This is a genomic window from Ruminococcus sp. 8Y-12 (assembly GCF_058119865.1).
In genome coordinates, this window is record NZ_CM176623.1 from 1,802,844 (window position 1) to 1,860,514 (window position 57,671).

Consider the following 57,671-nt stretch of genomic DNA (forward strand, 5'->3'; position numbering starts at 1 on the left):
TGAGAAGAAAAAAGTCTCTTGGGTGCATTTAAAAGAGTTGGAACAACCAGAGAAAAATTTAGGCTTTGCAGCACTTACGGAGCTTAAAGTGTATGGGCAGGATTGTAAAGAACCAGATCAATTATTAGAAAATGATAAGATTATTGATCTTGCTAAAAAAGTAAATGATTACTGGATAAATTTAAATGGTGCGGATCTTAGGACATACTTTTGGAATAACGCAGTGTATCATACCGGCAATATGGAATTATATTATTTAACAGGCGATGAGAACTATCGTAACTATAGTGAAACATGGGCTAAGCATTGGAAATGGATGGGCAATACCAACTATGATACTTCAAGTTCGGCATATGGCTCAGGTTTTCATGCAGATAACCATACACAGTATCAAACATTTATAGACCTGTATAATATAGAGCCGGATGATGAAAAAATAAAAATAGCGCAATATGTAATAGACAAACAAATAAAAGCAAATGATAAATCACATTGGTGGTGGATAGATGCATTTTATATGGGAATGCCCGTTTATTCAAAACTTGGATTATTAACAGGAGATACGAAATATTCAAATTGGATGTATGAAATGTATAATCATACTAAGTCGGCTTTGGGTGGGCCTGGACTGTATGATACGGAAGACGGTTTATGGTATCGGGATACAAAATATATTTATCCCAACGGATCACACGCTAAAAGCAGTAATGGGAAAAAGGTGTATTGGTCAAGAGGTGATGGATGGGTAATTGGCGCTCTGGTTAAAGTGTTGCAGGATTTACCGGATTCAGATCCGCACAGGGAAGAATATGAAAGTATGTTTAAAATAATGGCGGAAGCGTTAATAAAACGGCAGGGCAATGATGGATTTTGGCGCAGGAATTTAGGAGACTATGATGAGCTGCCGCAGCCAGAAACAAGCGGAACGGCATTTTTCACCTATGCATTTTCGTGGGGCGTTAATAATGGCTTGCTGGATAAAGATACCTATATGCCGGCAATTATAAAGGCTTTTAATGGTATGCATGCAACTGCTATTCATCCAACAGGAAGAGTTGGCCGTGTTCAGCCAATAGGGGAAAACCCGGCACCGACTCAGGATATTGGTTATGCCCAAACACAAGATTTTGGTGTAGGAGCAGTACTCCTAATGCTGGCAGAGTTATCTAAGATGGAAAGTGGTATTGTGAATACAGACTTGCAGCCAATGCTTGAGAAGAATATGGTAAGTACGGTTGGAATAAAAGTTGGTTCAAATAAGATTCTCGTAGGAACTGCTTATAAGGGTGAAGCATGCCATGTTCAAGAAATAGAAAACGCACCCATAAAAGAAGATGGTATTATTTTCGTATCAAAAGATTTTGCTGTTGAGCAATTAAATTACACTCCAACAGAAACTATAATAAGAGATAGTGTAGAGTATGCGTCGTTGGAAAGTATAGCAAAAGCACTCGGAAAAGAGTTGTTTATAAATGGAGATATTATTGTGGTTTGCCATCAGAAAAGTCTGTTTATGCCGGAAAGGGATCAAAACCTGCTGTCACTATTAGATGCGGTGTTGACAAATGGAGAATTTCCGGAAAGACCAAAGTATGAAAACAGATTTGAATATATACTTCCTCCAGCACCGAAAAATCTAGTACCAGTGACGACAGTTACAGCAAGTGCATCTCCGGAGGCAGAGAATGTTCCTTCAAATGTATTGGATCGTAATCTGGGAACACGTTGGTCGGCTGAATCTACTACAGAAGAAGGTCAATGGATAAAACTTGATTTTAATAAAGCTATTATTAATAAGGTTGGAATTGCATTCCATTTGGGAACACAGCGTGCAACTTCATATAAAGTGGAAGTATTAACTTCTGCAGGAAACTGGGTGGCAGTAAGGGAGAAAGAGAATTCTTCAGGAATCAGCAGTAGCTATGAGTACTTGGAATTTGAACCAGTTGAGGCAACCTCAGTGCGCATAACAGGTTATGGGAATACGGTAAATAAATGGTCCAGTATCACAGACGTGGAGGTATTGGCAACAGAGGATTACTCAACAGGAACATGGTATCCATATTTTTCTACTGCAAATTGGATGACAATGGATTTAGGAGTTGGGAATACTGGAAATCAGACAATTGAGTTTAATATTCAGCCATCTGAAGCAAAGCAGGATGGAGCTATTTACTATACGGGCTATGATACTGTTTTAGACACTTGGGCAGATGCTCCGATTGCGGTCCGTTTAAATACCAATGGATATTTTGATGCCAGAAATGGTGGTTCATATGCGGCAGCAAATCAGATCGCATATGAAGCAAACAAAACATATAAAGTTAAGATTATGGTTGACATAAATGCAAAGAAGTATAGCGTATATATAACCGGACCAGAGGGAAATTTACAGACGTTAGCAGTAGATTATGCTTTTAGACTGGATGCACAGGCGATTACAGATATCGGAAAAATGTGTGCCCGAGGCGGAAATGGAGTAACGGCAGGTAAGTTTGTCATTTTAGATCATAAAATAAGCAGGGGTACAACACCAATTGAGACCTATACGGTAGATCTCGATGCCAATGGCGGAACGGTAGTGCCCGAAAGCTTGATAGTTGAAGCGGGGAGTACAGCTAATCTGCCAACCCCAAGCCGTTCAGGTTATAAGTTTGAAGGGTGGTTTACAGCAGCAACAGGTGGTACTAAGGTTACTGATCAGACATCCATAACAAGTAATATGAAACTATATGCTCGATGGACAGAGAACTCAGGAGATGGCTGGGAGCCATATACATCTACAGCAGACTGGAGTACCGTCGACTTAGGAAGCGGGCATACCGGTAATCAGGTAATTGAGTTTACAATAAGACCGTTAGAGGATAATCAGGATGGTGCTATTTACTATACGGGGCAGAACTCTCTATTAAGTGCCTGGGGACACGCGCCAATTGCGGTCAGACTGACGCCGAGCGGTTATTTTGATGCAAGGAACGGTGGTGCATTTGCGGCAACCAACCAGATTAAATATGAGGCAAATAAGACCTATAAAGTAAGACTGGAAGTGAATGTCACAAGTAAAATTTACAATGTATATATAACGGACGATACGGGGAAAGAGCAGATCTTAGCAGCAGGCTTCGTATTCCGGACAGGAGCGGAAACGGTCACTGATATCGGAAAGATCTGTGCCCGGGGAGGAAATGGAGTAGCAGCAGGGAAATTTATCATCGAAACCCATGAGATTAAGGCGGGAAATGAGCCGGAAGTCTTCTATACTGTGAACTTTAATGCAAATGGCGGAAACGTATCTCAGAATAGTGTTCTGGTAAAATCTGGAGCGACACTGGAACTGCCGGTTCCAACGCGCAGTAACTATGAGTTTACAGGGTGGTATACAGAAAGAACAGGTGGAACAGAGGTAAGGAATGACACAGTAATCACTGCAGATATGACCATCTATGCGCGGTGGCAAGCACAGGCGCCAGAAACGTATATGGTGATATTTGACGCGAATGGTGGAAGTGTAGATCCTGCTCAGATGACAGTAGAGGCAGGAAGGACAATAGAATTACCGAGTCCGGTACAGGGAGGATATATATTTAAAGGCTGGTTCACGGAAAAAGTTGGTGGGACAGAAGTGACGAATGAGACAGTGATTACCAGAAACATGACCATCTATGCACAATGGAGAATTCAGCAGGAGATAGAAACCTGTACGGTGGAATTTAATGGAAATGGAGGAAGCGTAACCCCCGCCCGCGTGACAATAGAGAAGGGAAAAGCAATTCAGCTGCCAAATCCCGTTCGGTCTGGTTATGACTTTAAGGGATGGTACACGGAAAAAGAGGGTGGAACACAAATAACAAATGCGACAACCTTCGATAAGGATATGGTGGTATATGCCAGATGGGCAGCCAAAAGTAATGTGACACCAGAGGAAAAACGACTTAAAAAGGGCGAAACATTCACCACGGGTGGTTTCAAATACAAAGTAAAAACGCCGGAAACTAAAGCTGGTGAAGGTAAGGTAGCACTACTGGGATATGCAAAGAGCAGTAAGGCTAAGAGCCTGAAAGTTAAGGATCTGGTAATGGCATCCGAAACGAAAGAAAGCTATAAAGTAACGGAGATAGCTGCAAATGCGTTTAAAGGTAATAAGAACCTGAGAACGGTGACACTTGGAAAAAATATTGTAACACTCGGAAAGAATGCCTTTAGTAAATGCAAGGCCCTTAAGAAGCTCATAATTGGCAAGAATGTTACTACAATCGGTAATAAAACGTTTTATGGATGCAGCAAGCTAAGTAGGATCACGATAAAGTCAACAAAGCTGAAAAAAGTCGGAAACAAAGCGATTGCCAAGATCAAAAAGAATGCCTACATAAAGGTGCCTTCAAAGAAAGTGAAAGCGTATAAGAAGTTGTTAAAAGCAAAGACGGGTTATAAGAAATCCATGAAGATCAGTAAATAGTTAAATGTAGAAGGATGGTAAAAGCACAAGCCGATTCATATGCACTTAAATTCATTAGCCCAAGAAGTTCGTTTGAAGTATAGATAGGCAAAGATTTGATACTTTCGCTAAGAGAGTAAATAAAACAGTAGAAAGAGTCAACCTATATTAGTGTTGGTTCTTTCGACTGTTCTGGTGAAAACAAAGATAAGAAAGGAAGTCAAAATGAAAAAAATAAAAAGGCTTAAAAAGCTGTTCTTATTTCTAATGTCATTAATTATATGGTTTTCTGCTCAACCAGTTGAAAGGAATAAAATTATGGCAGCATCTCCTGAGGAAACAGCAGCAATTCCCCAGGCAGGCTTGATTGCCGACTACTCATTTGCTGAAGAACCAGAAGATGGTAAGACAATTGTAAATACAGTTTCAGGTACAAATGCAGTGGGAAATGCAGTATTGCAAAATATTTCAACAGCTGTATGGGAAGACCAGGCACTGGTATTTTCGGGGGCAGGAACATCTAATAACCCTACTGGGACGTGGGTTTCATTACCAGAAAATATCTTAGGCGGAAAAACTTCTGCCACTATTAGTATCGAAGTAAAACCCAGTAGTGAAATAGTAAAAAAATATCACTTTTTATGGAGTATAGGAAATTCTCAAACAAATACCTATTGGTTCATGAATACAAAGGATCCACGCACTTCTATTAAATATGGAGGTTCGGAAAAAACAGCAAGAGGTTCCCATGGCTTGGAGGGAGAACGCTGGTATCATTTGACCGCTGTTATTGATGCGGAAACCAAGACACTTTCTTATTATATTGACGGTGTTAAGGTGTCTGAGATACAAGACTCAGCAATGACATTATCTCAAGTAAGCGACCAATCCAGAAATACGATCGGACGAGCACCGTATAATGACCCTCTTTTTCAGGGATCCGTATCCACGTTTCGTGTCTATGATCGGGCGTTAAGCAGCGAAGAAATTGAGGCAATGGCAGCAGCAGACAGTCAGTTGCATGGAGATTATTATAATCAAATAGAACATTTGCTGGATGCTCTAAGTGAAGAGATTGAAGACATAACAATAAAAGATAAAAAGGTAACATTGCCGGATTATGGTGGTTATGTAAAGTGGAAATCTAATTCACCATCTGTAAAAATCGAACAGGATGGCATAACAGGAGAGTTTATATTACCGGTAGCAGGTAGTGAAAAAAGTGAAGAAACACTTACCGCAGTAATCTCTCTAAGAGGACAAAAATTAAACAAGGAAGTAAAAGCAGTTTTATATCCGGAAGTTGCAGATAATGATCCCTATGGATATCTGATGGTTCACTTTATTGAGAATAGTAGTGGGTATGCAGAAAAAATATATCTTGATATTACAAGAGGAGATAATGCGGAGCAATGGGATCCCTTGAACGGGGGAGAGCCAATCCTGGCATCTAATCTTGGTACAACCGGAGTACGTGATCCATTTTTGACGTATAATCCAGAAACAAAAACGTATTACATCATTGCCACTGATCTTAGAGTGTTTGGTGGGGATGGCGCAGGATGGAGTACATGGACGAAAAGTTATAGCACTAAAATGAATATATGGGAGTCTAAAGACTTAATCACCTGGACAGATGTTCGTCAATTTGATGTGGCTTACAATGCAGATGGAGAAAAGCTCGCGGAACTAGGGATGATGTGGGCTCCTGAAGCTACCTGGGTCCCAGATTATTATGAAGACGGAAAAGGGGCATTTGTTGTATATTGGTCCTCCAAAGTATATAGTGATACGGATCCAAACCATGATGTTACTTCATTTCCAAAGATAATGTGGGGAGCAACGACTGACTTTACACAGGAAACTTATGAGTACGGCGGTATATTTTGGGATGATGGAAAAGGTAAAGGGGTTATTGATACTACAATTATACAAAATGAGGGTAAAACTTATCATATTACTAAATCAAATGCTGATGGAATTTGTATGCAATCAACAGAAAAGAAAGAATGGTGGAAAGCCGATTCTTCAGACTGGACAACCATGCAAAAAGGAATTGGTAGTAAATATTTTGGAGCAGTAGAAGGTCCGGCTGTTTTTAAAGATCATAGCAATGAGGATCGTTGGTATTTATTTGTAGATGATATGCCAACGCCCGGTTATATGCCGATGATAACAAATAATCTGGATATTGGCTGGGATAAGTTGGATAGTCCTGATTATTATCTGAGGAAATATACAAAACATGGAGGAGTAATTTCATTGACAAAATCCCAGTATAATTCAATTCGTAATGCCGATATAAAATCTGTTACATCAGAGCAGCTGGGAGACGTAGAGATTGTTGAGGAATTAAGTCAAGAGAGTTTGGAAAACAAATTAGAACAAGTAAAAGCAGAAGTGGAACTTGCATATAACATGGGCGTTTGTTTACTTCCGGTGAGGTGGGATATATCGGATGTTGATTTGAGTAAGGCTGGTTCTTATGAAATAACGGGTACTGTTCAGACTATTGGAGCAAATAATAATCAATGGATAGGAGAAAATGGTTCGACCAATTATCTTGCATCAGATAAACAGCTTTATAGCTCTACGGCACAGCGCGTCAAAGTAAAGGTAGTTGTGCAAGAGAAGGCCGATAAAATATCAATTGAGAAGGTTATGAAGAAAGCTGAAAGCATTGATATACAGAAATATACGGAGGCTTCAGTAAAAGTATTTAAGGAGGCATTAGCTGAAGTTAGTGAAATCTTAAAAGATGAAAACCTTACGAAAAATGATCAGGAGAAAGTGGACAATGCACTTCTAAAATTGGAAAATGCAATTAATAATCTTATTTTACGGCAACCAGATAGAGATAATGGAGAGAAAGAAGATGGTCATAAAAATGAGTATAAAGTAAAACTAAATAAAACGCTGGTTAAGAAAAAGACAGTCAATTACAATAGCATTACAATTAGCTGGGATAATGTAAAAGATGCTTCCGGATATGAGATATTTCGTTCTGAGAGCAAGACAGGAGTATTTAAAAAGATAAGTACGGTCCAAGGAAATGCTTCTTTAACGTTTAAAGATAAAAAACTTAAGTATAATAAAACATATTATTATAAAGTACGAGCTTATAATGTCGTGGGCGGTACCCTTAATGTAGCTGAGTTTTCAAATATTACTACTATAAAAACAAAGTTGGCGGAACCGAAGATGCGTCTGTTAAAAAAGAAGAAAGATGGTATTAAGGTTTCGTGGAAAAAGATTGATGGAGCAAACGGGTATCAGATAAAGTACTCTCTGAAAAAGAAATCAGGGTATAAGAATATTAGTATTAAAAAAGGAAAGACAGTGAGTTATACAATAAAAAATCTTAATAATAAGAAACGGTACTATATTAAAATGAGAGCTTATCGCAAGGTGAAAAATAAGAAAGTCTATGGTCCATGGAATAAGGTGAAAATAATCAAATTAAAATGAGGTGGTTATTATGAACAGAAAAAAGCTCTTAAATAAAGTGCTGTCAATGGTAATAGCGGCGACAATTTTAATGGGTGGGATGTCATTTCAGGCATTAGCAGAAAGAGAAAATACAATTGAAGTTGGCAGTGAGACAGTAATGCGAAAAAATGACAAAGCAATGCAAGATGCTCTGGAGGATGGCTTGATACTGGATTTGTCATTTGATAACAACAGCCTTGCTTCCAATGTAGGTCAGGCAACGGCAAATGGTACTATCACGTATGCAGACGGCGTATCGGGCAAGGCAGCTGTGTTAAACGGAAATGCAGGATATATCCAGGCTTACGGCAATGGTGGTACACCGTTGCTGAACGGACTTAACGAATACTCGGTGTCATTCTGGGTGAAAGCTGCCGATGCCGCTACATCATGGTGGTTCTACTCGGCACCGAACACAAACACGCAATCATTCAATCAAGAAAAATATGCCGGAATTCTTTCGAATACGGTCGTTACATACGAGCGTTATAATAATAGTAGCAGCCGTCCGTCCAACCCGTCCATGTCCGGTTTCACAGCAAACACATGGACGCATGTAGCAGTAACAAATTCAGCAAATTTGTCAACCCTGTATGTAAATGGTGAGCCTAAGGCAACCGTGGACAGTTCGGTAAACTTAGCGGATATGCTGGGGACGGCATCAGTTACATATATCGGTCATGCTAAATGGGGAAACAGCGGCGAATTTGCAAGGGGTGTAATTGATGATTACAAGGTGTATAGCAGGGTATTGTCTGAAGCCGAAGTAGAGGCAGCCTATAGCGAACACCTGGAAGATGCAGCTTTTGCGGACCTCTCACTGCCAGGTTATCTGACAGATAATTATAAGCTTCCGATGGAAATAAAAGGGTGTAATGTTACTTGGGAATCATCAGTGCAATCAGTCCTTAATGGTTTCGAAATCGTTGCCGATTCCCACGAACAGAAGGTAGTACTGACAGCCCAGATTGGTAGCAAAACAAAAACATTTCAGATAACGATACTGCCAGCCAATTCAAAAATGGTTTATGCGTATACAAGAACCAAGCCTGACCAGAAACGTGGCCGCAGTATGCATTTGGCAATGGACATTGATGGAACGCTGACCCAGCTCAATTTCAATTTGGGTGTACTTTATGCCCCTGCTCTTCACCAGGATGATTATTATGCTTCTTCTCGCAACCTCAAAAACCCGTGGATATTTAGGCTGAAAGACGGGTCTATGGGTGTTGTAGCGCAGTATATTACTTCCGGTGGGACGGATCAGGCAGTCGGTAAGCTGGCATACTGGACAACAACCGATCTGGTCAATTATGAATACAAGGGCTTGGTAAGTATAGGGAATGAGGAAATTACTGCGCCGCAGGTAAGTTATGATAGTGAGGCAGGTGGTTACAACATTACATGGAAGAATGGTTCAGGGCAGAGGGAGAGCTTTACATCTGACTGGAAAGCTTTCAGTGCACCGGTACAGTCCACAAGAGATCGGCTGAACATTAACCAGGGAATCTCAGACGCGACAGTGACCTGTGAATTCCTAGTTACGTCAGACGAAGCAGCGTATTTGGGTAAAAAGTTGATTGAGGTGAAGAATACGACCGTTGATTCACTTGAGCAGATTAATGTCAAGGTGGGTGAAACAGTTTCAGTCAATCAACTGCCACAGACATTGCGGGCGCATTATACCGATACCTCTACTGGGGATATCCCTATTGACTGGGACATGGAAAAGCTGAATGCAATAGATTGGGATAAAGAAGGAACCTACACGGTTACAGGACAGGCAGCAGTGAAGGACTATCCCTTCCCAAGCATTCATGATCGTGCTGATCCAGCTGCAATTAAGTTTGACGGAAAGTATTATTTCATTGCAACCAGAGATAATGGCCAGCAAACGGTATTTAACCTGCGTTCAGCCGATACCTTAGAAGACTTGGCCAATGCAGCCGAGGTCACTCTTCTTAGTACCAGTGACGGTACTGACTATAAAGGCTGCTTCTGGGCACCCGAATTGCATGTGATTAATGGAAAACTCAGTATCCTGGCAGCAATCTCAGCAAATGGGAAATGGGATGATGTACAGTGCCATATTATAACCCTGGATGCAGGAAAGGATCCAATGGTTAAGACTAACTGGAATACACCCCAGCGCATTCTCAGAACAGATGGCTCAGATCTGGTAAACAAAGATGGGGCAAAAATGGGCATATCGCTGGATATGACATATCTTGAGGATGATGGTAATCATTATTATCTATGGTCTGCGCGCTATACAAATAACTATGCCGGGACAACTGGTGATGCCCATATTGCCATTGCTAAATTTGATCCGTCAGATCCGACTAGACTGATAACGGATCCTGTTATTATGAGCAGGCCAGATTTTGGCTGGGAAAATGCTTCAACCAATGTCGACGAAGGACCATATGCACTTAAACACAATGGTAGAATCTTCCTGACAATTTCGGGAAGTGGAACGGATTCAACTTATGCCGTTGGTTTGTTAGAAGCAACACCAGGAACAGATTTGACAGATGTCGCAAACTGGGAAAAAACAGGTTACCCTATCTTGGCACAGTATCATGTTCCCGCGCAGCCGGGACCAGGACATAATTCCTTTGTTAAAGACGAATATGGAAGGGATGTACTCGTATTCCATTCAGGTACCAGCGGTACCGGGCGGGACACCGGATTTCGGACCGTACACTATGGTTTTGATGGTGCGCCCATTCTCTATATGACGGCAGACCGCTATTTAAAAGCAGAATACCGGACAGTAAAACAGATAATTAAGGTTTCCGCATCCTATACAGTTGCATTAAATGCTAACGGCGGAGCAGTATCACCGACCTCCCTTGAAAGAAAAGGAGGAGAAGAAATCGGAACCTTGCCGAACCCAACCAGGAGTGCTCATAGTTTCAAGGGGTGGTATACAGAAGCAGTGGGTGGAACAATAGTTACCGCAGCAACGAAAGTTAATGGAAACATGGTGGTTTATGCACATTGGGAACCAACAGGGATATCATCAGATCAGAAAAAAGCTGACGAGGTAATTGCAAAAATTGCAGCAATCGGTTCGGTACAAAAGAGCAGTGGGGCAGCAATTAAGGCAGCAGAAGACGCTTACAACAGTCTGAATGCAGAACAAAAGAAACTGGTTACGAATTACAAAGTGCTGACCGAAGCCAGAGCAGCCTATGAAATGCTTGCTTCTGTACCGAAAAAAGGGAGTAAACACACGGTGGGTAAATATCGGTATCAGGTTACCAAGTCGGCAGCTAAGGGCGGCACCGTACAGTTGTTAAATCCTGTGCGCAAGACCATGAAAAAGGCTGCTATCCCGGCAAAAATTCAGTTGAATGACTATACTTATGAGGTAACATCCATTGCGGCCAAAGCCTTTCAGAAGAACAAGAAACTAACTGCTGTTACAATTGAAAAGAATGTTCGTGAGATCGGAAAACAGACATTTGCCGGATGTAGCAAGTTAAAGTCCATTACGATCAAGACTACGAAGCTAAAAAAGAATTCTATCGGCAAAAACGCCTTAAAAGGTATTAAAAAAAATGCAACCATCAGAGTTCCCAAAAAGAAATTTGCACAGTATAAGAAACTTTTTAATACACGTATTGGGTATAGGAGAACGATGAAATTAAGAAAGGGATAAACTTTATAATGAAAATCAAGAAAATATTTTCCAAGCTGCTGGTGATTGCGATGTTACTATCTATATTACCGGTTAATGCATTACAGGTAGCAGCAGATAATAGCGCAGATGATAGTCTGGTTGTGCATTACGACATGACTACCGACGGTTCCACGCTCACTGATGTAAGTGGAAATGGGCACAATGGAATTTTTGAAAACTTAAACCAGAAATATTTTATGGAAGATGAAGGTGAAACCGTAGTTAACTTTATTGGGGGAAAGACTTATGTAAAACTGCCGTATAGTATCTCTGAACAACTAAGTAACAGCGTGACCATACATACAAGGACGAAGACAAACAATGATAGTTGGGCGCAGTTTTTATGGTTTCTCGGAGCCGGTACGAATACTTCAACTTATCTTTTTATGAACCCAAGATCGTCAATAGATCAACAGGCCATTCGGGCCGGCATTAAAACTGGATCGACTGAGGAGCGTCTGAGTGGCTTACCGGTAATGACTCCGAATGTTTATCATGATGTCACAGTAACGGCAGAAGGTAGTATGATAAAGCTCTATATCGACGGGGTTTTATCTTCCACACTTACACATGGACGCTCTCTGTCAGCGATTTTAGATGGTGATGGGAGCGGATATGCAGGATACATTGCGAAATCTCCCTATGGAGGAGATCCGCCATTTAGAGGAAAGCTGGCAGATTTTAGAATTTATAACAAAGTGTTGAGTGATGGTGAGGTTGCCGCACTGCATGTAGAATCGAAAGTACTTACCGACCAGGAAAAAGCTGACGCGGTGGCTGCCGGGCTGCAGATTCCTAATGCAGATCAGATTAGAGGCAGTATCACACTTGCGTCTGAAGTAAAAGGCGCAGCAATCACATGGACATCCCCCGATAATTCTGCAAATGAGGTGATTGACCTTTTTGAGAGACCGGTCACTGGTGCAATGGCAGGTAAAAATGGCTATTCAACCATTCCAGCAGGAGTGGTAACTCGTCCAACAGATAACGACAAGATGGTAAAGTTGCGTGCTACGGTGGAGTATGGTATGGCAACATCTGTAAAAGATTTTACTCTGACTGTCAAGAAAGCGGCTAAGGAACTTAGGGATGATGATTTTACTGCATATTTCCTGACCCATTTTATAGGAACCGAAAAAAAGGCGACCGACGAGCAAACATATTTTGCTGTCAGTCAGGATGCGAATTACTGGGAGGATCTACATGTGGGAGGCACTCCGAATTTAATCTCTGATATTGGTACGCAGGGGGTGCGTGACCAGTATATTATTCGCTCACCTGAAGGTGACAAGTTTTATATGATTGCCACAGACCTGTCCGTGTATCATTCCGGCGGGTGGAGTGGCGGGTGGTCGGTCATCAGCGGAGGGAGCAGCCACATCGTGGTGTGGGAATCTACAGACCTTGTGGAATGGTCCCAGCCGTGGTTGCTGAACCTCAAATCAGAGGGAGTCGGTTCTGCTTGGGCACCTGAAATTGTCCATGATACGAATACAGATGAATATATTATTTTCTGGGCATCAAAATCGCTGACAAATCAGTATTACACCATTAATTATGTAAAAACCAGGGACTTCCGCACTGTAACTGAAGATAAGGTTCTAATGAATTATACAAATGCTACGGTAATTGATACTACTTTTGTAAAACATAATGGATATTATTATCGAGCAGTTTCTGACGGTCAGATATCCATATCAAAGAGTACAAACCTCTTGGAACCATCTGTATGGACCGCAAATGGCACAAGCGGTTCCAGGGTAGTCAGTGGAGACTGGGTAGCTTTAGGAAACATCCATGGTGCTACCGGTTTAACGGGCAATAATGTCGAAGGAGCGGAATTGTTTCAACTCAATAAAAAGGACTGGACAAACCCGAATGTTCCAGAATTTGCCTTGATGGTTGACCAGTACAGTTCCGGTAAAGGATATAGGGCACTGCGCACCACCGATATGGATGATCCGTCAGCCTGGAAGGCTACGACCGCATATAATTCGGGGACTACCTTGAAACGCCATGGCGGATTTGTAAACATTACGCAGGAAGAATACGACCGACTGATAGATGCAAGGGACAATGTTTCAGCGACCAGTATCAGCTTTGATTTTGAAACAATGGCCTTGCGGACAGGAAAGAGCAAGAAAGCAAATATAACCTTTATGCCTGCAAATACCACGAATAAAAGTCTGACTTGGGAGACATCGGATATTTCTGTAGCAACGGTAGAAAATGGAGTGGTAACACCCAAATCAGAAGGGAAGGCTACGATTACTGCAACGACTAACAACGGAAAGTCAGCCAGCTGTACAGTTATAGTTGAGGAAAATTATGAGAAGCTGATAGCAGATTTCAACTTTAATGATTCAGCCACAGGACTAAAGGGAGCGGGGGCAAAGGCAACCGAAAATGGAACAGCAGTATATTCGGACAGCTTTGATGAAGAAAATGGAAAAGCAATCAGCATCAGTAGTAGTAACTGGCTTACGGTGACAAAAGAAGATGGTTCTCCGTTATTGAAAGATCTGGAAGAGATAACTATATCTTACTATAGCAAATCAACAAATACAAGTTCCCAGGGATGGGCATTTTATGCTGCACCAAACACAAATACACAAATCTACCAGCAAGAGCATTATCTTGGCATCATGGATCGGACCACTGGGGTAACAGTCGAGCGCTATCATAACTCAGGTGCAAGGCCGGGGAGCAATCTTACGGGTTCTTCTTCCGCCAACTGGAAACACGTTGAATTAGTTATTACAGAGGCCGATACAACATTGTATATTGACGGGACGCTTCAGGATAGCAGGGTAAGTACTTACAAGTTGAGCGATATCGTTGATAGCACGGGGGGCATCATTCAGATTGGCAAGGGCAACTGGGGCAGCGGAGAATACTTCACGGGTCTGATAGATAATTTTAAGATCTACGCACAGGATGAGTCACAGGCTGAAGATCAAAGAGCAATCCAGGAAGTGGAGAAAAAGATTGCTGCAATTGGAACGGTGACACTTGACAGTAAGGTAGCCATAAAAGCAGCCAGAACAGCATATGATGCACTAAAACAGGAGCTAAAGCATCTGGTAACCAATGTCAGCTTGCTGATACAGGCAGAAGCAAAGTATGAGGCCGAGGTGAAAGCCGCCATTCAGGCGGCAGATAAGGCTGCGGCCAGCGAAGTGGAAGATAAGATCAATGCGATTGGAACAGTAACTGCAGGAAGCAAGGAAGCCATTGCGGCGGCAGAAAAGGCATACCAGACATTGTCGGCGGAACAGAAGAAGCTTGTTACTAACTATAAAGTATTGGTAGATGCAAAGGCCACATATGAATCATTAAACAAACTGCCTGCTAAGGGGGCAGAGGTGAAGGTGGGCAAATACAGGTATCAGGTGACCAGGTCGGCAACAAAAAATGGGACAGTAAAACTGATAAAACCAGTTCGCATGACCATGAAGAAAGTAGTGATACCGTCAAAGGTAAAGATAAACAAATATTCGTTTAAAGTAACCGCTATTGCGGCGAAGGCATTCAAAGGAAGTAAGAAACTTCAATCGGTAACAGTTGGAAAAAACATCCGCATGATTGGAAAACAGGCTTTTAGAGGCTGCGGTAAGCTAAAGTATATCCAAATTAAATCCCTTGTATTGAAGGAGGTTGGAAAAAGTGCTTTCAAAGGAATACGGGGAAATGCGGTCATCAAAGTTCCGGCTAAGAAACGAAGCCTGTATCAAAAGAAACTGAAAAATAGAGGACAGAAATCAACAGTCCGTATTAAATAAGGTTATTAAACCTAGACGGAAGGGGGGAATTGACTATGTCTTTGAACAATAAAGCATATGATAGTTATGCAGTACAGGAATTTCTAAAAATTGGTTTCTTAAATGATATAAATATATTCGTTGACCGGTATATAAGGGATATAAATCTGGAAATGATGCAAATGCAGATATACAGGCAGTATGTTTTGATGGATATTAGTTTTCAGATTTCTCGCTTTTTAGAGGAACGCAGCATTAAGGACACTATTATGGAGCAGTTCGCTGATGAAGCAAATTTTATGTTGTATTCGCAGTCTCTTGAACTGACCAGGATTTATTTGCGTGAGATTCTCCAATATACACTTCGAATCAGAGATGAAATGTTAGATTGGTCTTATGGCAAAATTACGGAAAGAGCTAAGAAGTATATTAACAAATATTATATGGATAAAGAGTGTACGCTTAATACTGTCTCCAGATATGTAGGACTCTCATCATCGTACTTTAGCAGTGTCTTTAAGCGTGAAGAGGGCATAAGCTATATTGAGTTTTTAACCGCGGTTAGAATGAAAAAGGCAAAGGAATTACTCATAAATACAGAGATTAAAGTTTGCGATCTAGGCAATAAGCTGGGATATACTAATAAGCATTATTTTTTGAGCGTATTTAAAAAGCATGTTGTTTGTACGCCTAAAGATTATCGGAGAAGCGCTAATATCACTATTTTTTCATAAGTAAGAAATCGGGAAGTTTGGCATAGACAATATCTAAGTAAAGCTGGTAGGGCTAAAATTTTAATATCAACGGTATGTGGATGATATTGCGTTTTGCCCGAGAATATTCCTCATGAACAGTATTAATAAAAGGTGGAATTAACTAGCAGTAAGTAGTCTGCGATGGCGATTTGTTATGACGGTAGTGTCCCGTTGTCGCTTAAAGACTGGTTATCTGCTCTTAACAATCTTAGAAAAGGTCATGCTGACGATCGACACTGACTAAAACAGAAAGACTGGGAGTATTGTCCAGATGGTTAATCTGGATAATATTTCTCAGGTATACGTGACGAGTTTCGGTACACTGTACCGGTAGATAATATGAAGTTACCCTATGTTTATAGAAACGCGGATCTACAGGAATACTTAATTTTGTAAAAGATCAATAGGCACCCGGTATGATACATACAAAATAAGGCTGCGTATAAATAGTACAGTATTTATAGGGGTGGGTGCCCATAAGGAAAGTTTTACTGTTTGCTGTTATAGATTTGAAACCAATGATGTTATGTGTCAACAGTAGATGTTATTTTGCCGCAAGGTGATTTTAAAATATTTAGAACAGATCAGAAAAAGATGTCAGATGATTTCGAGTTTGTTTGCGGATATGAAGCAGGCTGCTGGTAGAGGCAGCGCAAGCATATACACGAGGAAATATTGGACACAAATCAGTAGCATCATCTCGCGCTGGATATCAGATATAAAAAAACTCAGGATGAAATACAGGAAAAGGATAATAAAAACGCTAACTAAAGAAGGGCGGACGATTAAGCGAAAGAGATTTACCATAATCTTTTGCCTGGGACGTTTTAAGTTACCCATAAAACGATTAAAATATATTTTGAGCATGGATTCAACGAAAAATCCAAATTTGATGAAAAGCAACTAAAAGAAATTATAATAGGATATGAACATGGTCTTTCGGTGGGGAAAATTCTCTGTTATGTAAAACATAGATTTAGTAATGAACGTATGGCGTACATGAGGTTAGCTATTGAAGCAAAGAGGAGTGCGGGAAACAATGTATTTAGAAGGGGATTTAGGAGTATGACTCAGAATTAATAGCGGTAGAATAGGTTGGCGTTTTTAGGTAATAAAGTTTTTTCAATAATGAACACTGGTGGTATTTGTCATGAAATAGTTTAAACAAAGGAGGATGCTTCTTTCTTTTATTGAATTATTTCTATAACTAAAGAGAGAAACAAAAATACAAAATTGAAAGAAAAAAAAGATAATTATTCATTGGGAGCTCAGAAGTCTTTGTCAAACCGACAAGGGCTTTTTTTTATGCATTCGACAATTTTCGGCATTTTGTGACGGGGTTTATGTTACTGTTACATATTTTCAAATATGCTTTGACTGTCAGTCACTTCCTAATTTTAATCATATTCAATAAAATATATTTAAAAGATGAAAAAGAGGGGAGGATTTAGATGGTCAGCGGCTCTAGAATAAAACACTTTAGATTAGAGAAAAACATGACACAGGAGCAGCTTGCTGAAGCATCAGAATTATCCTCAAATTACATATCCCAGATTGAAAATAATAAAAAACAGGTGAGTATGACAGCACTGAGAAGAATGGCAGAAGTGTTAAATGTTCCTGTTTCACGATGCTTAGAGGAATCAAACCAGACCGCGTCTAATCCCAACACCAAAATTGTAGTGGATGAGTTGTTGGACTGTACGAACTATGAGCTAATTATTATTCGTGATATGGTGCGTCAACTTAAAAAGTCTTTAAGAGCTAATTAGCAAGTTGAATTATCAGTCTATGAAAAGGCATTTTGGCAACAGTGCTTTTTCATAGACTGATAAAGAGTCTAATACCGAAAACTAAATAGCCAGTATACATAGGTACTTAATCCAAAGCACATAAAGTGATGTAAACCAATCAGCTTCGCCATGAAATACCTGTCAGACAACGGATCAACGCCAGGAATCGTAATAGAAGAAGCAAAAGGTATGATAGCGGCAGTTTACATGGGCAACCGGTAGCAGGTTGTTTAAAACGAGGAGGACAATGATACTTCTGCCGGCGAGGAGCCGGCAGCCCGGAGTAGCGTCCGGGACCAGCTTACTGTGATGAAAGGGCTGCAGTAGGATGATATGATGGCAAGCTAAAGCCAGCCTGGTATACTCCCATTGGTAAGGGGCGGGGATAAATATAAAATTGCGGCTGCAGTAATGCAGCTTGCAATGCCAATACATTAGATTTCGCATAAGACCATGAAACCATCGTAGTTTTATGCGAACTTTAATAAACGTCCATGCATTCCATAACGAATAAAGGACAAACACCAGAGAATATGATTAGAGAAAGGGGCATAAAGAAGTGTTGGCAGTGGCAGAGAAAAAACTAGTGGATTTATCGGAGGTATCAATCGCACATACGTTAAGCAAAGAAGAACGAATCAAAAAATACATCGATGATATCGGTGATCCTTACAATTTCAAAATAGGCGATATAGAGGTTAGTATTTCCTTTGAACCGGATGGTGAAAGTTTGCAAAGAAAAATGGAAAGATATTTTGAGACCATGAATATTTGAATAACGCTTGAAAAATGAAAAAGATTCTGTTATTATCCAAATAGGACAAATTAGGATTTCTTTGTTTTTACAAGCGTTCTTCATTAAAAGGAGGATTACTTGTGAAAACATCAACTGAAAAATGCTATTATGCTGCTTCATACTCAAGGTTATCGAGAGAGGATGGCGACAAATCAGAAAGTGATAGCATTAATAATCAAAAAGAACTTATCAGAAATTTTCAAAAATCTAATTCCGATATTAACATTGTAGAAGAATATTCCGATGACGGTTTCAGCGGAGTTGATTTTGAGCGCCCTGATTTCAAAAGAATGATGGATGATATAAAAGCAAAACGGATCAATTGCATCATCGTAAAAGACTTGTCAAGGTTCGGGCGTAACTACATTGAAACGGGAAAATATATCGAACAGATATTTCCTTTTTTAGAGGTGCGTTTTATTGCCATAAATGATAATTATGACAGTGCTGCAGGCCAGTCCCAGAGTGACCAGATCGTTTTGCCGTTTAAAAACCTGATTAATGATATTTATTGCCGGGATATTTCCGTCAAAGTGCGTTCCAATCTCAATGCCAAACGTAAAAAAGGCGATTATGTAGGAGCATTTGCTCCTTATGGTTACAAAAAGGACGAAGAAAATCATAATCAATTAGTCATAGACGAAGTAGCCGGTCAGGTTGTAAGAAAAATCTTCAACATGAAAATCGAAGGTATGAGTAATGCAGGAATCGTAGATAAATTGAATGCCGAAGGAATATTGGCGCCCTATGAGTATAAGAAGCAGACAGAGCAGGGGAAAAATTATAAACCAAGTTTTGCAGTGGGAAGGAATTCCGAATGGTCGGTAAAGAGTATTTTGCGGATTTTAGAAAATGACATATATCTGGGAAACCTGACCCAGGGAAAAAATGTGCGCCCTAATTATAAGGTTAAACAGCAGGTAGCGGTCAGCAGTGACGAATGGATCAAAGTAGAGAATACACATGAACCGCTTATCTCAACGACTGATTTTGAAGTGGTACAAAAATTGTTGTTGCGTGATACCAGGAAGGCACCCGGGAAAGGGGAATTATATTTATTCTCCGGTATGTTGTTTTGCCCGCATTGTGGCCAAACATTGAGCAGAAGAACCGTTTCAACAAAGAAGGGTAAATACATATACTATGGCTGTTATACCAGCAGGCATAGAGTGAGATGCAAAGGAATTGCAATTCGCGAATCGGAACTTGAAAAGGTGGTGCTAAAAGCCATTCAAAAGCAGATTGAGCTTATACTGGATGCAGATGAACTGATATCTAAGTTAGATATGATTCCGCTGCAGCAGAGTGAAATAAAAGCAGTAGATGAGCAGATAGAAAAGCTGGAAGTGGAAGCAGCAAAATACAAGAAGCTAAAGGCAGGCCTTTATGAGCATTATCATGAGGGCATCATAAGTAAAGATGAGTATATCGATTTTAAGAACATATATGACAACGAGGAAAAGGAAATAACGCCGATCATCAGTCGATTACTTACGAAGAGAAAGAGTATTCTGGAAGGGGAAAGTGATTTTCAAAAATGTGTAGACTTATTTAAGAAATTCCCCAATATAACCAGTTTAGACAGACGAACCTTAATTTTACTTACATCAAAAATATATGTTCTGTCAGGTAAGAAAATTAATATATGTTTCTCTTATCAGAGCGAGTTTGAAAAGATGCGGCTCTTAATCAAAGACGTTAAAGAGGGGGCATAGGGATGGCAAGAATCAGCAGAAAAAGTGCGGCGGAACAGAGTGATAATAAAAGTGCGGCAGGTACAGTCTCTGCCCCTGAAGTATATTTGACAGGGATTTATTTACGGATATCCAGTGAGCATAATGAAGATTTGAGTGATCAGGTGCTGGATAATCAAGAACAGGTTATTCGGAATTATTTAAGTGATAAGGCAGAATTTCAGATTGTTCAGATATATTGTGATAATGGATGTACCGGGACTAATTTCAAAAGGGATGCATTTGAGCAAATGATAAATGATATCAAAGCGGGAAAGATAAATTGTATTATTGTGAAAGACCTCTCTAGGTTAGGCAGAAATCACATTGAAGTGGAACAATATCTGCAGGTCATCTTCCCATTTTTAAAAGTGCGCTTTATTGCTGTCAATGATAATTACGATACGTTAAGCAAAGATAGTGATATTACGGTATCGTTGAAAAATATCGTGAACGCAGCTTATGCTAAAGATATATCCAGAAAGATATATAGTGCAAAGCAGGCTTTAATGGAAAAGGGAATGTTCGTAGGCAATATTCCGCCATATGGATATGATAAAGCAAAAGATGATGCACATAAGCTGGTTGTGAATAAGCACACCAGTCAGGTAGTTAAGCAAATATATGAGTTAAAACAGCAAGGAAAGAAATATGCTCATATAGCCGATATATTGAATGAGACGGGCGAAGCGGCACCGATGAAATACTGGTACCGGAAAGGTCTAGTCCGTAATGAAAAGTATGCAAATGTGATGTGGAGTACACCGACCATCCGAAATATTCTTCGAAACAGAATGTACTTAGGAGACATGGTTCAGGGAAAGCATCGCCAGTGTCTCGCAGATGGGCGACCGGGTGCGAAAGCTCAGAGTGAAGACGAATATATTATTGTAAAAAATACTCATGAACCAATTATTGAGCCGGGATTATTTGAAAGAGTTCAGGAAATATGCGATGAAGAACTTCAGATAAATCGGGAAAAGAGATGGCGGAATGATAATCTGGTTAATTCAGAGTATGTGTTGGAGAACATGATCTACAGTATCGATGGGCAAAAAATGTACCGAACCAGAAATGTATACGCGAATAACCGAATTTCTTATGGTTACATAACCACCAAGAATCGAAGACCGGATGGTACCTTTTTCCCGAAGTTCTACATCAGCGAGAACAAAGTGTATAATAGTCTGAAAAAAGTAATGAGCTGCCATATTGAGCTATTGTTCTCTCAGCAGCGAACGCTTAAAAAGAAGAACGTGCAGACTAATATTCAGAAAGAGCGGGTAAGCAGAGCGGATAAAATGGTTCAGTTTCAGAAAGAAATAGAAGAATATCGTGAGCAGGGAGCCTTGCTGTATAAAGATATGGTTGAGGGAAATGTTACTTTCTCTGAATATGAAAAACTTAAAGAAAAATACCGTAGGAAACAAGAGGATGCAAAAAAGCAGTTGGAAAAACTGAAAAAAGAAGACATGTTGGCAGAAACGCATATTTCTGTAACTGATATATACACAGAGCAGCTTCGTGAATTCTTGAAAACTCATGAACTTACGAGAGAGCTTACAGAATTGCTTGTTAAGAGAGTGACCATTATAGACAAAAACAAGATACAGATTTCATTCCGGTTTGAGGATGAAATTCAAAAGGTGTACGAAAGTGTCCGAACGGAGGGAGTGTGCTAATGGATATTACCGCATTATATATCCGCCTTTCCCGGGAGGATATGGACCTCGACAACACGAAAAAAGAAAGCGCCAGTATTCAGAATCAGCGGCTGCATCTGCAAAGTTTTTTAATGTCGCATGTGGATGTTAAACGGGGAGAAATAGAAGAATATGTTGATGACGGATACTCAGGAACTAATTTTGAACGGCCGGCATTTCAGGCAATGCTGGATGATATTCGCAATGGACAAGTCAAATGTATCATTGTAAAAGATTTTTCGAGACTGGGGCGTAATTATATTGAGGTTGGCAATTACTTAGAACAGATATTTCCAGTATTAGGAGTAAGGTTCATTTCCGTCGATGATGGTTATGACAGCCAAAATAGTAACGGTGATGTACCGGGGCTGGATGTGGTATTTAAAAATATTATTCATGATCATTATAGTAAGGAGTTATCACATAAGGTGGTACAGGTAAAAAGAAACCTGGCAAAAAAGGGGTTATTCCTGGCCGGGATTCCGCCATATGGATATTTGAAAGACCCGCAGGATAAATATCATCTGGTGGTTGATCCGGAGTCGGCAAAGGCAGTTCGGCACATCTTCGCACTGGCACTTGAGGGGAAAGGGTATAGTGAGATTGCCAGAATATTAAACAGGCAGGAAATAGAAAGTCCGGCGAGGCGTTTATGGCGTTTGGGGATACGTGGCCACACGAAAGATACCAAACAGGCAGAAGCCCTGCGGTGGCGATCAGAAGCGGTAGCCCAAATCCTTCAAAATGAAGTAGTGCTGGGCAACGTAATTAATCATCGTGTGGAGCGAAAGACGATTGGAAAAAGCAGCTTAAAGAAAGTGTGCAAAGAGGATAATATTATTGTAGAGAATATGCATGAACCAATTATTGACAAAAACACCTTTGAACAAGTGCAGTCTTTGATTGGAAAAAAGAAAGTAAATAATCTGAATAAGAAAAAGCAGCAGATGGTCCACCCTCTCAGCGGGATTATGAAATGTTCATATTGCGGTAAAAATCTGATTTTAGAAAAGGGCTGGTACCGCTGCCGTCATTCACGTTATGCAGACGATAAAGGGCATAGGAAAGTAAAAATAGAGGAAAGAGAAATACTAAGTGCAATTGGAAATATTATTTATTTTGTATTGAAACTGCATAGTGAGGACATGGCAGAAAGACAAAAACCGATTAAGGAAGTAAATTTAGTTGAAACAGATATGAGTTCTGTTGGGGAACAAAAACTAAAGATGCTTGCACTTTATGAAGAATTCAGCAGTGGGCAGATAAATAAGGATATCTTTTTAGAAAAGAAAGCATTATTTCAGCTGCAGGTATTGAAGAGCAAAGAAAATGCCGTGCAGCCGGGGAAGAGGAATGCGTGCCATCTTAATGATATGCTGGACGTTAAGATGCAGTTAGATGATATGTCATGGATAACCAGAGAACTTTTAAATGAAATGCTGAGAACAGTTCAGGTGACAAATGAAACGGAGGTGAAAATTGTATGGAAATGTGAAGATTGGTGTAATTCATGGCTGAAATAAGAGTTGGCAAAGTATAAAGAAACAAGTATAATAAAAATATGAGAGTACAAAGGAGTGTTTGACATGGCTATAGCAGCAAAGAACGAATTTGATGGCAAAATCAATGAAAATCAAAAAGAAATTAGAGAAATGGTGCTTGCTGGTTTAGAACAAGCTAAACAGGGTAAAGTCGAAGACTTTGATGTGGTCTTTGATCGATTGGAGAAAAAGTATAAGGATGCAATACTATAAAATCGAAATTACCGATTTAGCAGAAGCAGATCTGAATGATATTGGCGACTACATTGCTTTTAATTTGAAGACGCCTATAACAGCATTGCAAATAATGCAAGGGTTGAGAAAAGAAATAAGAAAACTAAATCAAAACCCGAAAAGACATAAACTGGATGAAGACTTACAACTGGCAAGTGTTGGCATCCGAAAGCATTATTACAAGAATTATACTATTTTTTATTTAGTGGATGACAGAGAAAATAGTGTGCTGGTTTTACGAATATTACATATATTAGTTGACAGTAAAAGGGCATTATATTACACATTGGAATTGGAATGAAAGAAGATTAAAGGGATGATCAAGCATATAAGCGAGGTTATTCCTTTTTCGGTTTGTACCGGGTTAAAAAGAACTAAATGCCATAAAACTAAGAATAGTTAAGAAGTGGACAGGGGTTTCTTAAGAAAATCTTAAATCGTTAGTCCTTACCTTGACATTAGCGGAAAACGGATTTCTATCATTATAGGAGGAAAAGATGTGAAACGAAGAGTGTTGGCAGGGATTCTGCTTGGGACAGCCGTTTTGGGAATATTGACCGCCTGCGGCAGGCAGGAGGATGGGGCAAAGACAACCATCGAATTTTTTCTGGGAAAAAGAGAGTGTACCAGTACGTTTGAGTCTCTGATTCAAAAGTTTGAGTCTGAAAATCCGGATATACGGGTCAATCTGTCAGCTCCCTCAGATCCCATATCGATCCTGAAGACCAGACTGATCAAGAACGATGAGCCGGATTTGGCGGCAGTGCTGGGGGATTCCAGTTATACCAGCTTTGTGGACTCTGATATGTTTTTGGATCTTTCAGGGGAGGAGGTACTTGATAGGGTGACTCCGGTTTACCAGAACATGGCAAAGCAGCTGGAGTCCATTCCAAAGGAGGGAACCTTTGCAGTTCCCTATGCGGGCAATGCCAATGTTGTCCTGTACAACAAGGACATTTTTGAGGAAAAGGGACTGGAAGTGCCGAAGACCTGGAGCGCTTATATCAGTTTATGCAGCGAACTTCAGAAAATGGGCGTGCAGCCCTGCGTATTTGGGTTTAAGGATGCCTGGAATGTATCGGCTCCCTGGGGAGCTATCGCAGCAAATACAGTGAAACCGGAATTCTATGCCAAAGTCAATAGAGAGGAAGCAGCGCTAAAGGATGCTTACAGCGTATGTGCAGATCAGATCAGAGAGCTTGCCTCCTATGGACAGAAGGATCTGTTTGGATATGGATACAATGATGCCTGCGTCAGCTTTGCGAATGGGGAGGCAGCCATGTTCCATCAGGGAAACTGGGCCCTGCCGGTCATCCTTCAGACAAATCCGGATGCCAATATCGGCATGTTTGTGCTTCCGGTGACGGAAAATGAGGCGGACAATCATATGACCACACAGGTGGATTTGATGTTTTCCATATTTCGGACAACAGATCACAGAGGGGAGTGCATGAGGTTTCTCCAGTTCCTTTTGGAGGAGGAAAACATGCAGCAGTACATGGATGAGCAGACGGCGGTTCCGGCTGTGAGCGGCAGCTTTACCTACGCCAAGGAGCTGGAGGAGGTAAAGCATTACTTTGAGGAGGGGGATTTGGTGATGAGTGCACAGTCTGTATACAATGCGGCCATTCCCTATGCGGAGATGATCCAGACGTATCTGATTGACGGCGATCAGGACGCCTTTTTGAGCATAATGGATAAAGAGTGGCAGAAAGCCAACAAAGATATTATACGGAAGATCAAGGAGGGGAATTAGGATGTCAAAACAGAAAAGAGTACATATACTTTTTACACTTCCCATGCTGGCGTTGTTCCTGGTACTTCATACCTATCCTCTGATACGGGGGCTGATGTACAGCGTCACCAATTTTAAGGGTTTCGGCAGCTATGATTTTGTTGGGTTATCCAATTATATAGAATTGTTTAAAGATGAACGTGTTTTGAATTCCTATCTCTTTACCTTTAAATTCGCCATTGTGTGTACCATAGCAGTCAATGTGATCAGTATGTGTATGGCGCTGCTTCTGAACGCCAAAATCAGAGGAAAAGGATTTTTCAGAGGCATGTATTTTCTGCCCAATATCTTGGGCGGCCTGATCGTTGGGTATATCTTTAACTACATTTTTACCTTTCTGGTACCAGAGTTCGGAAAGATGATCGGAAGTGAGACACTCAGTGTCAGCATTTTGGGCAATACCAGCCTGGCCTGGATCGGTGTGGTGATTGTGGTGGCGTGGCAGTCCATAGCGTTTAATACCATCATTTATATCTCCGGGCTGCAGACCGTACCGGAGGAGGTGTATGAGGCAGGAGCCATTGATGGAACCACGGGGTGGAAGAAGTTTTGGAAACTGACTTTTCCGCTGATCGCTCCGTTTTTTACCATAAATGTAGTGCTCTGTATGAGGAATTTCCTTATGGTTTTTGATCAGATCATGTCCCTGACCAATGGGGGGCCTGCTCAGTCCACAGAGTCCATTTCCATGCTGATCTATAAGGCAGGGATGACAGCAGACCAGTTCGGCTACCAGTCTGCCAACTCAGTGGTCTACTTTGCAGTGATTGTACTCATATCTCTGTTTCAGATGAAGGTGTTAAATAAAAGGGAGGTGCAGTTATAGTGAAGACAGCAGCAAGTAAAAAGAGTACAGGGATTCCTATTCTGCTGGCTCTGGGGCTGATCACCGTGGTATTTCCTCTCTATATGACCATCGTGATTGCACTCAAAGATCCTTCAGAGATGACAAATCAGATCGGAAGTCTTTTATCCCTGCCCGGGAAGCTGGATTTCCATAACTTTGCAGAGGCTATCCGGACCACGGACTTCTTTCACACCCTGGCCAACAGTTCTCTGATCACCGCAGGGGCTGTGACGGGCGTGATTCTGCTCAATTCCATCGCAGCCTACGCGATCGGAAGAAATATGGGAAAAAGCAGATATTTTAGATGGATTTACACATACTTTATCTGCGGCATGTTTGTCCCTTTTTCCATGCTGATGCTTCCTCTGGTAAAGGAGGTAAGCGTTTTCGGACTGGATAACAGGCTGGGGCTGATCCTTCTCTATATTGTATTTAATATGCCTATGAATACTCTTTTGTACACAGGGTACTTAAAAAATATTCCCGAGGCTTTGGAGGAGGCCGCATGTATAGACGGCGCGGGGCACTGGAGGGTTTACTGGAAGGTGGTGTTTCCCATGCTGAAGCCCATGCACGCCACAGTGGCGATCATGACGGCCCTCTCCACCTGGAATGATGTAATGATGCCTCTGGTCATTTTGAGCGGTGGGGACAGCAGATCCACCACATTGCCCCTGGCACAGCTTCTCTTCCAGTCATCCTTCGGAACAAATTATAATGTGGCCTTTGCTTCATACCTGCTGGCGCTTCTGCCAATTTTGATCTTTTATCTGTTTGCTCAGAGGTGGATCATAAACGGAGTCACCAACGGGGCGGTAAAATAGAATATACACAGGAGATTCGCACATGAAAAAGAAATGGTGGAATGAAAAAGTAGCGTATCAGATATATCCCAGAAGCTTTTATGACAGCAATGGGGACGGAATAGGGGATGTGAGGGGAATTGTGGAAAAGCTGGACTATCTGCAGAGTCTGGGGGTTGATCTGGTATGGATCAGCCCGATATATCAGTCTCCCATGAAGGACAATGGGTACGACATCTCGGACTACTACAGCATTGACCCTGTTTTCGGTACTTCCGGCGATATGGAGGAACTGCTGGTGAAAGCCGGGGAGAGAGATATCCGCATATTAATGGATTTGGTGGTAAACCATTGTTCCAGTGAGCATGAGTGGTTTCAAAAAGCACTGCAAAATCCAAAGGGTGAGTACGGGGACTACTTTATTATCAGGGAGGGCAGGGACGGCCAGGCGCCCAACAACTGGAGATCTATCTTTGGGGGAAGTGTGTGGGAACTTATTGAGGGGACCAACCTATACTATTATCATACCTTTGCTAAGGAGCAGCCTGACCTGAACTGGGAAAATCCAAGGCTTCGCCGGGAAATTTACAGCATGATGAACTGGTGGCTGCAAAAGGGGCTGGGGGGATTTAGGGTGGATGCCATCACCTATATCAAAAAAGACCCTTCTTACAGAAGCCTTCCCCCGGACGGGGCGGATGGCCTGGCTGACCTGGAGACAGTCTCCTCGAATTATCCCGGAATCGAAGTTTTTTTGAGGGAGATGCGCAGCAAAACATTTGATGTGTACGACGCATTTTCCGTTGCAGAGATGTCGGGGGTGGATGCAGAGAAGCTGGAGGAATATATTGGTCCGGATGGATTATTTTGCAGTATCTTTGACTTCAGCTATATGGAGCTGGATGTGGATGCATTTCAGTGGTTTCGTCCCCGAAAGGTGACAGCAAAACGGATCAAAGAGAGGCTGTTTGAGAGCCAGCAGATGGCCCAGGAAGCCGACAGCTTTCTGTCCGTGGTGCTGGAGAATCACGATCAGCCCAGGTCTCTGAGCAAGTGGTTTGGGGAGGAGGAGATCGGATATCTGAGCGCCACCATGCTGGCGGTTTTCAATCTGACTCTGAGGGGGATTCCCTTTATTTACCAGGGTGAGGAAATCGGAATGAGCAATACCCACTTTGATGATATTCACTGTTATGAGGATATTATGACCTGGGGGCAGTATGAGCGGGCCAAAAAGGAGGGGATTTCCCAGGAGGAGTGTCTGGATATGGCCAACCGCAGGAGCAGGGATCATGCGCGCACTCCCATGCAGTGGGAAGATAGCAAAAACGCAGGATTCTCCCCGAGTCTCCCCTGTTTTCCTGTTAATGAAAATTATCGGACAGTGAACGTAAGGGCGCAGGAGCAGGGCAGAAGTATACTAAATTTTTACCGTGAGATGATCCGTCTGAGAAAGTCCAAGGCTCTAAGAGATGTTCTGGTCTATGGAACTTTTGAACCGGAACTGGAGGAGGAAGAAAATGTGATTGCTTATAGGCGGAGCTTTGGAAGCCGGACCGTATGCGTCATGCTGAACTTTGTAAACAGGGAGCAGAAGGTAGCGGTTCCCGGAATACCCGGGGAAGTGTTTATCTCCAATTATGGAGGTACGAAAATTTACGCACCAGACTATATCCTGCGCCCTTTCGAAGCTGTTTTGTTTGGGATAGATTAAACTGGAATAAAAGAATGGGCAGGAACAACTAAATAAGAAATGTAACCAGGAAGCATGATATGGATTGACATATGGTGCTTCCTGTTTTTTATATCATAGAATTAGAGATAAGGCAGTCATGCTTATCTTTGGAAATATCGATACCAATGCAGATCATAGTAATGCTCCTTTGCAATGTATTGACACTGTATGGAGAACCCACAGAACTGCCTGCTATGTAGCCTCGTGCGAAATAAAACGTCATGCGTTATCTAACTGATTAACATTAAAGCAGACAACCGTGGTTAGAGCCTATGCTCAAACGTCAAAGCGTTAGGAAAGTTCAACTAATCCACAGTGTCTATAAACAGTATACTCATTCAAGAACAGAATGGGGAACTAATAATAATTTAACATACGAGGAAAGTCCTTCGGAATTCCCTATGATATAAAAAGCCCTCCGGGCGGGATTCTTTTTCAAGAAATCGGAGGAAATTTCGTTTGGGTTTTAACAATACAAAAAGCAATTTTTTGACATAAGACAGCAAGTTAATCAAATGATAAATAGTATAGAAAATTTTATAATGAAAAAAAAGACGGAGGTAAAGAAAGTGCGCAATTATGAGATCAGTTTTCATGACCGGAAGATTCTCAGAGAACTTGCCCGTAAGCAGTATGAGTATTCTCAGACAGAAAAGAATCAAAGGAGGATTAACGAGTGGTATGAGCACAATGATTTAAAAGGAAGACGCCCTATGATTCATTTGGAAATGGGGACATTTGCCAGTGAAATTATCCCTCAAAAACTTCGCTGCGAGGGAGAGCTTGCCAGGAGGACGGAAGAACAGTTATATTTGAACTTTCTAAATCAGGAGCTCTTTGACGATGATATGGTGACTCCGGATCGCTTTATCCTTTATTATGACACCTGGTTTACCCTGTTTGGCATCGAGATTCACAAAAAAGAGGCTAAGGAAGGAAGCGTTGGCCATGAGTTCAGTTCCGTAGTGGAGGATCTGGAGGAGGATTACGACAAGCTGGGGATAACCGACTTTGGCGTAGACTTGGAGACTACCCGGAAAAAGAAGCAAATGCTGGAGGAGACATTTGGGGACATCCTGCCCGTAGAAGTCAAGATGGACAGCCTGCACTCAGTTCCCACGCAGATGATTATCCATTTTATGAAAATGGAAAATATGATGTACAACATTTATGACTATCCCGAACTTTTTAAGAAAATGATGGATCGGATCGCAGAGGATACCATAGCTTACTTTGATTTCCTGGAAGGGCAGAATCTGATATTTCCCACTGCCGACCATGTAAGGCTGAGACAGGGGAGCCTTTGCTATACCCATGACCTTCCGGGAGAGGAAGTCCGCGCTGGGCGTTCCTTTAAGACAAACGACGTGTGGGGCTTTATGGATTCACAGGAAACGGTGGGACTTTCGCCTGCAATGTTTGAGGAGTTTATTTTTCCATGCTACCAGCGGATAGCCAGCCGCTTCGGACTCCTCTCTTATGGGTGCTGCGAACCGGTAGATCCTGTGTGGGAGAGCTGTATTTCAAAGCTTACAAACTTAAGAAAAGTGTCTATTTCTCCATGGTGCAAGGAGGAGACCATGGGAGAACGGCTGAGAGGCAGTAATATTATTTTTCACAGGAAGCCGTCCCCCAATTTTCTGGGAGTAGGTACCGTGCTGGATGAGGAGGAGTTTAGAAAGACCCTCAGAGCAACCCTTCACGCGGCTAGAGGATGCAAATTGGAAATCACCCAGAGGGATGTGTACACTATAAACCACGATATCCCAAAAGCAAAGAGGTATGTGGACATTATAAAAGAAGAAATAGAAACGCATTGGCAGTAGATAAGGAGCTGGAGGGGGTGCTTCTATGAAAAATGTGAAAAAGAGAATTTTGGCTGCAGTGGTATTGATTGGGATATCTGTGATGATTGGATACGGAAGCCAGGGAAAAAATGGATTTGAAGAAAATGAAATTGTAAAGATTAATGGTTTGCCGGTCTGCCGGGAGGAGTTTTCTCTGGTCATGGAAGAAAACCGACTCCAGTATGAACGGGAACTGGCTGAGGAGTTTCAGATACCCCAGGACATAGAAGCAGAGCAGTATTTTTCCGGAGAAGATGATTACTGGAGAAAAATAGTGGACAAAAACGTAGAGAAACTCTGCCGTATTAAAGTACAGCAAAAGCTGGCCCAGGACAGGGGATTGGCGGAGGTTTTTAAATGGGAGGTATTTTTAAAACAGTTGGAAGAAGAGAACATCCTGAGGGAAGAAAAAGTAAAAAACGGGGAGGTTATCTACGGATTAACGAACTTTGGCAAAGAAGAGTTTTATACATATCAAGTCGATGCCATGGTCAATAAATTAAGAAATGACATTTTACAGGAAAAAGGGGGTGAGATCACCAAAGAAGAAATTTTGAAATACTATCAGCAGCAGGAACTTCCGCTTTCCCTTGAGGGAGAAAGGTATGTCTATACAATGTGCGAGGTGACAGAGCTGATGGATGAAAAGAATGGGGATACCGTTAATGTTTTGGGTGTGTTGGCAGAAAAGCTGAGGAAAGGGACCAGACAGGATCAGAAGTATTTAGATACAGACGGAACGAAATACAGGCTTGAAACCAGAGAGATGAATCAGGGCGAACTGAGGGAACTGGTTCGGTCAGACTTAAACGGAGAAGCTATATTGATACTTTCGGAAGGCCAGGTAAGTGAGCCTGTGATGCTGGAAGGAAAGTATTGGCTTGTGCGCTACGAGGGCTTGAGAAAAGCGGATATCCTCTCTGAGTCAGACCAAATGGCTGTAAAAAACATAATGCTGGATGATAGGTTTAATAACTTTATTGAGCAGCAGGCAGAAGAAGCAGTAGTAGAGATTAACGAAGAGGGTTTATACGATTTTATTAGTGAGGAGGAAAGAAAATGAAGTGGAAAAAAAAAATGTCACTTATTCTGGCCGTGTCCATGACGGTTCCTGGCATTATCGGAGGGCTTGGCAAAATGCCCGTACAGGCGGCAGAAGAGAAGGTTAATGAGGCAGAACGGGAGAGCTACAATCTGGCGCTTGACTTTGCAGGGGGAATCCAGGGACCGGCCTGGTATCATGAATATCAGTTTACCAGTGGAAACGACAAAGGAAAACGAATGCAATATGAAGAGTGGATAGAGGATTGGAACTGTTTTATCGCGCTGGAAGGCGTCCTGACATCCGGCATGGAAAATGGCATGGGATTGATTGCACCGGCCCCAACGGCAGATTCCCTCGCTGTGTGGGAAGCGCCAAGAGACGGAGTGGTGGAAGTCTCCATGGCCCACCAGGCTTATCTGAGAAGACAATATCAGACTTCCGGAAATGTAGGGGTGTATATCGAGAAAAACGGAAAAAAAATATATCCCGCGTCAGGTGAAATACTGCTGCAGGCTCAAAGTAAAATGTATTTATACCCCATTCCTGTGCAGGTCCGGACTGGCGACCGGATAGCTGTGGGACTGACCTCGAAAAAGAATTTAACCGACGCCTCTGTATACATTACGCCCGTCATCTCCTATGTAGAAAAAGAGGCGGTGGAAAAAGAGAATGCAGCTGTGGGAGCAAATGTAACCGCTAGCTCTACAGCAGACGGATATTCGGTAAATGGTCTGACGGACTATATTCTGAGTGAACAGCATCAACAGTATGAATGGAAGGCGAAGACGGCAGAACAGGAGTGGTTAGACTTTGGGTTTGAAAGCTCTAAAGTAAGCGATATTGTACTTGTGGATGGCAGCGGGGGAGCATACACAGGAAATATCAGGTGCACGTTCAGCGATGGAACAGCGGTCGAATTTGCGTCTGAGCAGGCGGCAGCGAAGGAGGGAATCCGTACATTCTCACTGGAGGCTCCGGTATCTGCATCCTCTGTCAAGATTGAGTTTATCAACACAGATGGCGGCATTCCTGTCCTGGGAGATATCCAAATTCTTACCGTGAGGAGGGAACAGGGCGAAGAACCAGGGGGAGAGGCAGCAGAGCCAGGCATATATTATGTAGACAGCGCAGCAGGATCTGACAGCAATGACGGAAAAAGCGAGGATGGGGCCTGGGCAACTCTTGATAAGGTCAATTCCATGCAGTTTGCACCGGGAACAAAAATTCTCTTTAAAGCAGGAACTACTTATAAAGGCGCCTTAGTGCTGCAGGGAAGTGGTACAGAGGAAGCGCCCATCATCGTGGATATGTATGGGGAAGGCCCAAAGCCCCATATTGAAGGCGAAGGAAAAGTACGCCACACCGTACACTTAAAGAATGTAAATCATGTGACTGTGAGAAACCTGGAAGTATCCAACAATGCTGCCCAGCGTCAGCTTCTCAGCGGAGTGTTTGTGGAGGCCAGCGGGTGCGGTGTAATGGAAGATGTTCATTTAGACAGCCTGGATGTGCATGATGTCTATGGAACGCTGGATGAAAAGACTCTGCCAAACGGCGGGATTTACTACGAAGTAACGGATGAGAGCGACGACACGAGATTTAACAATATCTCTGTGCAGAACTGTACTGTAAAGAGAGTCAGCCGTACAGGTATCTCTGTTGGAATGACTGAGTCATACGAGCTCTGGGACGGACACGGCGGAATCATTCCGGACGAAGTGAAGGAAAAATACGGACATACCAACGTGGTAATCCGAAACAATTATGTGGAAGAAGCGGGTGGGGATGCCATTGTACCCATGTTCAGCATTTCACCGCTGATCGAGTACAACATTAGCAACAAAGCCAGTGTGAACACCAAAGACCAGTGGACCATGTACAATGCGGCCATCTGGCCGTGGAGATGCGAGGACGCTGTCTTCCAGTTTAATGAAGCTTACGACACTTACGAAAACGGAGATGGTCAGGCCTACGACTGTGACTGGAGCCGTCACACCACTTACCAGTATAACTACAGCCACAACAATAAAGGTGGATTTATACTGGTGTGCCAGAACGAGGCCCTGGACAGCGTGATCCGTTACAATGTCAGCCAGAATGATGAGGACAGTCTGTTCCTGATGTCCAACCCGGACAATGCAGATGTGTACAATAATACCTTCTATATTGGGCCAAATCTGAAAAAAGTAGTAGATTCAAACGGAAAGGCTACGCTGAAAAACAACATTTTCTACTGTCCGGAAGGCATCGAGCTTCCGAACAACAATTGGGGAAGTGGATTTACCTATGACACCAACCTGTTTTACGGATTTGACACTACACCGAATGACCCGAATAAAATTTTGGCAGATCCTATGTTCGCAGACCCGGGCAAAGGAGGAACCGGTACAGAACCCGGCAAGCCTGCCCTTGATTCACTGGGCGGATACGCCCTGCAGGAGGATTCGCCTGCTATCAATGCAGGCATCCGTATCCCGGACAACGGAGGACGCGATTTCGCGGGAAATCCTGTGGGAGAGACAAAGCCGGACCTGGGAGCCTTTGAATCAGACGTGGAAGAACTCATGACTCTGAAAGAAGAAGAGATCCTGGTGACGGATGCGGGAGCGGTAACAAAAGTAGAAACCATAGTGAAAGAAGGCGCGGAATTGGAGGGCGGCATCACTTATACGTCTTCGGACGAGAACGTAGCCGCAGCAGACGAGACAGGACGTATAACGTTCTATGGATACGGAACCGCTGTAATTAACGTCTCTGCACGCATTAATGGGAAGGAAGTATCCCTGAAATGCAGAGTGATACTCAAGGAAAGCGATTATGAGAGCTTCAGCGGACAGTTTGAAAACGCTTATGCAAATACACAGGATGTGCAGAATCCAGTCAGCTGTCTTATTGATGGAGATTTATCTTCCTTCTGGCATACACAGTGGAATGGCAGCGGATTTGAGTTAACGCAGGAGAATCCAGCTATTTTAACACTGAAGTTAAGAGATGATGCTAAGGCACACAATGGATTTCGGTTCCTGCAAAGGCCATCCAATGTAAATGGACTTGTACAAAAATTTAAATATGTGGTAGGAAATACATTTGACGAAGCGCTCAACCAGATTACCGATGGGGTAGAGAGTCCGGAGATCATGGTAGCGAACCCTGCAAACGGCAGCTGGGTCAATGTGGATCTTCCGGAAGGAATGGACGGGAAATACATTCAGATCCAAATACTGCAGGGGGAAGGAGAGTTTGGAGCTGTTGCGGAGGTGGAAACCTATAACCAGATTCGGTATGCGACAGCAGAAAACAACTTGATTCTTGCCCAGAATAAGCTGGAAAAGACAGAAAAAGAGTTGAAAGAGGCGCTTCAGACAGTAGAAAAATTGAAAGAAGAGGCATCTGGAAACGCAGAGCAAATAGAAGCCCTTCAAAAGGCTGTGAAGCAGGCAGAGGAAGCAGCCCAGAAAGCAGAGAAAGCCAGGGACGAGCTGCAGAAAGCCTTAGACAAGGTGCAAGCAGAAAAAGATGAAGCGGAGGCTGAGCTAGAAAAAGCTAAGGCAGAAGCAGAAAAAGCCAAAGTAGAGGCAGAAAAAGCAAAAGCAGAAGCAGATAAAGCGAAAGCGGAGGCGGAGAAAGCAGAAGCGGAGGCAAAAAAGGCAGAAGCTGAGGCTAAGAAAGCCAGGGAAGAACTGGAAAAAGCCAAGACAGAAGCGGATATAGCCCGGACAGAAGTGGAAAAGGCACAAGCAGAGGCTGAAAAAACCGAAGCAGAGGCAGAGAAAGCCAGAGCGGAGGCAGACAAAGCCAAGGCAGAGGCAGACAGGGCCAACACGGAGGAAAAGAAAGCCTGGGCAGAAGCAGAACGGCTGAAAAAGGAGCTGGAAGAGGTCAAAAAAGAACTGGAGCTGCAGAAGGAACTGAAGAAAGGTGACAGCGTCACATATAAGAATGTGGTGTATAAGGTTACAGATCCCTCTAAAAAGACGGTGGCTGCAGTGAAGGGAAATGATGTCTCTGCAATTACCATTGCAAAATCGGTTAAGATAAAAGGCATAACGTGTACAGTCACTAAGATTGCAGACAAGGCGTTTATGAACGCAAAGAAGCTTTCCAGGGTTACGATCGGTGAAAATGTCACAACCATTGGAAAACAGGCATTCTATGGCGCAAGAAAGCTCAAGAGCATAAATATCAGAACCAGGAAGTTAACAACAGTAGGAAAGAGTGCGTTTGCTAAGATTGGGAAAAAAGCAAAGATCTCTGTTCCGAAATCCAAAAAGGCAAAGTACAGTAAACAGCTTAAGGGAAAGACTTCTTTGGATGCCAGGATAAAATAATGGTAAAATTATGGGAACGTATCAAAATGGTACGTTCCCGTTGCATTTATTTCAAGGTAACTGTTCAGACAGGTCATTACCACCCGGACGTCACCCGGGCGTTGGCAGCTCTCACGCAAACACGTGCAACGCTCTGGGGAACTAACCGTTAACTGCAACTAGGACGCTCAGGAAAGCCTTTGCGTCCAAGTTTCCGTAAACGGTGGATTTCCCCGCCGCTAAAAACGCACGTAAATTGTTTGCTTTGAGAGCTGCCAACGCCCGGTTGACTGTATTCTGGAACCTAGAGATTTCCCAAAGATTGTTAGAAAATCGCCTGAGCGGCACCATCTCCCGTCTACGGGAAACAGCTTCCTCTTCAGCCTATAACGGACCGGACCCGTCTGAACTGTTACATTTCAAGAATCCAGAAAGCCAATAATTAAAAAATGTCTTGCAATTATACCTATCATGTGATAATATAATAAGCGTCGCTGTAAAAGGCGAACGCGGCTCCTTGGTCAAGCGGTTAAGACATCGCCCTTTCACGGCGGTAACACGGGTTCGATTCCCGTAGGAGTCATTTCTAATATTTTAGTATTGACAAATGCTAGGATGTTTGATAAAATATAAAAGCTGTATGGCGACATAGCCAAGTGGTAAGGCGTGGGACTGCAACTCCCTGATCACCAGTTCAAATCTGGTTGTCGCCTCTTAAAAGCCCAGGAATTTAACATTCCCAGGGCTTTTTTTATATCATAGGAAAGTCCTTCGGAATTCCCTATGATATAAAAAGCCCTCCGGGCGGGATCGCACTGCGGCGGAGTGGAAGATGGCTGCCGGGGCAGCCCCGCCGCAGGCGGAGAATCCTGCGCGCCGGATTCTTTTTATTATATTTACCCAATAACAAATAGGCGCGGACAGCAGAATTACTGTAAATATATCTATGCAGAAAAACGGTTGCTGGAGGTTTGCATATATGCATCCCTTAGAAAGGAGAGGCGTTAAGATGAATCTGATGAAAATACCACATAAATTTTCTATATGCAAAGTAAAGGACACCGCTGGGATAGACCTAAGCAGGGACTTCTGCTTTGTGGGAAAGACAGACGAGGAGATCTCACTGGTGTGTATCACAGAGGATGTCCCGGAGTTTGTGCTGGAGCGGCAGGACGGATGGAGGGCATTTCGTATACAGGGAGTCCTGGATTTTTCTCTGATTGGCATCTTGTCTGAGATTTCAACCCTGCTGGCCCGGAACCAAATTGGCATTTTTGCGGTGTCCACCTATAATACGGACTATATTTTTGTGAAAGAGGAGCATTACCGCAAGGCAATAGATGCCCTTGTGGAAACAGGACACAGGATTTCTGTATAGGTGCAGGTAGAGATTATTATTTTAACGTAACTGTTCAGTACCTTCACAGTTACATGCAAAAATCCATTTAAATCACCTGCGGTGATGGGATTTTTGCACTCCTGAATCATTTTCTCACGGTCAGCGCAGTAAATGCGCAGACCTGCTGAATAGTTACATTTTAACTTGATAAGTGAGGTTTCTCCCACCTTTATAGGCCAATATACGCATCGATGTAGTTGTTCTCTGTTTAATTACTGAGCGTGTATTGAAACAAGTCAAAAAAGTCCACATAAGAGTCCTGAAATGTGCATTTTGATCCCCCGCAGCAGCAGATTATAATGATTCCGTAAGATAAAATAAAACGGAACGGGGGAAAGAGATGAAAAGAACAAAAAAAGGATTGTTTAGAGGTATGGCGGGTGTACTGTGTGCCTCCATGCTGATCTCAACAGGAACGCCGGCCATGCAGGTACGGGCAGTTGAGGCAGGAGATGCGGAATGGGAAAAAATATCAGGCATCATGGACACCTTTGCGGACAAAGCAGTCTGGACGGATACAAAATATTCCAATGCCATTTCCCAGAGAATGCCCAGCACAGCGATTCTGGGAAACGGAGACATCGGGGCCACCTCCTATGGAAATGCGACGGAGAAGACCTGGCTGCTCTCATCCAATAATTTTTGGACGGACAATTCGCTTTACTTTGGCTATGTGGGCAGATCGCCCCAGATCATTACCGGGGGTGGCCTCACCATATCGCCCACAGAGAGCCAGCATCCATACAACCTGGCATACAATGCCAAGGCTACTGCCAGCTCACAGGCCAGGGATCACGGGGCATCGCTGACCACAGGCGGATTGTATGTGAAGAATATCAACGGTGACGGTAAGAATTTTACCGGATGGGAGGCAGAGGACAGTGAAATGCCCCAGTGGGTGTTCTATGACTTCACCTTTGCACAAAAGCTGGACCGTATCGTGGTGCGTCATGACAATTATACCTCAAAGGCGGGGACAGAGCGAAATACCAGAGACTTTGAGATTCAGACTCTGAAACCGGGCGTGAAGCCGGAGGAGGCCGCAGAGGGAGACTGGATTACTCTGGAAAAAGTGCAGGGTAACGAGCAGGACAGTACCCAGATTAAACTGTCAGGGCCACAGGAGATCCGCTATCTGCGCCTCTACATTACCAAGGCCACGGCTGAGGGTGAGGATGGAATTGCCAGGATCAGCCAAATAGAGGCCTACTATCAAAACGATGATTATAACATGCCAATCACAGACAACAAAGGGTCAGAGCATCCCTACAACAAGGTTTACGAGATGCCCGTCTATGCCAGCAGCCAGACAGTGGGACATGAAGCCGGAAAAGCGGTGGGAGGTCTTAAGCAGGCGGAGGGCTGGGTGTCGGAGGTTGGACAGGAACAGTACCTTGTGGTGGATTTAAAGACAGCTACCAAATTTAACCGGTGGCAGGTAAAGCATGACAACTATACCTCTAAAAAAGGAAAAAGCCGCAATACCGTGGATTTTGCGCTGCAGATCAGCAGTGATGGAACAAACTGGGTGACCGTGGATTCCGTAAAGGGCAACCAGGAGGATGTCACGGACAGAAAGCTGCTTTATGACCACACTGCCCGTTATCTGCGTTTGCATATTTCCAAGCCCTCCCAGGAGGACAGCAGTATGGCAAGGGCCAGAATCAGCCAGCTTGAGATCTACAGGGATGACAATTACGCCCTCAGCTATGCAACCTTGGATCAGGGTGCGTCTGCCGGTGCATCCAGCGTCATGAATGAGGAGCGGTCTGCGGACAATATGATCAATGACAACTGGTTTACCAGCGGCAACGGAGGAAATGACTATTGCGGATGGGTGAGCGGTACCACCAGCCCCCACTGGGCCAAGATCGATTTGGGGAAGGAGCGCACATTCGATGAGCTGGCGATTCTGCATACAGGGCTTCAGGCTCAGACGGATGATCTGACTGCAACCAGTAACCCCAATTCTTCCGGGTATAAAAAGTTTACTACAAAAGACTATACCATCCAGGTCAGCTGCGACGGAGAAAATTGGGAGATATTGGATACCATCACCGGAAACAGTGAAAGTATCTATGATAAAAAGCTGTCCGGACCGGTCACAGCCAGATATATCCGTATTAATATCTCAAAGGCAGAACAGGCCAGTAACTCAAGGGCGCGGATCTTAAAGGTGTACGTATACAGCAATCAGGAAAATCCGTTGTTCTCCATGCCTCTGGAGTTTGAGCCTGAGGAGCCAAATCCGGATGAGGGGAAAAAGCCTGTTGCACCTGAGGAGGCGCAGTACAACCTGGCCTATCTGGCGGATGTTACGGCCAGCTCTCAGACACAGGATGGTCCGGCAGCGGCGGCGGTTTCAGGGGCATTCCAGTATATGGATGAGTCCAAGGAACAGGTTTTTGAAGGCTGGGTGTCAGAGCCGGGACAGGAACAGTACCTCCAGCTGAATTTTGAGAACACGGTTCAGTTTAACCGCTGGCATGTTAAACACAACAATGCCACCACAAAGGCAGGAGAGATTTACAATACAAAGGATTTCAGGCTGGAAATCAGCAGAAACGGAAGTGACTGGATTCCCATTGACCGTGTCGAGGACAATCAGGCAGACGTTACAGACCGCAGGATGCTCTATCCGGTCAGCGCAAAGGCCGTGCGCCTTTGTATCACCAGGGCATCCGGGGAAGCAGACAGCGAGGCCAGAGCCCGGATCAGTCAGCTCGAGCTGTATTTGGACGAGGATTTTCAAAATAGTTATGCGGTGGAAGGAAAGGGCGCCTCTGTGGAGGTATCCTCAGATCCATATTCCACCAAAGAGTGTTTGATTTCAGATAATTTTATAAAACCAGATAAGAACAATATTAATGACTATAATGGGTGGATCAGCCTGCACGCGGCAATGCCTCAGTGGGCAGCCGTAAATCTGGGGCAGGTGAGAACCATCGATGAGGTGGGCATTCTCTTAGCAGGTGCGGAAGGGCTTGTCCAGGATCTTAAAGCGGGCGGCGCGGTGAATGCGGACAACAGCAAGTATACGGATGAAGAGGGAAATGTGGGGTACCGCAGATTCAAGGCTAAGAAATTCACCGTATCTGTGAGCAGGGACGGAACCGACTGGGAGACGGTAGGTGACTACACAGACAACCGGGATGGGCAGGTCTCTATCAAGCTTTTGCAGCCCATGGAAGCACAGTACATTAAGGTTCATGTGACCCAGGGGCAGCAGACTCCAGCAAGTGACCAGAGGGCCAGAATCGCAAAGATATACGCATTCAACAGCGCAAAAACCCCGAATGTGTGTATGCCGGTGGAGGAGTTTCCTGTTTACAGTGAGAATACACAGGAGGCTTTGGAAACGGATGCGGAGAACGACCAGGCAGTGTCAGCAAGTGCGCCTGTTCCGGAGACATCTGGAGTACAGACAAGAGCCATGGCAGCCACCGCATTTCGGGAAGAGATGGATATTTCTAAAGCCCAGGTGCGCACCACCATGGATATGGGAGAGGTGCCGGTACAGATGGAGAACTGGCTGTCTGCAGAGGAAAATCTGATGATTACCACCATCACCTCCAATGGAGATCAGGACCAAACCATTGACATCAGTCCATGGGGGAAAAATACGCTCACAAAGACAACCACAGACGCCAATGTACTGAGCAAGCCCAGTACCCTGGCCCAGTCCGGAGTCTTAGGTGAAGCGGTGTGGGCTACCAGAAAATCAAATGTGGAAGATGAGATCCAGAAGAAGAGCGATGGAACACAGAGTGTAAAAGCTGCAGAGTGGATGAGCGAATTTGCCATTGCAACAAAGGTGCTGGGAGGGGAAAACGCCAAGTACGGCGCCCAGGACAATGCTGGCGTAATCCGTGTAAACATTCCGGCAGGGGAGACGGTGACCGTGGTTACGGCCATAGACTGTGCGCCCAATCAGAAGACGGAGGCTCCGGATGGAGAAAAAGGGCTGGCTGTGAAGCAGGCCATGGAAATATTAGATCAGATTCAGAATATCAAAGACGTGGAGAAGCTCAAGGAGAATCATGAAAAGTGGTGGCAGGATTACTATAAGCTGTCCTACGCGGATCTAGGGGATACCAGCCTGAACAGGCTTTATTACGGTTCCCAGTATATTTTTGGATGCTGTACCAGAGCGGGTGAACAGGCTCCCGGTTTATACGGTGTGTGGACCACCACAGACAACAGCGGATGGCAGGGGGACTATCATCTGAACTACAATTTCCAGTCTCCCTACTACGGCTCTTATTCCAGCAACCGGTTAAAGGAATTTTCACAGCCCATGTTTGACGTGTTTATTGAGTACATGGATTCCGGTTTGGAACGCGCGGCGAATCCCGAGCACCTAAAGAGCATCAGCAGTTGGTATTACGGTACAAGGGAAGAGGAGTTCCAGAACGGGTTTACCGATGCACTTTTGTATCCCGTGGGACTGAAGCCCTACAAGACGACTGCCGATGGCGCATCCTACCTGAATCAGACCATTAATGCACTGTTCTGCGCATCACAGATCTGTGCCTACTACAACTACACCCTGGACCGGGAGTGGCTGATGACAAAACAGGCATCTGCATCCGGCAATATGTATTCGCCCTATGACTTCCTGGTAAAGACAGCTAATTTCTATGAACAGTGGGTGGAAAAGCGCGGCGCAAGAGTAGATCAGGAGTATATAAAAGACAATCCCTGCTCCGATGCGGGAGGACAGTCCCAGACTACAAAGTATACGGCCAACTATGCGAAATATCCTGAGTACGATGGAAACGGCGACTATGTGTATGTACTGTTTGACGGTTCCCACGAGGGCTCTTTTGAGTTTAATCCCAACGTGACTGTGGGTAACCTTAAGAATCTGCTGGATACGCTGGTATCCATTGGGAAAGACGCAGCTCCCACAGGAGAGAAGTATGCAGTGTGGGAGGATATTGCCGCACATCTCCCGGGAATGGAGGCATCCATCTATGAGTACCAGGGATTTAATGCAAACTCCATTAAAAATTCTAAGTATTTGGGCAAAGAAATCTTTGGTTTATCTGAAGACCGGAAAATACGCCCCATCTCCGCAACCGTGAATATGGAAAGTGTACATCCCGGAGAACAGCTGGGATTTGACTCAGACCCCTATCTTTTAGAGGTAGCCAGAAACACAGTGGATGTGTGTGGAAACGATGGCTACTCCTACGGCAGCGCGGGCTGGAACATGGTGAATAATACACCTAAAATCTTTACACACGCTGCAAGGGTGCGATACGATGCAGCAACTCTGATCAGCAAGATCAAGCAGTTTGTAGTTAACAAGATGGCAGGGAATTATTATGTAAAAGACAACACCCATGGATGGGAAAAAGTGGGCGTTTCGGAGGCGCTCAATGACATGATGGTTTTTTCCCACAACGGCTTTATCAAAGTATTCCCCACATGGAATAGCAGCGACGCCTCCTTTAAAGACATCCGTGTAAAGGGAGCAATGCTGGTTTCCTCAGAAATGAGGGACGGCCAGGTGGCTGACATCCGTATCACCAGTGAGACAGATGGGGATGCCAGGGTAGTGATCCCCTGGGAGCAGGCTTTTGTGGCGGATAAGAATGGCCTTTTGGTATCCTCCGTGTATGGACAGACTGAGAATTCCGGGGAGAAGACCATTGAGTTCTCTGTAGAAGAGGGGGAGACCTATACCGTCAAACCACTTGGAAACAGCAGTGAGGAGTTCCTGGAACTTCTGGAAAATATGTTAAAGGCCGCAGAGGATGCCAAGAAAGCGGCAGAAGATGCATGGGAAAACGCAGAGGAAGAACGCAGGGCAGCCGAGGAGGCTGCGGAGGCAGCCGGAGAAGACCGCCAGAAGGCCGAAGAGGCCAGGGCTGCAGCAGAGAAGGCCAGGGAGGCAGCGGATGCTGCAAAGAGAGCAGCGGAAGAGTCTCAAAAGGCGGTGGAAAAACTAAAGACCGAGATCCAGGAGGAGCGAAAGGCCGCGGAGGAGGCTTGGAAGAAGGCGGAGGAAGAGCGCCGGAAAGCAGAAGAGGAAGCCAAAAGGGCGGAAGAAGAACGTCTAAAAGCAGAAGCGGAAGCCAAGAAGGCAGAAGAAGAACGTCTAAAAGCGGAAGCGGAGGCCAAGAAAGCAGAGGAAGAGCGTCAGAGGGCAGAAGCAGAGGCTAAGAAGGCGGAGGAAGAGCGTCAGAAAGCGGAAGCGGAGGCTAAAAAAGCGGAGGAAGAGCGCCAGAGAGCGGAAGCAGAGGCCAGGAAAGCGGAGGAAGAGCGCCAGAGAGCGGAAGCAGAGGCTAAGAAGGCGGAGGAAGAGCGCCAGAAAGCGGAGGATGCGTGGAAGAAAGCGGAAGAAGAGCGTCAGTCAGCAGCAGAGGAGGCCAAAAGAGCGGAAGAAAGCCGTCGTTTTGCAGAGGAAGAGGCTAAGAAGGCGGAAAAAGACAGAAAAGCAGTAGAAGAAGCGCAGAAGCAGGTAGAGGAAGCTCTGAAAGCAGTACGGGAAGCACAAAAGGCTGTGGAAGAGGCTCAGAAACAGAATCCAAATCCCACCGCTCTTGTGCAGGGTAAGACCTATACGGCAGGCATCTTTAAGTACAAAGTGGAAAGCAGCAGAGCAGGGAGCACGGAGGTATCTCTTTCTGGAACCATGAATAAAAAGCTTAAAAACGCTGCGATTCCGTCTGAGGTCAAGATAAAAGGCATCACCTGCAAGGTCACGGAGATTGGACCAAGAGCGCTGAAGGGGCAGAAGCAGCTGAAGAGAGTGAGCATTGGAAGCAATATAGTGAAAATTGGAAAACGTGCCTTTGAGGGGGACACCAAGCTTACGAGCATCATCATCAAGACAAAACAGCTGAAGACCGTGGAAAGCCAGGCATTTAAGGATATTTCTTCAAAGGCAGTGATCCGGATACCAAAAGCACGGAAAAAGGCTTACACAAAACTGCTGAAAAATAGAGGGCAAAAGAAGAGCGTTAAAATCAAAACAAAGTAAAAAGCGCACTCCAAAACAGCATACAAAAAACAGCCGGGGCCCGGGAGGGTACCGGCTGTTTTAGCCAAAATCTATTTCTTTGACCGTCCCCAGGCTGAGGGGGTCATGCCTGTCTCGTTTTTAAAAACCCTGCTGAAGTACCTGGCATCCTCATACCCACAGGCGGATGCCACGGTCTTGATATCCAGGTCTGGGGAAGTACAGAGCAGTTCCTTTGCGTGTGCCAGCTTTAAACTGTTGATGTACTGGAGAGGAGACTGGCCGTATTCCTTTTTAAAGATCCGGTTGATGTAGGAGTCCGTATAGCCAAACTCAGCGGACAGGTCCGAGAGGGAGAGCCTTTGTCGGTAATGGTTCTGAATGTACTGGTGGAGCTTGGCGCAAAGTGTGTTATTGGTGATAACTCCAGGAGCTGTCTCCGCCAGAGTGTGCAAAGCTTTGGAGTAGGCGTCAAAGCAGTCCGACAGGTTTGCATACTGGTAAAACTCTCCGAAAAAGGCGCCTGCCGCGGTCTGACAGAGGGAGGACTCCAGCTGGGTCAGCTGGGCAAGTGCCAGAAAGCCCTCATGCAGAAGGTCATAGATCACTGGCGCAGGCCGCTCCTCGCTTAGATACCGCTCTGTGGTGGTCTGCAGAAACGGAAGAAGTGCTCTCTCCGTACTCAGGGTATAGAGAACCGGAATGTCGTCTTTGCAGGATGCCAGGGAGGCATCTTTTGTGTCTTTTGGAAGAAACGGGAATACCTGCCTGCAAAAGGGGAGCACATGATCTTTGGAAAAAGATCGGATTTTTTTAGCGCATTCCCACAGTTCCGAATAGGGTATGGCTTCTGGGTAGATGATCCCCGTAAAGGGAAGGCTGTCGCAGTGTTCGCAGAGATATCTCTGGAGGGATAAGCAAAAGTAATCGGCAGGGTAGGAGCTGTCTTCCAAATGCAGAAGCAGAAATTTCTGGAGAGGGTATGCTTCGTCCACCACCCAGAGGTGCTCCAACCTTGGGAATTGGCGGAAAAAACCGGTAAGGTCCAGAGCTTCCCAGAGAGTGGTGCAATTCTTAACCGGCGGTGTTCCGTAGGAGGAGGGAGGATTGCCCAAGGTGAGATGAATCAGCAGTACTTCCTTTCCGGGAATCATATAGGGGGGCATGTCGTCCGGCAGGTTCCCCTTTAACGCAAGAGATAGAATTTCCCTTTTGCGGTCGTACTTCTCCTGGCGGATCTCATCAGCCAGCTTTGCAAACAGCTCTGAGAGAACGGGGAATGACACGGGCTTGAGCAGATAATCCACAACTCCGTAACGGATGGCTGTGCGGGCGTATTCAAAGTTGCTGTAGCCGCTCAGGATCACGATTCTTGTGCAGGGATAGAACTTCTGAACCTGATTGATGAGCTCCAGCCCATTGATGCCCGGCATCTCAATATCTGTGATCAGAATATCGCAGGGATTTTGGGACATCAGTTCCAGGGCCTCTTTGCCGGAGGCAGCTTTCCCGCACACCAGAAATTCCGGTGATATCTTTTCAATCTTTTTTGCAATATTGTTCAGGATGATGTCCTCATCCTCAGCGATCAGAACCGTTATTTTCTGTGTGTTGTCTGTGTTCATGCAAGTATCCCTCCAATCGTGATGGATGCACCTGTGACAGTGCCCTCTTTTTCTATATTTTCCAGTTTAAAGGTAAAGCTTTCCGTGTAGTACAGATGAAGTCTTAGATAGATGTTTGCAAGTCCCATCCCATCGATGGACAGTACCGGATGAGCGTTTGCTGTGTCAAATCCTCTTATTTTTTCATTGACGCTTTCAATGGCCTCTGGCGAGAAGCCATCTCCATTGTCCCGTATATTTACATACCAGCACCCGTCCAGGGTGAAGGAGCGGATAGAGATTTCCAGGATACAGGAGTCTTTGCGGGAATACTTGACACAGTTCTCTACAATGGGCTGTATGATCAATCGCGGGATAGGGATTGTGCGAAGCTGGCTGTCGTATTCATAGCAAAACCGGATTTTACTCCCAAAGCGAATAGACATCAGATCTGTATAGTTCCTGGTGTGATGCCACTCTTGTTCAAAGGTGGTTGCCTTGGAGATGTCTTCTGTGATGTACCGCAGCATTTCCGTCAGCTTAATACACATGACAGAGGCTTGTTCATCGTCATTCTCCTCAGCAATGATGGAGATGATGGTCAGGGTATTGTACAGAAAGTGGGAATCCATCTGTGCCTGCAGAGCCATCATCTGGGAGTGGATCGTCAGGGTGCGGGAGGCGATCGTGTCATCCATAGACCTTTTCAAACGCACCTGCATCCGGTTAAAGGCATCGTTCAGGATCTCCAGCTCATTGAAACCGGCATTTTGCAGATCCGTACTCTCCTTCTCTCCCAATTGTTCCAGATCCAGGGATGAGACCTTTTCCTTCAGGGCTATGATGGGAGAAGTGATACTGCGGGCAATCCGATAGGTAATCAGCATGAGGATCAGAATGGCACAGGCGAAAAACAGCAGGCAGATCTGCAGAAAGATCTGCTTATTCTGCACAATGTAGGACTCCGGAGTGACCAGCATCACAGAAAAGCCGCTGTCCTCTGAGCGGCAGGAGGCAATCAGTTCCGTCTGGCGGCTGCCTGTGTGTTTAAACAGATACTCCCGGCTGGTGTCCAGAGAGGTGTAATAGACAAGATCACTGTCCGAGAGAGAGGTGGGGTAGACCAGCTTATGACTCTGGTCAAAGATCAGCACCGTCTCCTCAGAGTGCTCAAAGTTCAGGAGTGTGTTCGCGATGATACTCTGCAGCTTGTCTACATTCATCTGAATCTCAATGATTGCCTTTGGTATGGATAGAGAGTAGCGCCCAAAGGAGCGGGAAAGGGTGAATACCTCTTTGTCCGGATCTGGCTCATACAAGACAGGATCACTGGGCGTTGCTATGCGTTTGGCTCCGTTCAGGTCCAGAATGGGCTGTATCAGCTTGTCATGGACTTCCGGGTCAGGAGTGTATGGCTTGTAGTAATATTCCTGACCAAAGGTGATCAGTGTATTGTCCGCCAGATTGACGATATTCATATGGTAAAAGTCCAGATCGTAACCGGTGATGGAGTAAATGCCTTTGCGGAAAGCCCAGTCCTTTGTTACATCATGGAGGGAGGCCTCCTCAAAAATATACTGGATCATGGAATCGTTTTCCAGAATCCGTTTTTGGATAGAGTTGACTTTTTCAATATACTGGTCTGTCTGATTGGAGATAATCTTGGCCAGCTGGCTGGAAGTCCTGCGCCGGTTTTCTAAAAAGTTGTGGTAAGAGGTTAAGTAGTAAAAGTTGGCGGCAATGATCACCAGCAGCAGAAAAACGGCTCCGTAGGCAAAGAATATTTTTGAGTTGAGAGAGTGGCGCAGCAGACGGGGCTTTTTGGTTTCTAAAACCCTGTGGCGTATGAGGCTAGGGGGGAGGTATTTCATAATCAGCACTCCTTTGTGTTTATCGCACATAAAATGCAAAATATTTATCTTGAATATTAGCAATAATGACGATTCCTATTTAATGTATATCACAGAACCGGGGAGATGTAAAGAAATATTCTTCGAAATAAAACTGTTCAGAAATGTCCACATCAGAGTTCAATATTGTGCATTTTATGTCTTGGGGTTTTCACGTATAATGAGCCCATAAACAAAATCTCATAGAAACGAGAAAAGGAAAGGGAGGAATTTTAGATGAGAAAAACATGGAAGAAATTGACTGCATATGGACTTTGCCTTGGAATGACAGCGGGTATGCTGGCAGGCTGCGGGGACAGCAAAGGCGCTTCAGAGAGTGCATCCGCAGGGGACACAAAGACTCAGAGTGAGGAGTCTAAGGGACAGGCCCAGGAGGGCAGCGAGAATGTCACGGAACCTGCAGCCAGCGGAGAACAGGTCACTCTCACCTTTGCGGCGTCCCAGAACTGGATACTGGATGTGGACAAGGATCTGGCAAAGAAGTTTGAGGAGGAGACCGGCATTGCCATTGACTTTCAGCTAAGCCCGGATGACCAGTACCAGACCATTGTAAAGTCCAAGCTGAACACCGGCGAGGGTCCGGACCTGTTCATGAGCTATTCCGGAACCAAGCTAAAAGACTTTAATCCTCAGAAGAACATGGTGGACCTCTCAGGTGAAGAGTGGGTAGGAAAGCTGGAGCAGTGGGCCATTGACGGAAATTCTATTGACGGTGTCCTGTACGCCCAGAACACAGCGGGTGTGGATGACACCAATGGAGTACTCTATAAACCGGCAGTGTTTGAGGAACTGGGCATCACAGTGCCTACCAACTATGCTGAGTTCAAGACAGCCTGCGACAAACTGCAGGAGGCGGGAATCACCCCAATTTATGAGTTTGTGAAGGACCTGTGGCACACTCATTACTGGATGGAGGGAGCCAGCGCACTGGCAGCCACCAATGATCCGGACCTCTACAAAAAATTGAACACCAATGAGATCGGATTTGCGGATGTGCCGGAATTCGTTACCGCCCTGGAACAGCTTCAGGAAATGTATGAAGCAAACTACTTTGGCGAGAACAGCATGTCCAACATTTATGACAACTCCTACGATGCGCTGACAAGCGGAAAATACGGAATGATCATCATCCACGGTTCCTACCCCAACGAGATTGTGAACAATATACCTGACGTAGACCCGGATGAGTACAGCATGTTCCCAAGCCCCCTTGCTGACAACCAGTATGTGACCCTGACTGCAGGCGGAACCACAAAGTGTATCAATGCCAGCAGCCCCCACATTGAGGAGGCAAAGCAGTACTTAAAATTCCTGGCGCGAGAAGATAACTTAAAGACCCTGTACAAAGAGAAGACTACCTATGTATCCTCCTCAGTGGAAGGAATTGAGGCAAGCCCCACCAAGGCGTTTAAGGATTTAAGGGAAAGAGAGGCAGGCGAACTTCAGGGCGCTGAGGCCAGTGTATACTTCTACGACGGCGGCAAGATCAGTGAGCTTTGCCAGGAGATGTTTGTGGGAACTCTGACACCCAAGCAGGTTTTGGAGGAGTTTGACACCTACCGCAGAGCCATTGCAAAGGATGCAGGTCAGGAAGGATTTTAAAACAGATTTCAACGTTCTATCTTTAAGCATAACGCCTGCGGGCGTTATGCTTAAAAAATAAGAGAAGGACGCACAAAGAAAGGAGCATGGAATGAACCATAAAAAGATTTATCCATCTTATTTTATTCTGCTTCCTTTGATCCTGTATGTAGTACTGTTTATCCTCCCCAGCGCCATGGGGCTGGCACTCTCCTTTACAGACTGGAACTCAGTGAGCGATGAAATACATTTTGTGGGCTTATCCCACTTTATTGAAATTTTTACCAACTCAAGGTACTTGATTGTGATTCGAAACACGTTGATTTTTGCTATCATTACCACCCTGTTTAAGAATGTAATCGGCCTGGGAATGGCCCTGGTTTTAAATAAAGAGTTCAAGACAAGGAATATTCTGCGAACTATCTTTTTCTTCCCGGTTATGCTGTCCCCTCTGATTATCGGTCTGGTCTTTAAATCCATCTACAATCCGGAATTTGGCGTGATCAATGAATTCCTGCGGGCAATTGGCATGAATGTGCTGGCAAAAGACTGGCTGGGCGACATTGGGACTGCCCTTGGAGCTGTGATCATCGTGGAGATCTGGCGTCTGGTGGGACAGAATATGGTAATCTATGTGGCAGGGCTGCAGGCGATCTCCGACGACTATCTGGAGGCAGCCGACATAGACGGAGCCGGAAAGTTCCAGAAGCTGATTTACGTGATACTGCCCCAGATGCTTCCCTCCATCACCATCAACCTGGTGCTGAACCTGATTGCAGGACTTAAAGTATTTGATCTGGTCTTTGTGCTCACCAACGGGGGGCCGGCCAGGATGACGGAGGTACTCAACACCCTGGTGTACAAGGAGTACAGCTCAGGACGGTATGGGTTCTCCACAGCGCTGGGATTCGTTATGTTTGTATTCACCTGCATCGTGGCATTTTCGGTGCTGAAAGCTATGTCAAAGGAGGAGGAGTGAGATGACGAAGCGCAGAAAGATCGGTAATCTTATAAAGGCCATTATATTGTGGGGAGTCTCCATACTAGTGTTTATTCCCCTCCTCATCATAGTATTCAACTCACTGAAAACCCAGGGAGAATCCGTTTCCATGCGGTTTGCGCTCCCGACAGAGTGGGTGTTTTCGAACTACAGCCAGGTGATGGAGCAGGTGGATGTGTTCGGCGCATTCCGAAATAGCCTGATCATTTCGGTCAGCACCGTGCTGATCGCTACCACGGGGGCAGCGCTGGCATCCTTTGTCATCTCCAGAAGAAAGACAAAGCTTCACCGTATGGCCTATTTCTTTTTCCTGGTGGGTCTGGTGGCGCCCCTGAACATGGTGCCTGCTGTGCTGGTACTTCAAAAACTGCACCTGATGAACTCTCTGCTGGGGTTGATCCTGCTGTACTCGGCTCTGGTTACACCCTTTACGGTATTTCTATATTACGGGTTTATCGGTACTGTGCCAAGGGAGATAGACGAGGCAGCCATCATTGACGGCTGCGGCCCCATCAGCCTGTTTGTGAAGGTGATTTTCCCGCTGTTAAAGCCAGTGACGGTGACTGTGGTAATCTTGAACTTTATGAATGCCTGGAATGATTTTATCACCCCGTTCTATGTAATTAATGAATCCGGAAAAATGCCTCTGACCACCATGGTCTACAGCTTTTTCGGACAGTTCCAGCGAAGCTGGAATCTGGTGTGTGTCATCATGGTAATGATTCTGGTACCCATCATCATTGTGTATGCGTTTGGACAGAAATATATTATAGCAGGTATGACTGCAGGAGCCGTGAAAGGCTGACAATAAGGAGGAGAGAGAAATGAAGCAAATAAAACTTGGACTGATCGGAGCCGGGGAGAGGGGGGCCAACTGCTATGCCCCCTATGCCCTGAAATACCCGGCAGAGGCAGCCTTTGTCTGTGTTGCAGAGCCTATTCGGGAGAGAAGGGACACCTTTGCCGAGAACCACAGCATACCAAAGGAAGACCGCTATGAGGATTGGCGGGACATGCTGGATAAAAACTATGAGCTGGATGGCATCATCATTGCCACCCAGGACCGGCAGCACTATGAACCGGCCCTAGCTGTGATTGAAAAAGGGTATAATCTGCTGCTGGAAAAGCCCATGGCTGAGACTGTGGACAGAACCCGTGAGATTGTGGAGGCTGCCGAGAAAAAAGGCACCCTGCTCATGGTCTGCCATGTGCTCCGGCATACCCCCTTCTTCCGGAAGATGAAGGAAGTGATTGACCAGGGAGTCATCGGGGAGATACAGTCTATCCACCATATTGAAAACATTGGCTTTTGGCATTTCGCACACAGCTATGTGAGAGGGAACTGGAGAAATACAGAGGAGACAACCCCTATGATTGTGGCAAAGTGCTCCCATGACACGGATATCATGAACTATCTTCTGGGTGGCAGAAAGTGCAAGCGGATTTCCTCCTTTGGATATCTGTCGCATTTTAAGGCAGAAAACGCGCCGGAGGGCGCAGCCATGACCTGTGTGGGATGCCCGCACAATAAGGCCTGCATGTACTCAGCCTATAAATATCTGGATGACAGGAAGCTGCGCAAGAATTTTAAGGATATTGTAATGCGTACGGATGACAACCAGAAGTTTTTGGAGTATCTCCTGAAATCCCCCTATGGAAGATGTGTCTACCACTGTGACAACGATGCCGTTGACCATCAGGTGGTGACCATGGAATATGAGGGAGGAGTGACCGCCTCCTGGCAGGCCTGTGCCTTCACCATGGATGTGATCCGGCAGACAAAGATCATGGGGACCAAAGGGGAAATTGAGGGATGCATTGATGATGACGAGTTTGTAATTAAAGATTTTGCCACGGGGCATGAGACAACCGTGCACATCCATACCCCCAAGACCCTTCACTCCGGAGGAGATGAGTGTATTATGGAGACCTTTACCAAGGCGCTTCGGAACCCCGAGGATGGGAACCTGATGTACAGCGCAGCGCTTTCGCTTCAGGGGCATGAAATGGCTTACGCGGCAGAGTATTCCAGAGCACATGGGGGTGTGGTGGTGGAACTCTGAACAGAGGATGTCAGATAATAAATAAAGAGACAGGGTGAAAAGCAAGAGCAGATTGCAGGAGGGACAAGGATGAACAGGTGGGTAAAAAAAGGATTTTCGTTACTTTTGTCTGCAGCTATGCTGGCGGCGGGAATGCCGGCGGCAGCGGACACGGCGAATGCGCAGGAAAAGGAAGCGGCGGAGACTGTGATTTATGCTGCTCCCACAGGGAGTGATACGGGGAGCGGTACAAAGGCAGATCCGGCCAGCCTCAAAAGGGCGAAAGCCCTGGCGCGCCAGGCCAGTGAGGCTGCAGACACAGATATTCAGGTGAGACTGGAGGGAGGAACCTATTACCTGGAGGAGACTCTGACTTTTACCAGAGAGGATTCCGGAAAGAATGGACACAGGATCATCTGGATGGCTGAGGATGAAAGTGACAAGCCTGTGATATCCGGCGGAAAGGAACTGGAGGGCAAGTGGGTGCTCCATGATCCGGAAAGGAACATTTATAAATACGAGGAGCTGGATGAGGATTTTGTGACCAGAGACCTCTATGTCAACGGTGCCAGGGCAATGCTGGCCAGGAGCCGCAGCAGTGTCTCGGGACTGCAGTACAGCACTTCTGATGCCGCATATGAGGGGAAGGCCGAGGGGCGGCTTGAGACGCTGGGCCTGAAGGGGAAGATTGCGGATACCGTCCGGGGATTTGGTGATATCAGCCAGCTGGAGGCGGTGCGCAATGTCAGATGGAGGCACTTTGAGGTCCCGGTGGACAAGGTGGAAGGAGACCTTGTCTATATGGAGCAGACGGCATGGAGGAACACCTCCACCACGGAACGTGTCCACTATGACTGGAACGGGGCATCCTGGAGAGCTTACAGCGGAGGTGTCACTTATTTCCAGAATGCTTATGCTTTTCTGGATGAGGCGGGTGAATTTTATCTGGACAATACCAGACATGTGCTTTACTACATACCCAGAGATGGGGAGGATATGGAGAGCGCACAGGTGGTGGCTCCTGTCCTGGAAAAAATAATGGTGGCAGAGGGCCGGGACACAGACAAGATTACCTATCCCCAGCCCGGCAGAGAAAAGGGGGGCATTGTGAATGAGAAGATCAAAAACATTACCTTCGAAAATATCTGCTTTCAGCACAATACCTTTCTGCGTCCCGGAACAGAAGACGGGTATGTGGGCACTCAGGGGGGACACACTCTCACAGGGCCGGAAGCCGAAGGAGCATTTTCCGATCCCTGGGGAAGCTATGCAGCGCCGCCTCACGGGGCAGTTTATGTCAACTCCGGAGACAGCATTGTATTTCGGGGCTGCAGTTTTTCCAAGATCGGCAGCACTGCGCTTGCGGTGACAAAGGGAAGCCGCAGCTGTACGGTTACAAAGAGCAGCTTCGAGGATTTGTCCGGAGGAGCCATCTATCTGGGGGAAAACAAACACACAAGCGACAAGGCAAAGGACCCCCATGCAAAAGGGCCCAGTTATTCCACCTCCGGCATTGTATCCCCCGAGATCATCCCCTTAGAAGAGCGGGAACTTTCCTATAACAATGAGATCTCCTACAACTTTGTGAATGATACCGGAAAGCAGTTTTCCGATACCTGCGCCATATGGTGCGGATATGAAAGTGATCTGAAGGTAATACACAATACAGTCCAGAATGTACCCTACACAGGCATCAATGTGGGATGGGGCTGGCGTGAGACCGGGCGCGTGAGCCATATGCACGACAATTATATTGCGTACAACCGGATCATTGATTATATGAAAAAAGAGACAGATATGCACGACGGCGGTGGTCTCTATATGATCAATGCCATGCCTGGAACCGTTGTGGAATATAATTATTTTAACCGCAATGGTGTGGACAATGCCGTCTATTTTGACGCTGGGCTTGACTATGCTACCCTGCGAAACAATGTGATGACGAATATTGAATACAAATGGGTATCCGCAAACGCAGTGGGGCTGCATCGGGGCATGGTGGCCTATAATAACTACATGCAGAAGGGCTACGGAACCACCAACGGAAGGCCTGACTATACGTTTGACGGAGAGTATACGATTTTGGGGGACAACTATACTTATACGAAAGTCCTTCCTGTGGAGGCGGAGGAAATTGTCCGCAACGCGGGCTGCGATGCGCCCTATGAGGAGAGTTCCTTCGAAAATCCCCTGGATGGGGCTGAGATCCTGTACTACAATCTGGCGGAGGGAAAACAGGCGTCCCAGTCATCCGGCAAGGATGCACAAAAGGCAGCGGACAATAATATAAATACCGTCAGCGCCACAGACACGCAGGAAGATCCCTGGTGGCAGGTGGATATCGGGCGGATACAGAAAGTAAAGTCTTTGGATATTCACAGCCCCCAGCCTCTTGGAGAGGGGTGGGTACTGATTTCAGAGAACCCATTCGGGGAGCGCACCGTGCAGGAACTTCTGGAGGATGCGTCTATTGTCAAAACAGCCTTTTATGGGGAGAGGAGCAGTTTTCGGACAAAGGTTGCAGAGAAATGTCAGGGCAGATATGTACGCATAGTGCTCACAGGTACAAAGGCTATGAAGCTTCAGGAGGTAAAGGTGAATCTGGATATGGACAGCCAGTATGTGCCTTATCTGAAGGATACGGAGAAAACTTTGAATCTGGCAAAGGCCAGGGATGTGTCTTATGAGATCTATACTTCAGGAAATCCCATCTCTGGTGTCATATTAGATGGCAAAGAGCTTCCAAAAGATGCATATGAAGTTCAGGAAACCGTGCTGACCAGAAACAGCTTTCTCTCAGAGGAATATCTGGCAGAGTACTTGGAAAAAGTAGGTGAGAGCAACCAGTGGTATGCCCAGTTGAAGAAGCATCTGGAAAGTATCCGGGATGAGCCAAAACAGGAAAAAGGCGCTGTATTGACACTGAAAAAGCAATATCTGGTCAGTCATACATCACCGGGCTCCTGCACAGTGGAAGTACAGTTTGAAAAGGGCATGGAACTGACGCTTGGACTGACGCTTTACAGCAAGGAACCCAAAACACTCGCTCAGTATGATTTTGAAGAGACCCAGACCAGTCAGGCCGTAGAAGACAGAAGCGGAAACGGGAATCACCTGGACATAAACGGCGGTGCCAAGAGGGTACAGGAAAGTGTCAACGGGCAGGCAATTGCCTTTGACGGATCAGGCGCAGCCAGAAAGAAGGGCTGTGTGAGTCTGGACAAACTGGAGAAGGAACTGCAGATTGACTTTTTTGTAAAAATTTTGCCAAGGGCGGAGGGGAACGCCCAGCTGATTAATAAACGGGCCATGGGGAAAACCACCGGATTTATGGTGGATTTGACGAAGACAAATGTGCTGCGGTTTACAGCGGGAGCAGGGGGAAATGTAATCAACACCCTGCAGCCTTTAAGTGAAAATAAGTGGTACCATGTGACCTGTACCTACCGGAATAAAAAGATGCAGCTATACTTAAACGGCGAACTGCAGTCAGAGAAGACTCTGGGCAGTGAAGCGGTGCTCGGCAATGACCTGGCGCTCAGCCTCGGAAAGCATGCGGATGACACAGAACCGTTTACCGGGCTGCTGGATGAGATTTTGATTCAGGATACCGTGGAGGATACCACAGCACCCCTGGTACTGGATTCACAGCCGGAACAGGGAGAAATGAAGGCAGAGCTTTCGGAAAAGCTGAGTATATATTTTTCAGAGAATGTCAAAATGGCAGACAATGCGGCAGTCAGATTGACCGCTGATGGCAGAACTGTGGGTGTCTCTGCAAAACACAATGGAAGAAAACTGGAGATCGTACCTGAAAATGGGCTGAGATATGGAATATCTTACAAGCTATCCATTCCGGCAGGGACTGTGGCAGATGAGAGCGGAAACGAACTGCAGAACAGCTTTTACCTGAGTTTTACAACCAGAGAAGGCCAGGGAACCCCCTTTATATGGGATGAAAATCTGACCTATTACAGGACACAGCCTGCGGACGTAGAAGTCTCTCTCTCCATGCAGGGAAGAACACTGGAAAAAGTGATGATCGGTGAAGAGGAGGCGGATGGGTCCAGCTGGAGCTGTGATAAGGGAAAACTGATTCTGAAAAAAGAGCTTCTTGAGAGATCGGCAGGTGAAAGGGCAGAATTTACTCTGGCCTTTGGCGATGATATATCAATACCCCTCACCATCCATTTGTCCAACGCAATGCCGGAAATGGAAGTGCTATCCTTTGATTTTGCCGCAGCAGAGGACCGTGTCATAAGGGATCTGAGCGGAAACAGCAATGACGGCATTGTAAATAATCCCCAAGCGGTTCAGAGTCAGGAGGGAATCGGCAGCTTACTGAATCTGAATGGAACAGCGGACAATACGGTTGAGGTAAAGGATTCCCCCACACTCCACTCCTTTGAAAGCTTATGTCTGGACTTCTGGATGAAGGGACCGGACCAGGTGGAAAAGACCATGACCATCTTAAGCAAAAAGGGAATGGGACAGGCCGGTTTTGGTCTGGAGCTCTATGCAGATGCTTCCCTGAACTTTGTAATCCGCCACAGCAAGGGGGGAAATTCCACAGTCCGCACAGCCCCGGACACCATCAAAGTGGGCCAGGAGGCAGAATGGCAGCACATTAAGGCTGTGTTTGACAATAACATCAAAGAAATGAAAGTGTATGTGGATGGCGAACTGCTAAAATCAGCAAAAGCAGAAAACGTGACATTCGATACCATCAATAATGCAAATGCAAGTCTAGCGATCGGCTGGGCCTATCAAAATGGAGTAAACCCGGAAAGTAAATACAGCTTCCTGACCGGACAGATTGCAAACCTGCATATCAGCAACGGGGTACGGGATGTGGAGA

General features: G+C 44.9%; 28 protein-coding genes and 2 tRNA genes (2 of these 30 cut by a window edge). 28 read left to right on the top strand and 2 right to left on the bottom strand.

Translation table 11 applies throughout. From position 1 onward, the window contains the following. From AC0THY_RS06620 to AC0THY_RS06730, 23 genes are all read left to right on the top strand, one after another. A protein-coding gene (locus AC0THY_RS06620) for a glycoside hydrolase family 88 protein (protein WP_489993650.1) crosses the window boundary here: on the top strand, window positions 1-4,456 show its 3' portion. Its footprint begins 1,421 nt before the window's first position; only the last 4,456 of its 5,877 coding nucleotides appear in the window; its start codon lies off the left edge, out of view; the stop codon is at window positions 4,454-4,456. Between the two features lie 204 nt (window positions 4,457-4,660). After that, window positions 4,661-7,903, top strand: coding sequence for a LamG-like jellyroll fold domain-containing protein (locus AC0THY_RS06625; protein WP_489993651.1), 3,243 nt, complete (start codon window positions 4,661-4,663; stop codon window positions 7,901-7,903). Between the two features lie 10 nt (window positions 7,904-7,913). Next, the gene (locus AC0THY_RS06630; RefSeq protein WP_489993652.1) at window positions 7,914-11,591 is read left to right on the top strand and encodes a family 43 glycosylhydrolase; all 3,678 of its coding nucleotides are present in this window, start codon (window positions 7,914-7,916) and stop codon (window positions 11,589-11,591) included. A gap of 8 nt (window positions 11,592-11,599) precedes the next feature. Then, window positions 11,600-15,394, top strand: a complete 3,795-nt coding sequence (locus tag AC0THY_RS06635) for a LamG-like jellyroll fold domain-containing protein (RefSeq protein WP_489993653.1) — start codon at window positions 11,600-11,602, stop codon at window positions 15,392-15,394. Window positions 15,395-15,429: 35 nt separating this feature from the next. Beyond that, window positions 15,430-16,107: a helix-turn-helix transcriptional regulator gene (locus AC0THY_RS06640; RefSeq protein WP_489993654.1), complete on the top strand. Its 678-nt coding sequence runs from the start codon at window positions 15,430-15,432 to the stop codon at window positions 16,105-16,107. Window positions 16,108-17,579: 1,472 nt separating this feature from the next. Then, a complete protein-coding gene (locus AC0THY_RS06645; RefSeq protein WP_489993655.1) occupies window positions 17,580-17,900 on the top strand; it encodes a helix-turn-helix domain-containing protein in 321 nt (106 codons plus the stop codon). Between the two features lie 580 nt (window positions 17,901-18,480). Then, window positions 18,481-18,696, top strand: a complete 216-nt coding sequence (locus AC0THY_RS06650) for a DUF6870 family protein (RefSeq protein WP_489993656.1) — start codon at window positions 18,481-18,483, stop codon at window positions 18,694-18,696. A gap of 101 nt (window positions 18,697-18,797) precedes the next feature. Continuing rightward, window positions 18,798-20,432 carry a recombinase family protein gene (locus AC0THY_RS06655; RefSeq protein ID WP_489993657.1) on the top strand — a complete coding sequence of 545 codons (1,635 nt, stop codon included), beginning with the start codon at window positions 18,798-18,800 and terminating at the stop codon, window positions 20,430-20,432. Window positions 20,433-20,434: 2 nt separating this feature from the next. After that, entirely contained in the window at window positions 20,435-22,132 is a 1,698-nt protein-coding gene (locus tag AC0THY_RS06660) for a recombinase family protein (protein WP_489993658.1), read from the top strand. Then, on the top strand, window positions 22,132-23,676 hold the full coding sequence (locus AC0THY_RS06665) for a recombinase family protein (protein WP_489993659.1): 1,545 nt from the start codon (window positions 22,132-22,134) through the stop codon (window positions 23,674-23,676). Before AC0THY_RS06660 ends, AC0THY_RS06665 begins: the two co-directional genes overlap by 1 nt. Before the next feature lie 63 nt (window positions 23,677-23,739). Beyond that, window positions 23,740-23,907, top strand: a complete 168-nt coding sequence (locus tag AC0THY_RS06670) for a hypothetical protein (RefSeq protein ID WP_489993660.1) — start codon at window positions 23,740-23,742, stop codon at window positions 23,905-23,907. Next, window positions 23,894-24,229: a type II toxin-antitoxin system RelE/ParE family toxin gene (locus tag AC0THY_RS06675; protein WP_489993661.1), complete on the top strand. Its 336-nt coding sequence runs from the start codon at window positions 23,894-23,896 to the stop codon at window positions 24,227-24,229. Before AC0THY_RS06670 ends, AC0THY_RS06675 begins: the two co-directional genes overlap by 14 nt. Before the next feature lie 198 nt (window positions 24,230-24,427). After that, complete coding sequence (locus AC0THY_RS06680) at window positions 24,428-25,684, top strand: ABC transporter substrate-binding protein (RefSeq protein WP_489993662.1); 1,257 nt, start codon at window positions 24,428-24,430, stop codon at window positions 25,682-25,684. A gap of 1 nt (window position 25,685) precedes the next feature. After that, window positions 25,686-26,549, top strand: coding sequence for a carbohydrate ABC transporter permease (locus AC0THY_RS06685; RefSeq protein ID WP_489993663.1), 864 nt, complete (start codon window positions 25,686-25,688; stop codon window positions 26,547-26,549). Then, on the top strand, window positions 26,549-27,394 hold the full coding sequence (locus AC0THY_RS06690) for a carbohydrate ABC transporter permease (RefSeq protein ID WP_489993664.1): 846 nt from the start codon (window positions 26,549-26,551) through the stop codon (window positions 27,392-27,394). Before AC0THY_RS06685 ends, AC0THY_RS06690 begins: the two co-directional genes overlap by 1 nt. A 22-nt stretch (window positions 27,395-27,416) precedes the next feature. Beyond that, window positions 27,417-29,087 carry an alpha-glucosidase gene (locus tag AC0THY_RS06695; protein ID WP_489993665.1) on the top strand — a complete coding sequence of 557 codons (1,671 nt, stop codon included), beginning with the start codon at window positions 27,417-27,419 and terminating at the stop codon, window positions 29,085-29,087. 563 nt (window positions 29,088-29,650) lie between these two features. After that, entirely contained in the window at window positions 29,651-30,934 is a 1,284-nt protein-coding gene (locus AC0THY_RS06700; protein ID WP_489993666.1) for a uroporphyrinogen decarboxylase/cobalamine-independent methonine synthase family protein, read from the top strand. Between the two features lie 25 nt (window positions 30,935-30,959). Continuing rightward, window positions 30,960-32,018, top strand: coding sequence for a hypothetical protein (locus AC0THY_RS06705; protein ID WP_489993667.1), 1,059 nt, complete (start codon window positions 30,960-30,962; stop codon window positions 32,016-32,018). Then, the gene (locus AC0THY_RS06710) at window positions 32,015-36,328 is read left to right on the top strand and encodes a leucine-rich repeat protein (protein ID WP_489993668.1); all 4,314 of its coding nucleotides are present in this window, start codon (window positions 32,015-32,017) and stop codon (window positions 36,326-36,328) included. The genes AC0THY_RS06705 and AC0THY_RS06710 overlap by 4 nt, the downstream gene beginning before the upstream one ends. 490 nt (window positions 36,329-36,818) lie before the next feature. Beyond that, window positions 36,819-36,890: transfer RNA gene (locus AC0THY_RS06715), tRNA-Glu, on the top strand. 59 nt (window positions 36,891-36,949) lie between these two features. Next, window positions 36,950-37,020, top strand: a tRNA-Cys gene (locus AC0THY_RS06720). Window positions 37,021-37,316: 296 nt separating this feature from the next. Continuing rightward, a complete protein-coding gene (locus AC0THY_RS06725) occupies window positions 37,317-37,685 on the top strand; it encodes an ACT domain-containing protein (RefSeq protein WP_489993669.1) in 369 nt (122 codons plus the stop codon). 361 nt (window positions 37,686-38,046) lie between these two features. Then, complete coding sequence (locus tag AC0THY_RS06730) at window positions 38,047-44,697, top strand: discoidin domain-containing protein (RefSeq protein ID WP_489993670.1); 6,651 nt, start codon at window positions 38,047-38,049, stop codon at window positions 44,695-44,697. A gap of 71 nt (window positions 44,698-44,768) precedes the next feature. Here the strand turns inward: AC0THY_RS06730 and AC0THY_RS06735 are convergent, their stop codons facing one another. Continuing rightward, complete coding sequence (locus tag AC0THY_RS06735; RefSeq protein WP_489993671.1) at window positions 44,769-46,301, bottom strand: response regulator; 1,533 nt, start codon at window positions 46,299-46,301, stop codon at window positions 44,769-44,771. Continuing rightward, window positions 46,298-48,151: a sensor histidine kinase gene (locus AC0THY_RS06740; RefSeq protein WP_489993672.1), complete on the bottom strand. Its 1,854-nt coding sequence runs from the start codon at window positions 48,149-48,151 to the stop codon at window positions 46,298-46,300. Before AC0THY_RS06740 ends, AC0THY_RS06735 begins: the two co-directional genes overlap by 4 nt. 255 nt (window positions 48,152-48,406) lie before the next feature. On the opposite strand from AC0THY_RS06740, the gene AC0THY_RS06745 reads away from it, so the two are divergent. The 5 genes from AC0THY_RS06745 to AC0THY_RS06765 all read left to right on the top strand — a co-directional run. Continuing rightward, complete coding sequence (locus AC0THY_RS06745) at window positions 48,407-49,792, top strand: ABC transporter substrate-binding protein (RefSeq protein WP_489993673.1); 1,386 nt, start codon at window positions 48,407-48,409, stop codon at window positions 49,790-49,792. Window positions 49,793-49,883: 91 nt separating this feature from the next. Then, window positions 49,884-50,750 (top strand): carbohydrate ABC transporter permease, encoded by an 867-nt coding sequence (locus AC0THY_RS06750; RefSeq protein WP_489993674.1) that lies wholly within the window; start codon window positions 49,884-49,886, stop codon window positions 50,748-50,750. 1 nt (window position 50,751) lies between these two features. Then, window positions 50,752-51,576, top strand: coding sequence for a carbohydrate ABC transporter permease (locus tag AC0THY_RS06755; RefSeq protein ID WP_489993675.1), 825 nt, complete (start codon window positions 50,752-50,754; stop codon window positions 51,574-51,576). Window positions 51,577-51,595: 19 nt separating this feature from the next. Beyond that, window positions 51,596-52,834, top strand: a complete 1,239-nt coding sequence (locus AC0THY_RS06760) for a Gfo/Idh/MocA family protein (RefSeq protein ID WP_489993676.1) — start codon at window positions 51,596-51,598, stop codon at window positions 52,832-52,834. Window positions 52,835-52,903: 69 nt separating this feature from the next. Then, window positions 52,904-57,671, top strand: the 5' portion of a protein-coding gene (locus AC0THY_RS06765; RefSeq protein ID WP_489993677.1) for a LamG-like jellyroll fold domain-containing protein. 2,972 nt of this gene lie beyond the right edge of the window; 4,768 of the gene's 7,740 nt are visible here — the first part of the coding sequence; its start codon is at window positions 52,904-52,906; its stop codon lies beyond the right edge, outside the window.

Excerpts from the sequence above, each read along its gene's own strand:
- AC0THY_RS06735 (WP_489993671.1), bottom strand. The coding sequence starts at position 46,301 with ATGAACACAGACAACACACAGAAAATAACGGTTCTGATCGCTGAGGAT.
- AC0THY_RS06625 (WP_489993651.1), top strand. The coding sequence starts at position 4,661 with ATGAAAAAAATAAAAAGGCTTAAAAAGCTGTTCTTATTTCTAATGTCA.
- AC0THY_RS06730 (WP_489993670.1), top strand. The coding sequence starts at position 38,047 with ATGAAAAGAACAAAAAAAGGATTGTTTAGAGGTATGGCGGGTGTACTG.
- AC0THY_RS06630 (WP_489993652.1), top strand. The coding sequence starts at position 7,914 with ATGAACAGAAAAAAGCTCTTAAATAAAGTGCTGTCAATGGTAATAGCG.
- AC0THY_RS06685 (WP_489993663.1), top strand. The coding sequence starts at position 25,686 with ATGTCAAAACAGAAAAGAGTACATATACTTTTTACACTTCCCATGCTG.
- AC0THY_RS06695 (WP_489993665.1), top strand. The coding sequence starts at position 27,417 with ATGAAAAAGAAATGGTGGAATGAAAAAGTAGCGTATCAGATATATCCC.
- AC0THY_RS06755 (WP_489993675.1), top strand. The coding sequence starts at position 50,752 with ATGACGAAGCGCAGAAAGATCGGTAATCTTATAAAGGCCATTATATTG.
- AC0THY_RS06745 (WP_489993673.1), top strand. The coding sequence starts at position 48,407 with ATGAGAAAAACATGGAAGAAATTGACTGCATATGGACTTTGCCTTGGA.
- AC0THY_RS06640 (WP_489993654.1), top strand. The coding sequence starts at position 15,430 with ATGTCTTTGAACAATAAAGCATATGATAGTTATGCAGTACAGGAATTT.
- AC0THY_RS06725 (WP_489993669.1), top strand. The coding sequence starts at position 37,317 with ATGAATCTGATGAAAATACCACATAAATTTTCTATATGCAAAGTAAAG.
- AC0THY_RS06700 (WP_489993666.1), top strand. The coding sequence starts at position 29,651 with ATGAAAAAAAAGACGGAGGTAAAGAAAGTGCGCAATTATGAGATCAGT.
- AC0THY_RS06710 (WP_489993668.1), top strand. The coding sequence starts at position 32,015 with ATGAAGTGGAAAAAAAAAATGTCACTTATTCTGGCCGTGTCCATGACG.
- AC0THY_RS06675 (WP_489993661.1), top strand. The coding sequence starts at position 23,894 with ATGCAATACTATAAAATCGAAATTACCGATTTAGCAGAAGCAGATCTG.
- AC0THY_RS06740 (WP_489993672.1), bottom strand. The coding sequence starts at position 48,151 with ATGAAATACCTCCCCCCTAGCCTCATACGCCACAGGGTTTTAGAAACC.
- AC0THY_RS06750 (WP_489993674.1), top strand. The coding sequence starts at position 49,884 with ATGAACCATAAAAAGATTTATCCATCTTATTTTATTCTGCTTCCTTTG.
- AC0THY_RS06705 (WP_489993667.1), top strand. The coding sequence starts at position 30,960 with ATGAAAAATGTGAAAAAGAGAATTTTGGCTGCAGTGGTATTGATTGGG.
- AC0THY_RS06660 (WP_489993658.1), top strand. The coding sequence starts at position 20,435 with ATGGCAAGAATCAGCAGAAAAAGTGCGGCGGAACAGAGTGATAATAAA.
- AC0THY_RS06760 (WP_489993676.1), top strand. The coding sequence starts at position 51,596 with ATGAAGCAAATAAAACTTGGACTGATCGGAGCCGGGGAGAGGGGGGCC.
- AC0THY_RS06645 (WP_489993655.1), top strand. The coding sequence starts at position 17,580 with ATGGTCAGCGGCTCTAGAATAAAACACTTTAGATTAGAGAAAAACATG.
- AC0THY_RS06670 (WP_489993660.1), top strand. The coding sequence starts at position 23,740 with ATGGCTATAGCAGCAAAGAACGAATTTGATGGCAAAATCAATGAAAAT.
- AC0THY_RS06665 (WP_489993659.1), top strand. The coding sequence starts at position 22,132 with ATGGATATTACCGCATTATATATCCGCCTTTCCCGGGAGGATATGGAC.
- AC0THY_RS06635 (WP_489993653.1), top strand. The coding sequence starts at position 11,600 with ATGAAAATCAAGAAAATATTTTCCAAGCTGCTGGTGATTGCGATGTTA.